The organism is Enterobacter sp. Ag1 (assembly GCA_000277545.1).
Lineage (GTDB): Bacteria > Pseudomonadota > Gammaproteobacteria > Enterobacterales > Enterobacteriaceae > Cedecea.
Window position 1 is genome coordinate 170,904 of record AKXM01000040.1, and the last position, 57,671, is coordinate 228,574.

The window sequence follows — 57,671 nt, forward strand, 5'->3', positions numbered from 1 at the left end:
GCGTAATGCGTTTCGTCCGCTGACCGTCAAAGAGATGATCAATGCCCTGGCCGATGCGCGCTATGACGACAACATTGGCACCATTATTCTGACCGGCGAAGGAGAAAAAGCCTTCTGTGCGGGCGGTGACCAAAAAGTGCGTGGTGACTACGGCGGCTACCAGGACGCAAGCGGCGTACATCACCTGAACGTGCTCGACTTCCAGCGCCAAATTCGCACCTGCCCTAAGCCAGTTGTGGCGATGGTGGCGGGTTTCTCCATCGGCGGCGGCCATGTGCTGCACATGATGTGCGACCTGACTATCGCGGCGGAAAACGCCGTGTTTGGCCAGACTGGCCCGAAAGTTGGTTCTTTCGACGGCGGCTGGGGCGCTTCCTACATGGCGCGTATTGTCGGCCAGAAAAAAGCTCGCGAAATTTGGTTCCTGTGCCGCCAGTACGATGCGAAAGAAGCGCTGGATATGGGCCTGGTGAATACCGTTGTACCGATTGCCGATCTGGAAAAAGAGACGGTTCGCTGGTGCCGTGAAATGCTGCAGAACAGTCCGATGGCGCTGCGTTGCCTGAAAGCGGCGCTGAATGCTGACTGCGACGGTCAGGCGGGGCTGCAAGAACTGGCCGGGAACGCCACGATGCTGTTCTACATGACCGAAGAAGGCCAGGAAGGGCGCAACGCGTTTAACCAGAAGCGTCAGCCGGACTTCAGCAAATTTAAACGGAATCCGTGATGCGCAGCGCGGCGCTGTGGCGCTTTCAAATCCCGATGGAGGCTGGCGTAGTGCTTCGCGACCAGCGTCTCAAATTTAGAGATGGGCTTCTGGTGCGCCTGACAGTGGGCGAACGCAGCGGATGGGGCGAAATTTCCCCTCTGCCGGGATTTAGCCAGGAAACACTCGCGGAGGCTCAGGCGCAGGTCGACCGCTGGCTTGAACAATGGCTGACAGATGAATCGACTCCGTTACCCGAGTTGCCGTCGGTCGCTTTTGGCTTGAGTTGTGCGCTGGCTGAGGCAGAAGGTACGCTGCCACAGGCCGCTGACTACCGCGCCGCCCCGCTGTGCACCGGCGACCCCGACGAGCTGATCCTGGCACTGGCAGAAAGGTCGGGCGAAAAAATCGCGAAGGTGAAAGTGGGGCTGTACGAGGCCGTTCGCGATGGCATGGTGGTTAATTTATTGCTTGAAGCCGTGCCTGAACTTCGTCTGCGTCTGGATGCTAACCGCAGCTGGACCCCGCTCAAAGCGCAGCAGTTCGCTAAATACGTCAACCCGGATCATCGCTCGCGCATCGATTTTATTGAAGAGCCGTGCAAAACCCGCGAGCAGTCCCGAGAGTTCAGCCGGGATACGGGAATTGCAATTGCCTGGGACGAAAGCCTGCGGGAGGCTGATTTTACTTTCAGCGCTGAGCCGGGCGTTTCAGCAGTGGTGATTAAACCGATGCTTACCGGTAGCCTGAACAAAGTGCGTGAGCAGGTTGCGGCGGCACATTGTCTGGGGCTGAAAGCGGTGATCAGTTCCTCCATTGAGTCCAGCCTCGGTTTGACTCAACTGGCCCGCATCGCCGCCTGGCTCACGCCGGGAACCCTGCCTGGGCTGGATACTTTATCCCTGATGCAGTCTCAGCTTGAGCGCAGCTGGCCCGGCAGCCCTCTGCCGTGTGTTACCGTGGACGGACTCGAGCGTATTCGATGATCTTTCCCGACTGGCCGTGGCGTCACTGGGCCGATGCCAGGAGCACAAGTGTTGCGCTCCGTCTCGACGATGAACTATTAACCTGGCAAACGCTGTGCCAGCGCGTGGATACGCTGGCGGGAGGTTTTCGCCAGCAAGGAGTAAAAGAAGGCGATGGCGTTGCGCTTAAAGCGAAAAATGGCCCGCAAACGCTGCTTGCCTGGCTGGCGTTATGGCAGTGTGGGGCGCGCATTCTGCCGTTAAATCCTCAGTTGCCTGATAGTTTGCTGGCGCAGCTTTTACCGTCGATGACGCTGAGCTACGGGTTAACTTTGACCGACAGCGAACCTCTGCCGGATGTGGTTCCATTATCGCTGACTAGTGCACTTGCCTGGCACGAAAGCTGGCAGCCGATGCGTCTGGCTTCCATGACGCTGACTTCTGGTTCAACCGGGTTACCCAAAGCAGCGGTGCATACATTCTCGGCCCACCTTGCCAGCGCAGCGGGTGTCCTGGCGATGATGCATTACGGCCCCGACGATAGCTGGCTTTTATCTTTACCGCTGTTTCACGTTTCCGGGCAGGGGATCCTCTGGCGCTGGCTGTATGCCGGCGGCCAGTTGGCGATATCAAGCGCGCAATCGATAAACGAGGCGTTGCATGGCTGTACCCACGCTTCCTTAGTGCCCACACAGCTTTGGCGGCTGCTGGAAAAACAGGAACCTCTGGCGTTGCGTGAAGTGCTCCTTGGCGGGGCAGCCATCCCCGTTGAACTGACGCAGCAGGCGGAGGCGCGTGGGGTGCGTTGCTGGTGTGGTTATGGGCTCACCGAGCTGGCCTCTACGGTTTGCGCCAAACGCGCCGATGGTCAGCCAGATGTGGGGGCTCCATTGCCAGGCCGGAAGGTAAAAATCGTCGATGAAGAAGTGTGGATACAGGCGAATAGCCTGGCCAGCGGCTACTGGCGGGACGGGCAACTTATTCCTCTGGTGAATGAACAGGGCTGGTTTGCTACCCGCGATAGGGGCGTTTTGCATTCGGGCCGCCTGACGATTGTCGGGCGTCTTGATTACCAGTTTTTCAGCGGCGGGGAGGGCATCCAGCCGGAAGAGGTTGAGCGGGTAATTGCCGCGCATCCAGCGGTTCAGCAAGTGTTTGTGGTGCCGGTGGACGACGTTGAATTTGGCCAGCGGCCCGTTGCCGTGGTTGAGATTAGTTCCGGATGTGAGTTTAACGACATTGCCGCCTGGCTTGACGGAAAACTGCCACGTTTTCAGAGGCCTGTGCGCTGGCTGGCGCTGCCGCAGGAGTTAAAACAGGGCGGGATTAAAATCTCCCGCCGCAGGCTGAAAGAGTGGGCTGCAGGGGCATAACCCCTGCAAGGTATTACTTATTGTTCTTCAGTGCCTGAAGTGCATTCGCTACCCCGGCACCGTATTCAGGATGTACCTGGCTGAACAGGCAAATCTGACGGTTCTGAATGCTTTCCGGGACGTCTTTCATCTCACCCGCAATGCGTACAAACATACGCTGATGCTCTTCATCGCTCAGCAGGTTATACAGCGCGCGCGGCTGGCTGAAGTAGTCGCTATCTTCGCGATGGTTCCAGTGGTCGGCTGCGCCTTCCAGGCTCAACGGCGGCTCGCTGAAATCTGGCTGTTCCTGGAAAACGTTAAAGCTGTTTGGCTCGTAGGTTGCGCCATTGCCGCTGTTGCCGTCCACCCGCATGGCTCCGTCACGGTGGTAGTTGTGGAACGGGCATTTTGGCGCGTTCACCGGAATTTGATGATGGTTCACGCCCAGGCGGTAGCGATGTGCGTCACCGTAGGAGAACAGGCGACCCTGCAACATGCGATCGGGTGAGAAACCAATGCCCGGTACGACGTTGGCCGGGGACATCGCCACCTGTTCAACGTCAGAGAAGTAGTTTTCCGGGTTGCGATTCAGTTCCAGCACGCCCACTTCTATCAGTGGATAGTCGCCGTGTGGCCAGACTTTGGTCAGATCAAACGGGTTGTACGGCGTTTGTGACGCTTCGGCTTCCGGCATAATTTGCACGAACAACGTCCAGCGAGGGAAATCACCAGCCTCAATGGATTCGTACAGATCGCGCTGGGAGCTTTCGCGGTCCTCTGCGATCAGACGGCTGGCTTCATCATCCATCAGGTTCTCAATACCCTGCTGGGATTTGAGATGGAACTTCACCCAGAAACGCTGATTGTCGCTATTGATAAAGCTGAAGGTATGGCTGCCAAAACCGTGAATGTGACGATAAGAGCGCGGTAAGCCACGGTCGCTGAAATCAATGGTCAACTGATGAAGGGCTTCCGGCAGGTGCGAGAAGAAATCCCATTTATACGTAGGGTTACGCAGGTTGGTGCGTGGATCGCGTTTGACGACGTGGTTCAGGTCGGGGAATTTCAGCGGGTCACGGAGATAGAACACCGGCGTGTTGTTGCCGACCAGGTCCCAGTTGCCCTCCTCGGTATAGAATTTCATGGAAAAGCCGCGAATATCTCGTTCGGCATCCGCCGCGCCGCGCTCACCGGCCACGGTGGAAAAGCGCAGGAACAGCTCAGTTTTTTTGCCGACTTCTGAGAATAATTTTGCCCGGGTGTAGCGGGTGATGTCATGCGTCACGGTGAAATGACCAAACGCGCCGGAGCCTTTAGCGTGCATGCGGCGCTCAGGGATTACTTCGCGGTCAAAGTGGGCGAGTTTTTCAAGGAACCAGACGTCCTGAAGTAGCATCGGGCCTCGCGGGCCTGCGGTAGCAACATTGTTGTTGTTTACAACGGGAGCGCCTGCGCCGGTTGTTAATCCTTTCTTGCTCATTAATGCCTCCTTGGGAGCCAGGTTTCACAGTAAAAAAGCGTTTATTTAAATCCACTTTTTTACTGTGTTTATTATTCACCTGCTCAATGTGTCATTTCGCGCTACCCGGCTGCATTGATCTTGTCACACAAAAAGGCGTCTTTTCATTTTCTTACAATCAAGGAAATATTGGCATTTTCTAGCGTGTTAATAAGATAATGCGCCACGCCATCCAATGGCATTTTTAAGGGCAGCCCTTTTTCTTTTTCAGGAACCAAGGAATGAATAAATTACTTTTAGCCGGCGGCGCGGGTTTGCTGCTGGTTTCCGCAGGTGCCAGCGCAATTGGCGTGAGTGCTGAAGTCGGCAAAGAATACACTAACCTCGGCGTGGGTTTTGGCACCGAAAGTAGCGGCATCGCGGTAACCGGTAACTATGCGCATAACGACGACAACGGTGATACCGTAGGCCTTGGCCTCGGTTTTAATATTCCTCTGGGGCCGATGATGGCAACCGTAGGCGGTCGTGGCGTTTACCTGCACGCAAAAGATCGCAAAGAAGGTTATGCGCTTGCGGCGGGTGGCGGTTTGAGATGGCCAATCACTTCTGACATTGCCATTTTTGGCGATTACTACTATTCCCCGGACTCTCTATCCAGCAGCGTGAAGGACTACAAAGAGGCCAGCGCCGGTGCAAGCTGGAACTTTATGCGTCCGTTTTCAGCGCAAGTGGGTTACCGCTATATTAGCCTTGGCGGCAAAGACGGCGATCGTACCGACACCGTGGCCGACGGTCCGTATGTGGGCGTGAGCGCCAGCTTCTAATCCATTAACGCGGCTTTTAGCCGCGTTAATGTTGCAGACAAAGAGGAAAAAAGCGTGGTTTTTCCCTCTTTGCGGTTATCAGCCGAAAATCAATGAATTGATTTTCCGTTTTTTGACGAATCCTTTGGCCTTTTTTCTATGCCCAGAGGTTGGTCAGTAGTCTAAGCGCGGCTTTTAGCCGCGTTTTTTATGTCTGCCGTTCTTTGGTGCCTGCGCTATAGTGGGGCGTTCCCCTGCTGCGGAGTAAAAGATGTTAAAAGTAGAAATGCTGTCCACCGGCGACGAAGTGCTGTACGGGCAAATTACCGATACCAATGCGGCCTGGCTTGCCGACTATTTCTTTCATCAGGGTTTACCCATGTCGCGCCGCAATACGGTCGGCGACAGTCTGCCTGACCTGGTTGCCGTGCTGAAAGAGCGCAGCCACGAAGCGGATGTGCTGATTGTTAACGGCGGCCTGGGACCAACCAGCGATGATTTAAGCGCGCTGGCGGCGGCGACGGCGGCGGGCGTTGAGCTGGTCGAGCACGCGGAATGGTTAACCTATATGGAGCAGTTTTTTGCCGAGCGCGGGCGAGTGATGGCGCCGAGTAACCGCAAGCAGGCGCTAATCCCGGCTAACAGTGAAATGATCGACAATCCCGTCGGCACCGCCTGCGGCTTTGCATTGACCTTAAACCGCTGCCTGATGTTTTTCACTCCCGGCGTACCGTCAGAGTTTAAGGCTATGGTGGACAAACAAATCATGCCCCGGCTGCGTGAACGTTTTACCCTCCCTGAACCGCCGATATGCCTGCGTTTAACGACTTTTGGACGCTCAGAGAGCGAGCTGGCGCAATCGCTTGAGCCGCTGGTGCTGCCGAAGGGCGTGGTGATGGGCTATCGCTCATCGATGCCGATTATTGAGCTTAAACTTACCGGCCCGGCCGGCCAGCGTGAAGCGATGGAGGCCGTCTGGCCGGAAGTCCGCCGCGTGGCAGGTGAGAGTCTGATTTTTGAGGGCACCGAAGGGCTTCCAGCACAAATAGCGCGCCGCCTGGGCGAACGCTCCCTGACTCTGGCCGTGAGCGAACAGTTCACCGGAGGCCTGCTGACGCTGCAGTTAAACCGGGCGCAGGCCGTGCTCCGGGCGAGCCGGGTTTTACCGCAGGCACCTGAAACATTGGCTGAGGCATTAGCATCCAGCGCAGAATGGCGCCTGAATCAACAGAGCGATCTGGCCCTGGTGATTTCTGGCGAAGAAGATCAGCAGATAAATTTTGCGCTCTCCACGCCAGACGGCACTTTTGGCCTGGGCGTGAAGTTTGGCACCAGCCGCCACGCGCTGGCAATACGCCAGGAAGTTTGCGCCATGATGGCGCTGAACGTGCTGCGCCGCTGGTTCAACGGCCAGCCGCTGGAAAGCGAACACGGCTGGATTAAGGTCGTAGAGTCAGTCAGCCTCTAACCTTCAGGCGAGCGCCCGGGCAAGTAGCGTGATCGGGTGCTCGCAGCGTTTGCTGGTCGACATTTCTATCTGCCATTTACAGGTTTCGCAGTCCGTCACCACCAGGTCTACGCCACTCTCTTCTATTTGCTGGAACAGCGGGGCGCCAATTTGCTGGGAAGTCGGGTAATTTTCCTTTTTAAACCCATAGGTCCCGGCAATGCCGCAGCATTGGGAGTCCAGCATCACCAGTTCCACGCCGGGAATGCGGCGCAGCAGCTCAATGGAATAGAGCGTCCAGCCCATTTTCTCCATATGGCAAGGCGTATGATAGGCGATACGCAGCGGCGTGTTTTTTAACGGTAGCGTTCTGCCATCCTCTTCCAGCAGTTTCCAGATATAACGCGTGGCGAGTTCAATCTGCTCGCGAACCGGGGCCGTGTCGATACCAAGAATATGCGGATATTCATCGCGCAGCGTGAAGGTACAGGTTGACGAGGTCGCAATGACCGGCAGCCCGCGCTGTATGACGGCCTCTTCCAGCGAGCTGGCGTTTATCCTTGCCTGTTTCTTTGCCTTTTCGATAAAGCCGTTGGCAATAAGCGGCACGCCGCAGCATTTTTCTCTTTGCAACAGCTGGACGCCGATGCCCATCGCGTTAAGCACTTTGACCATGTCTTTGCCGAGCTGCGGATGGTTGTAGTTCACGAAGCAGCCGTGGAAGAAAGCAACCTGCTGCGGGAAGCTGGCCTGGTGCGCGGCCTGGCGCCGATACCACTGGCGAAATGTGCCGAAGGAATATTTGGGCAACTCGCGGTGGGAATCAATTTTGAGGGTTTTATCCAGCAGCTTGCGTACGGGCTTCAAACCGGTCGCGGCGTTGATCAGCGGGGCAAAAGGCGTGGAGAGCGTACCGAGTAAATCAGTATGACTGAGAACAGCATCGCGCAGCGAAGGTTTATGTTCGCCATATCTGGCCCGCGCCCGCTGGATGATATCGCCAATGTTGACTTCGGACGGGCAGGAGACTTCGCAGCGCTTGCAGTTGGTGCAGTACTTCAGCGCGTCGTCGTACAGGGAGGGATCTTTCAGGCGCAACCTTTCTCCGTCGGGCCCGGCCTGTTTTGGCCCCGGATATTCCGGGCGAACGCGGCTTACCGGGCAAGCCGTGGTGCAGACCGTGCATTTAATACAGCTTTCAAAGCTGGTTTCATCAAGCAGGTTCATGGCAAGCCTCCGCGGCAACAAGGATTTGATTGGCCACACAGAGCGCCGTGAGCATCGATACGCCGGCTCCGCATCCCTGATGAATAGGATCAAAACCCCCCAGCACCGAGCCAATAGCGTAGAGATTTTTGGTGTATTCCCCGTGATGGAACGGCTGGAAGTGGTTATTCACGGTTAGCCCAAATTGCAGCCAGGGCTGCGGCGTAAAGAAATCTGTTTTGCTCCAGGCGGCTCGCTCGGCCTCGATGTTCACGTCCAGCCCGAAGATGGGCTCGATGACATGTTGCCGGGTAGCCTCCAGCCCGCCGCTGAAAAAGCTGCCGCTGGCCAGGATGACATGCCGGGTCCGCAGCGGCACTTCACGATGATTTTTGGTGAACAGGGCATTGATACGCCCTTGTTCAAGCTGAGCGCCGGTTACGGTATCTCCGGGCATAATAAGCCCGCCCAGGGTCTGAAAACGGCGGCGGAGCGCATTGTGTAGCCTCATCCCAAGCACCGAAGGCGGCAGCGTTGGCAGGAGTTTTACCGGCACGCCGAGGGCTTGCTCAACGGCGGCTACCGTTCGTGCTTCCAGGTTCAGGCAAGCGGGCAGAATCATAGCCTCGCCGCTGCCCAGCAGCAGCCTGAGTTCATCCACCAGCGCCGGAAGATTTTCCGGCAGATCCAGCACCCGGGCGATGTTCACGGCGCGAAACTCGCTTGGGTTGTTACGTAAGACATCCAGTACGGGCAGGGTGAGCTCGGCGACGTGCGCGTTACAGCCGATGGCAGACAGTGAACCCGCCACCAGCTCTGCCTGAAAATCCAGGAAGCCAGCAATGTTAATTACCGTCACTTTTTGCCAGGGCAACGGCGCCTGCGGCACTTCCGGCGGGCTGAGCCAGCTGGCTCTTTGCTTGCCCAGCGGCGTGATTCTGAGGTGATTTTGGCCATGATGACCCACCAGCGGAATGCCAGCCCTGGCCAGCAGTTGCTCACTCTCTGCAGCGAGCGCCAGCACCCGCTCTTTGCCCATCAGGCTGTAAGGATGCTGAGGCGCTTGCTCCGCCAGGTTTTCCAGCACCGTCTCTGGCTGGTGAACGGGCGTGCCGTCCGGTAACGTTGAAAGCAAATCCAGCGAACCAGAAGAGAAGTGCAGCGCGCTTTGCCCGCGGCTGACGATGGCGCAGCGCTGGCCGCTTTCCGCCAGCTTTATGCCGGCTGTCAGCCCGGCCAGGCCGCTGCCGATGATAATCGTGTCAAATTTCATCCCTGTTCTCCGTTGTCCAGACCGCATAGTCCCTGATAAATCCAGGCGGTAAATTCGCTTTCTCTCAGTGCATTTCCCCAGGCGACAGGGCGAACGCCCTTCCAGCGTTCGTTGAGGAAGTGAGAGAGTTGATCCAGCGATTGGGCAGGCGTAGTGAGCTGGAAGCGTTGCAGGAGACCGGCCGCCCGGCAGGCGCACAGCTCGCCCTGGCAGGTGCCCATGCCCACGCGCGTTCTGCGGCGCAAATCTCCCAGGTTTTTTACGCCGAGGGCATCAATGGCATAGCGTACTTCGCCGGTGGTGACGGCTTCGCATTCGCACACCAGGCTGTTGCTGAGTCGGCTGTTATTAAGCAGCCGCGTGGCGCGGTCGCCGTGCCGCCAGACGGCGGAACCGCGAATTGTCGGTGGCAAGGAGATAACTTTCCCCAGCGTTTGTTCTGCCGTATGTTCGGAGCCCGGCAGCGACGCCGAGGCGGTGGAGCAGGGCGTGGTATTCCCTAAACGCTCGCAAACCAGGTCCGTTGCCCACTCCGCCATCAGACGATAGGTCATCAGTTTGCCGCCGGTAATGGTGATGAAGCCGTCCATGCCGTCGCGTTTCCCGTGGTCCAGCAGCACAATTCCACGGCTGACGCTGCGCCCGGTGGGATCGTTGTCGCTGGCAACCAGAGGCCTGACGCCAGCGTAGGCCCGAAGAATACGGGTTCGGCCAAGCGCCGGAGCCAGCTTTTCCCCTTCACGAATCAGCGTGTCCACTTCATCCGGTGTGACGCACATGTTGTCGATTTGGTCGTAGTCGATATGCGTGGAGGTGGTGCCAATAAGCGAAATTGTATCGCCGGGGACCAGAATATCGGCGTCTGCCGGTTTACGGCAGCGGTTGATGACCATGTTGTTGATGCGGTGCCCGAGGATCAGTAACGCCCCTTTGGCCGGGAACATTTTTACGCTTAGATCGGCGTATTCCGCGATGCGTTGCCCCCAGATGCCTGCCGCATTCACGACCATTGGCGCCCGGAACTCGCCTGCCTGTCGGGTAAGGTGGTTGAATACGCGCACGCCGCAAACGCGTGAGCCTTCACGAATCAGCCCGACGATCTCGCAGCCCGTCAGCACTTCTGCGCCGTGTTCTTTGGCATCAAGCATGTTAGCGGCGGTGAGGCGGAATGGATCGACCGTGCCATCCGGGACACGAACCGCGCCGAGAAGCGAAGGGTTGGCTGACGGCTCCAGCCGCAATGCCTCTCGGGGATCCAACGCTTCTGCGGGAATACCGGCCCGGTGGCAGGCGGCGATAAACCCGCTTTGAAACGCCAGATCATCTTCCGGCAGGGTGATAAACAGGCCATCCGTGGGCTCGATACAGTGGCGGGCAATACGCCGCAGAATGCGGTTTTCTTCGATGCACTCTTTGGCGGATTCCCCGTCGGTGACCGCATAGCGTGAGCCGCTGTGAAGCAGGCCGTGATTGCGGCCGGTGGCACCCGTTGCGATGTCGTGACGCTCAAGCAGCAGGACTTTCAGCCCACGGCGGGCACAGTCTCGCGCAATCCCGGCGCCGGTCGCTCCTCCGCCGATGATTATCACGTCCGTTTCTCTGCTCACATGGCGCTCCTTTATCCTCTTTTTAATTACCGTTATTCAGCCACAAAGAAAGTGTGGAATGTTTGATTGCGAGCAAATTCGAGCAATAAACGAAAATTATTAATGGGAATATGCACCATTTCGCCTTTTTGTAATAAAAATGTAACATTGTGTGCGATGTTTCACAGTAAATACGCGCCCAGATCACTACCATGCGCTCGCAAAAGAACATTTGGCAGGAGCCGTTTGCTCCCGCCGCAAATCCAGGCCACGGAGGCTCGTATGCTTAGTATCTTTAGACCTGCCGCGCACCAGGCGCGTTTGCCAAAGGAGCAGATAGACCCGACCTATCGCCGACTGCGCTGGCAAATCTTCATGGGTATCTTTTTTGGTTATGCCGCTTACTATCTGGTGAGGAAAAACTTTACCCTCGCGATGCCGTATCTGGTGGAGCAGGGCTTCTCCCGAGGCGATCTCGGTTTTGCACTTTCCGGGATTTCGATCGCTTACGGATTTTCGAAATTCATCATGGGCTCGGTCTCTGACCGCTCGAATCCGCGCGTATTTCTACCTGCAGGACTGATTCTTGCCGCCGCCGTGATGCTGTTTATGGGCTTTGTACCGTGGGCAACGTCCAGCATCGCGATTATGTTTGTGCTGCTGTTCGCCTGCGGTTGGTTCCAGGGCATGGGATGGCCGCCGTGCGGACGCACTATGGTACACTGGTGGTCGCAGAAGGAGCGTGGAGGCATTGTTTCCGTGTGGAACTGCGCCCATAACGTTGGCGGCGGTATTCCTCCGCTGCTGTTCCTGCTGGGGATGGCGTGGTTTAACGACTGGCATGCGGCGCTGTATATGCCCGCTTTCGCCGCCATTATTGTGGCAATCATTGCCTTCGGTTTGATGCGCGACACGCCTCAATCCTGCGGCCTGCCGCCGGTTGAAGAGTACAAAAACGACTACCCGGACGATTACAGCGAGAAAGCGGAAGAAGAGCTGACGGCTAAGCAGATCTTCATGAAGTACGTCTTCCCGAACCGTCTGCTGTGGTACATCGCCATTGCCAACGTGTTTGTCTATTTGCTGCGTTACGGCATCCTGGACTGGTCGCCAACTTACCTGAAAGAAGTAAAACACTTCGCGCTGGATAAATCCTCGTGGGCCTACTTCCTTTATGAATACGCGGGTATTCCGGGCACGCTGCTGTGCGGCTGGATGTCGGACAAGGTGTTTAAAGGTAACCGCGGCGCGACAGGCGTGTTCTTCATGGTGCTGGTGACGATTGCCACCGTGGTTTACTGGCTCAACCCGCCGGGTAATCCGGGCGTGGATATGGCCTGTATGATTGTTATCGGCTTCCTGATTTACGGCCCGGTAATGCTGATTGGCCTGCATGCGCTTGAGCTTGCACCTAAGAAAGCGGCAGGGACGGCAGCGGGCTTTACCGGCCTGTTTGGTTACCTGGGCGGCTCGGTCGCGGCCAGCGCGATTGTCGGCTACACCGTGGACTTCTTCGGCTGGGACGGCGGCTTTATCGTGATGATTGGCGGCAGTATTTTGGCCGTGCTGTTGCTGATTGTGGTGATGATTGGCGAGCGCAAACACCACGATGAAAAAATGCTGAAAAACGGCTAAGGAGAGCACCATGAAACTGATGGCAAAATCTTTACTGGCGGGCGTGGTGCTGGTGGCGACCAGCAGCGTCTTCGCCCAGACCACGGACAAAATCGTGATTGCCCACCGGGGCGCCAGCGGCTATCTGCCTGAGCATACGTTACCGGCAAAAGCGATGGCCTATGCCCAGGGCGCGGATTACCTTGAGCAAGACCTGGTGATGACCAAAGACGACAGGCTGGTGGTGCTGCATGACCACTATCTGGACAGGGTGACCGACGTCGCGAAGCGTTTCCCGGATCGGGCGCGCAAAGACGGGCGCTACTACGCCATCGACTTTACGCTGGCGGAAATCAAGTCCCTGAAGTTCACCGAGGGCTTCGATATCGTTAACGGCAAGCAGGTGCAAACTTATCCGGGGCGTTTCCCGATGGGCAAGTCCGACTTCCGGGTGCACACCTTTGAAGAAGAGATCGAGTTTGTTCAGGGGCTGAACCATTCCACCGGGAAAAACATCGGTATCTATCCTGAGATAAAAGCGCCGTGGTTCCACCATCAGGAAGGCAAAGATATCGCGGCAAAAACCCTTGAGGTACTGAAGCAGTACGGCTACACCGGCAAGCAGGATAAGGTCTATCTTCAGTGCTTTGACGCCGCCGAGCTGAAGCGCATTAAAAACGAGCTTGAGCCGAAGATGGGCATGAACCTTAACCTGGTGCAGCTTATCGCCTATACCGACTGGAATGAGACTCAGGAAAAACAGCCGGACGGCAAGTGGGTGAACTACAGTTACGACTGGATGTTTAAGCCTGGCGCGATGAAGCAAATTGCCCAGTATGCTGACGGCATTGGCCCGGACTACCATATGCTGGTGGAGAAGGCGTCAACCAAAGGGAACGTGAAGCTCACCGACATGGTGACCGAAGCACACGCCAGCAAATTGACCGTGCATCCTTATACGGTGAGGGCGGACGCGTTGCCGGACTACGTGAGCGATGTGAATCAGCTGTACGACGTGCTGTATAACCAGGCGGGCGTAGATGGGCTGTTTACCGACTTCCCGGACAAAGCCGTACGGTTTCTTAATAAGCCGTAATCGCTAATGAAAAAGGCCGCATTTGCGGCCTTTTTTACATCACTACATCTCGAGTTCGATATCTCCCCGTGCTTTGCAGCAGCAGGGAAGAATTTCACCGGGCTGGATAAACGCCAGCGGCTCGGTCAGCCACTGAACTTCCCCCGCCAGCAGCTTAGTGCGGCATGAACCGCAATAGCCTTCCCGGCACTGATACTCTACGCAGACTTTGTGTGACTCCAGCGCCGCCAGTAGCGAAGGGTGTTCTTCTTCGCTCATCAACTGCGCGCCGGTAATGCTGAGCGTAATGCGGCCCATTGTTTACAGCTGGAAGTTGCTCAGATCGTCGGTATCGACTTCCGAGTCAATCTGGCCCACCAGGTAGGAGCTGACTTCCACTTCCTGCGGCGCAACCTGGACGTTGTCGGACACCAGCCATGCGTTGATCCATGGAATCGGGTTGGAGCGAGTCTGGAACGGCAGATCAAGGCCCACGGCCTGCATGCGGATGTTGGTGATGTACTCCACATACTGGCAAAGGATGTCTTTGTTCAGGCCAATCATCGAGCCGTCGCGGAACAGGTAGTCTGCCCACTCTTTTTCCTGCTGGGCGGCCAGCACGAACAGGTCGTAGCATTCCTGGCGGCATTCAACGGCGATTTCCGCCATTTCCGGATCGTCTTCACCGCTGCGCATCAGGTTCAGCATATGCTGGGTGCCGGTCAGGTGCAGGGCTTCGTCACGGGCGATCAGCTTGATGATTTTGGCGTTACCTTCCATCAGCTCGCGCTCGGCGAAGGCGAAGGAACAGGCAAAGCTCACATAGAAGCGAATCGCTTCCAGGGCGTTAACGCTCATCAGGCAGAGGTACAACTGACGCTTCAGCGCACGCAGGTTCACGGTGACGGTTTTGCCGTTCACGTTGTGTGTGCCTTCGCCCAACAGGTGCCAGTAGCTGGTCATCTCAATCAGGTCGTCATAGTAGCCAGAGATGTCTTTGGCGCGCTTGAGGATTTCCTGGTTGGTGACGATGTCGTCAAAGACGATCGCCGGATCGTTCACGATGTTGCGGATGATGTGGGTGTAAGAACGAGAGTGAATGGTCTCGCTAAACGCCCAGGTTTCAACCCACGTTTCCAGTTCTGGAATGGAGATCAGCGGCAACAGCGCGACGTTCGGGCTGCGGCCCTGGATGGAGTCCAGCAGCGTCTGGTACTTCAGGTTGCTGATGAAGATGTGTTTCTCATGCTCCGGCAGCGCCTGGAAGTCGATGCGGTCGCGGGAGACGTCCACTTCTTCCGGGCGCCAGAAGAAGGAGAGCTGCTTTTCAATCAGCTTTTCGAAGATGTCGTATTTCTGCTGGTCGTAGCGCGCCACGTTAACCGACTGGCCAAAGAACATAGGCTCGGCGAGCTGATCGTTTTTCGTCTGTGAAAAAGTAGTGTAAGCCATGAGGTTAAATCCTGTAATACGTCGGAAAAATCCCCTCGTAAGAGGGGATTAAGCGTTAAATCTTACATGCGCCGCTTTCGCAGCCATCGTCCTGGATGGAAGGCGCCAGGTCATCCTGAGTGTCTTCCGCGCCGTCACGGGTGTTTTGATAGTACAGGGTCTTCACGCCGAATTTATAGGCGGTGAGCAGATCCTTCAGCAGCTGCTGCATTGGCACTTTGCCTGACGGGAAGCGCGTTGGGTCATAGTTGGTGTTGGCAGAGATCGACTGGTCGATAAACTTCTGCATCAGGCCAACCAGCTGCAGATAGCCATCGTTGCTCGGCATTTCCCACAGCAGCTCGTAGTTGTTTTTCAGCGCTTCATAATCCGGCACAACCTGGCGCAGGATCCCGTCTTTCGACGCTTTAATGCTGATGTGGCCGCGCGGTGGCTCGATGCCGTTGGTGGCGTTGGAGATCTGCGATGAGGTCTCAGACGGCATCAGGGCAGAAAGCGTGGAGTTGCGCAGGCCGTGAGTTTGGATGGACTCACGCAGACCTTCCCAGTCCAGATGCAGCGGTTCGTTGCTGATAGCATCCAGGTCTTTCTTGTAGGTGTCGATGGGCAGAATGCCTTTTGCGTAGGTGGTTTCGTTGAACCACGGGCAGGCACCTTGCTCTTTCGCCAGTTCGTTTGACGCTTTCAGCAGGTAGTACTGAATGGCTTCGAAAGTCTTGTGCGTCAGGTTATTTGCGCTGCCGTCGGAGTAACGCACGCCGTGCTTCGCCAGATAATAGGCAAAGTTAATCACGCCGATACCCAGGGTACGACGGCCCATTGCGCCGCGTTTTGCCGCCAGAATTGGGTAATCCTGGTAGTCGAGCAGAGCGTCCAGTGCGCGCACAGCCAGCACAGCCATCTCTTCCAGATCGTCCAGGCTTTCAATCACGCCAAGGTTGAACGCAGACAGCGTACACAGGGCGATTTCGCCGTTTTCGTCGTTGACGTCGTCCAGCGGTTTGGTCGGCAGGGCGATTTCCAGGCACAGGTTGGACTGGCGCACTGGGGCAATCGCCGGATCGAACGGGCTGTGGGTGTTGCAGTGGTCAACGTTCTGGATGTAGATACGGCCGGTGGAGGCGCGTTCCTGCATCATCAGGGAGAACAGTTCCACCGCTTTCACGCGCTGTTTACGGATGCTGTCGTCTTTCTCGTATTTGGTGTACAGGCGCTCAAACTCGTCCTGATCGGCGAAGAAAGCGTCATACAGTCCCGGCACGTCAGAGGGGCTGAACAGGGTGATCTCTTCGCCCTTCAGCAGGCGGGTATACATCAGCTTGTTGATCTGTACGCCGTAGTCCATGTGGCGCACGCGGTTACCTTCCACGCCACGGTTGTTTTTTAGCACCAGCAGGCTTTCCACTTCCAGATGCCACATCGGGTAGAACAGCGTTGCAGCCCCGCCGCGCACGCCGCCCTGGGAGCAGGACTTCACTGCCGTCTGGAAGTGCTTATAGAACGGGATACAGCCGGTGTGGAACGCTTCACCGCCGCGAATCGGGCTGCCCAGCGCACGAATGCGGCCGGCGTTGATGCCGATACCTGCGCGCTGGGAAACGTATTTCACGATCGCACTGGAGGTAGCGTTGATGGAATCCAGGCTGTCGCCGCACTCGATCAGTACGCAGGAGCTGAACTGACGGGTCGGGGTGCGCACGCCAGACATGATTGGCGTAGGCAGGGAAATCTTGAAGGTGGAAATCGCGTCGTAGAAACGTTTCACGTAGCTGAGGCGGGTTTCACGCGGGTAGCCGGAGAACAGGCAGGCGGCGACCAGAATATAGAGGAACTGCGCGCTTTCGTAGATCTCACCGGAAACGCGGTTCTGCACGAGATATTTGCCTTCGAGCTGCTTCACCGCCGCGTAAGAGAAGTTCATGTCACGCCAGTGATCGATGAAATCGTTCATCTGCTCGAACTCTTCTTCCGTGTAGTCTTCCAGCAGGTGACGATCGTATTTACCCATCTCAACCATTTTCACAACCTGATCGTAAAGCTTCGGCGGCTCAAACTGACCGTAGGCTTTTTTACGCAGGTGGAAAATTGCCAGGCGAGCGGCGAGATACTGATAATCCGGTGCGTCACGGGAGATCAGGTCAGCTGCGGCCTTGATGATGGTTTCATGAATGTCAGAGGTCTTGATGCCGTCGTAAAACTGGATATGGGAACGCAGTTCAACCTGGGAAACGGAGACGTTGTTCAGACCCTCAGCGGCCCAGTCGAGTACCCGATGAATTTTATCCAGATTGATGCGCTCTTTGCTGCCATCGCGTTTTGTAACCAGCAGACTCTGATTCATGTGAGTTTTACCTGTCCGTGAGATGAGTTTTCCCCTGATTTATACACATCCGCCAGCCTGTGACTAACTCTGTGGATAAATACTATATATAGGGGGTGGGTGACAAAATGGTCACTAGATGGTGAGTATTCTAGTAAGGAATCCGTTCAGTACAAGTATTGATTTCGTCAATAAAATGAGGTTCGGCGGAGCGCTTTTTTCGTAAGTCCACGTCACATAAGGCTTGAGGGAATTGTCAATGGGATGCAAAAAAAATGAAAATTTTGATCGGGTGCTGATTTCTTAAACTTCATCGATAATTGCGCAACGGTTCTGGCGCAATTATCGATAATCAATCCTTATACGATATGCCGATTTATGCTTCAGTATGCAGCATATAATTAACATCTACCCCTGGGCCCAGCTTGAATACGTTGGTGATTGGGTTGAAATGTAATCCGGTCATATGGCGCTCGCGCAGCGGGGTTTCATCCACCCAGCGTAAGAGTTCGGCGGGCTTGATAAACTTTTTAACATCGTGCGTGCCTTTCGGCACCATGCGCATCACATATTCAGCGCCGACGACGGCCATCAGCCAGGCTTTGCCGTTGCGGTTAATGGTAGAGAAGAAGACGTGGCCGCCGGGTTTGGCTAAACGCGCGCAGGCGTGAACCACCGATTGCGGGTCAGGCACGTGCTCCAGCATTTCCATACAGGTTACGACGTCGTACTGCCCGGCGTGTTTGCTCGCGTGTTCTTCGACCGTCTCCTGGACATAGTCCACCTTAACGCCGCTTTCCAGTGCGTGAAGGCGGGCCACCTGCAGCGGTTCAAACCCCATATCCAGGCCGGTGACGTTGGCACCTTCACGAGCCATGCTTTCCGCCAGAATACCGCCGCCGCAGCCAACGTCGAGCACGGTTTTACCGAACAGCCCACCGGCGCGCTGGTTGATATAGCCCAAACGCAGCGGGTTGATGCGGTGCAGCGGCTTAAATTCACCTTCCAGATCCCACCAGCGGGAAGCGACAGCTTCAAATTTGGCGATTTCCTCGTGGTCGACGTTCTGCGTAACCGGTTGGTTTTCAGCATTCATTACAGCGGTGACTCCTTGCAGATGTTAAGGCTGGCAGTATATCAGGCTAACGGCGTGAATAAAGCGCCGACAATTGCGTTGAGGTTTCCCCACACAGGGCTGGATGTGTTATAATTTGCGACCTTTGAATCCGGGAAAACAGTAGAGGGATAGCGGTTACATGAGCGACCTTGCCAGAGAAATTACGCCGGTCAACATTGAGGAAGAGCTAAAGAGCTCGTATCTGGATTATGCGATGTCGGTTATTGTCGGCCGCGCACTGCCAGATGTCCGCGATGGACTTAAGCCGGTACACCGTCGCGTGCTTTACGCGATGAACGTATTGGGCAATGACTGGAACAAAGCATACAAAAAATCCGCCCGTGTTGTTGGTGACGTTATCGGTAAATATCACCCTCATGGTGATACCGCGGTTTATGACACCATCGTCCGTATGGCACAGCCATTTTCCCTGCGTTACATGCTGGTCGACGGCCAGGGTAACTTCGGTTCCGTAGACGGCGACTCCGCCGCGGCGATGCGTTATACGGAAATCCGTATGTCGAAAATCGCCCACGAGCTGATGGCAGACCTGGAAAAAGAGACGGTTGATTTCGTCGATAACTACGACGGCACCGAAAAAATTCCAGACGTCATGCCAACCAAAATTCCTAACCTGCTGGTAAACGGTTCATCCGGTATCGCAGTCGGGATGGCGACGAACATTCCGCCGCACAACATTACCGAAGTGATCAACGGCTGCCTCGCCTATATTGAAGACGAGAACATCAGCGTTGAAGGGCTGATGGAACACATTCCAGGCCCGGATTTCCCGACTGCCGCTATCATTAACGGCCGCCGCGGTATTGAAGAAGCGTATCGCACCGGCCGCGGTAAAATTTATATTCGCGCCCGTGCTGAAGTAGAAGCGGACGCGAAGACCGGCCGCGAGACCATTATCGTTCACGAAATTCCGTATCAGGTGAACAAAGCTCGCCTGATCGAGAAAATCGCCGAGCTGGTGAAAGACAAACGCGTGGAAGGCATCAGCGCCCTGCGCGATGAGTCTGATAAAGACGGTATGCGTATTGTTATTGAGATTAAACGCGACGCCGTGGGCGAAGTGGTGCTCAATAACCTGTATTCCCAGACTCAGCTGCAGGTTTCCTTCGGTATCAACATGGTGGCATTGCACCATGGTCAGCCGAAGATCATGACCCTGAAAGAGATCCTGTCTGCGTTCGTGCGCCACCGCCGCGAAGTGGTGACCCGTCGTACCATCTTCGAACTGCGCAAAGCCCGCGATCGCGCGCATATCCTTGAAGGGTTGGCTATCGCCCTGGCGAATATCGACCCGATCATTGAACTTATCCGTAACTCGCCAAATGCTGCCGAAGCGAAAGCGAGCCTGGTAGCCCGTTCCTGGGACCTGGGCAACGTTTCTGCAATGCTTGAGCGTGCGGGTGATGATGCCGCACGTCCTGAGTGGCTGGAGCCAGAGTTTGGCATCCGCGACGGTAAATACTTCCTCACCGAGCAGCAGGCTCAGGCGATTCTGGATCTGCGTCTGCAGAAACTGACCGGCCTTGAGCACGAAAAACTGCTCGACGAGTATAAAGAACTGCTGGAGCAGATCGCTGAATTACTGCACATCCTGGGCAGCGCAGAGCGTCTGATGGAAGTGATTCGCGAAGAGCTGGAAGCGATGCGCGATCAGTTCGGCGACAACCGTCGCACCGAGATCACCGCCAACACCGCAGATATCAACATTGAAGATCTGATCAACCAGGAAGATGTGGTGGTCACCCTGTCTCACCAGGGCTATGTGAAGTATCAGCCGCTGACCGATTATGAAGCGCAGCGCCGCGGTGGCAAAGGCAAGTCGGCCGCCCGTATTAAAGAAGAAGACTTCATTGACCGCCTGCTGGTGGCCAACACCCACGACACGATCCTGCTGTTCTCCAGCCGTGGTCGCCTGTACTGGATGAAGGTTTATCAGCTGCCGGAAGCGAGCCGTGGCGCGCGTGGCCGTCCAATTGTGAACCTGCTGCCGCTTGAGCAGGACGAGCGTATTACCGCGATTCTGCCGGTGCGCGAGTACGCAGAAGGCATCAACGTGTTCATGGCGACCGCAAGCGGTACCGTGAAGAAAACTGCGCTGACCGACTTCAGCCGTCCGCGTTCAGCGGGCATCATCGCCGTTAACCTTAACGAGGGTGACGAGCTGATTGGCGTTGATTTAACTAACGGTAGCGACGAAGCCATGCTGTTCTCGGCGGCAGGTAAAGTGGTGCGCTTCAAAGAAGACGCCGTTCGTACCATGGGCCGTACCGCAACGGGCGTTCGCGGGATCAAGCTTGCCGGTGACGACAAAGTGGTGTCTCTGATCATTCCTCGCGGTGACGGCGCGATTCTGACCGTTACCCAGAATGGTTACGGTAAACGCACCGCTGCGGCCGAGTATCCAACCAAGTCTCGTGCAACGCAGGGCGTTATCTCTATCAAAGTCACCGAACGTAACGGCAGCGTCGTTGGGGCGGTGCAGGTGGAGGATACCGACCAGATCATGATGATCACCGATGCCGGTACGCTGGTGCGTACCCGCGTGTCTGAAGTCAGCGTGGTCGGGCGTAACACCCAGGGCGTTATTCTCATCCGTACTGCGGAAGACGAAAGCGTTGTGGGCCTGCAGCGCGTCGCCGAACCTGTGGATGACGAAGAGCTGGACAGCATCGACGGTAGCGTGGCGGAAGGGGACGATGATATCGCGCCTGAAGCGGATACCGATGATGATGTTGCCGACGAAGCGGACGAATAATCCAGAATAGTCGTAAATAAAGGGTCGCTTTGGCGGCCCTTTTTGTTTGCCGTTGCGGGACAAAGGTTTTGCGGCTACCTTAAGCGCATCTTCGTTCACTCGCTCGCGTACTTTCAGGCCCAATTTGAAATACTTCGTCTCTTTTCGCAGCACCCTTAAAATTTCGCGCTACCTGTTCAGGGCGCTGGCGCTTCTGCTCTGGCTGCTTATCGCGCTGTTTTCCGTGTTTTACATCGTCAACGCGCTGCACGATAAAGAGTCGGAGATTCGCCAGGAGTTTAACATCAGCTTTGACCAGGCCCAGCGCTACATCCAGCGCACTTCGGACGTGGTGAAAGAGCTGAAGTACATTGCTGAAAACCGTCTCACGGCGCCCAATGGCGTGCTTCCTCCGCTCGATCAAAGCGCGGATAAAACCGAGGCGCCAACGTTTATGCCGCTCTTCCCGGACTCTGACTGTTCGGCAGTGAGCGTGACCTGGCGAAGCTCGCTGCAGTCTCTCTCCTGGTTCCTGCGCTACTGGCGCGATAACTTCTCCGCGGCGTACGACCTCAACCGGGTGTTCCTGATTGGCGGCGATAATCTCTGCATGGCAGATTTTGGGCTGCGTGATATGCCGCTGGAACGGGAAAACGCGCTGAAAACGCTGCATGAACGCATCATGAAGTATCGTACCGCGCCCCAGGATGAACGGGCGAACAGCATTTACTGGATTGGGCAGGGGCCGCGCCCCGGCATTGGCTATTTCTACACGCTGACGCCGGTCTATCTGGCGAACCGCCTCCAGGCGCTGCTGGGGATTGAGCAAACGGTGCGTATGGAGAACTTCCTGACGCCGGGCACGCTGCCTATTGGCGTCACTATCCTGGATGAAAACGGGCACCCGCTGATATCGCTGACCGGCCCGGAATCGCGCATTGAACCGGAAAGTCGCTGGATTCAGGATCGCTCCTGGTTCGGCTATACCTCTGGCTTTAAGGCGCTGGTACTAAAGAAAAACCTGCCGCCGTCCTCGCTGAGCGTGATTTACTCTGTGCCTGTCGATTTGGTGCTGGAAAGCATCAGAATGCTTATCCTCAATGCGGTTTTACTCAACGTCCTGGTAGGCATTGTGCTGTTTACCCTGGCGCGAATGTATGAGCGCCGGATATTTATTCCGGCCGAGAGCGATGCCCAGCGGCTGGAGGAGCACGAGCAGTTCAACCGGAAGATCGTCGCGTCTGCACCCGTGGGTATCTGTATTTTGCGCACCCAGGACGGCACTAATATTCTGAGTAACGAACTGGCGCACAATTACCTCAATATGCTGACGCACGAGGACAGGCAGCGGCTGACGCAGATTATTTGTGGCCAGCAGGTCAACTTTGTCGATGTCATGACCAGCAACCACACCAATCTGCAGATCAGCTTTGTGCATTCGCGCTACCGCAATGAGAACGTGGCAATTTGCGTGTTGGTTGACGTCAGCGCCCGCGTGAAGATGGAGGAGTCCCTGCAGGAGATGGCTCAGGCCTCGGAGCAGGCGAGCCAGTCTAAATCTATGTTCCTCGCCACTGTCAGCCATGAACTGCGTACGCCGCTGTACGGCATCATCGGTAACCTGGATCTCCTGCAGACCAAAGAACTGCCGAAGGGCGTGGACAGGCTGGTCACGGCGATGAACAACTCATCCAGCCTGCTGCTGAAAATCATCAGCGATATTCTCGACTTCTCGAAAATCGAGTCAGAACAGTTGAAGATTGAGCCGCGTGAGTTTTCTCCGCGCGAGGTGATGAGCCACATTACCGCTAACTATCTGCCGCTGGTGGTTCGCAAGCAGCTGGGGCTGTACTGCTTTATCGACGATGATGTACCGCTCACGCTGCAGGGTGACCCTATGCGCTTGCAGCAGGTTATCTCCAACTTACTGAGTAATGCGATTAAGTTCACCGATATTGGCTGTATTATCCTGCATGTTTCTATCAACGGTGATTACCTGAGCTTCCGGGTGCGCGACACCGGGGTAGGGATCCCGACCAAAGAAGTGACCCGACTTTTTGACCCGTTCTTCCAGGTGGGGACCGGCGTGCAGCGTAATTTCCAGGGAACCGGGCTGGGGCTGGCGATTTGCGAAAAGCTAATCAGCATGATGGATGGCGATATTTCGGTGGATACCGAGTCGGGAATGGGCAGCCAGTTTACGGTGCGTATCCCGCTGTATAAAGCGCAGTTTGCGCCGAAGAATAATGTTGAAGGGCTGGCGGACAAGCGCTGCTGGCTGGCTATTCGCAATGATTATCTCAGTAGCTACCTGGAATCTTTGCTGATCAAAAACGGGCTACAGGCGCAGTCCTGGTCGGGTGAAACGCCGGGCAGCGACGATATTCTGATTACCGATGATAATCTGGTGGCGCCGTGGGGCGGCCGGGCGGCAATTGTCTTCTGCCGCCGCCATATAGGTATTCCCGTTGAATTTGAACCTGGTCGTTGGGTGCACAGCGTCGCAGCGCCGCACGAGTTGCTGCCGCTGCTGGGGCGGATTTACAGCATTACTGTGGATGTGCCTGGCAGTTCTCCGGCGCTGACGGCGGCCAGTGAGATAAGCGAGCGAAACGATGACATGATGATCCTGGTGGTGGATGACCATCCGATCAACCGTCGCTTGCTGGCCGATCAGCTCGGATCGCTTGGCTATCAGTGCAAAACGGCGAATGACGGGATCGATGCGCTGAACGTGCTCAGCAAAAATCATATCGATATCGTACTCAGTGACGTCAACATGCCGAACATGGACGGCTATCGCCTGACGCAGCGCATTCGCCAACTGGGGCTGACGCTGCCGGTCATCGGCGTGACGGCAAACGCGCTGGCGGAAGAGAAGCAGCGCTGTCTGGAATCCGGTATGGACAGCTGCTTGTCTAAACCGGTCACGCTGGATGTGATTAAACAGACGCTGGCGGTTTATGCTGCCCGAGTGCGAAGTACACGCGATGCCTCGTAAACTAAGCTCATAAAAAAGCCCCGCATTTTCATGCGGGGCTTTTTCTTGGTGGCCGTGGCGGAGATTACTCTTTGTCCGCCGGCGTCAGGCTCACTGAGGAAAGGTAATTCAGCAGGGCAATGTCGTTCTCGACGCCCAGCTTCATCATCGCTGATTTCTTTTGGCTACTGATAGTTTTGATGCTGCGGTTCAGCTTACGGGCTATCTCGGTCACCAGGAAACCTTCGGCGAACAGGCGCAGAACTTCGCTTTCTTTCGGCGACAGGCGCTTATCGCCATAGCCACCTGCGCTGATTTTTTCCAGCAGGCGGGAAACGCTCTCAGGGGTGAATTTCTTGCCCTTCTGCAACGCGGCGAGCGCTTTTGGCAGATCGGTTGGCGCACCCTGTTTCAGCACAATCCCCTCAATGTCGAGATCCAACACCGCGCTTAGGATTGCCGGGTTGTTGTTCATGGTTAGCACGATGATCGACAGGTTAGGGAAGTGGCGCTTGATGTATTTGATCAGTGTGATGCCGTCGCCATATTTATCGCCTGGCATGGACAGATCGGTTATCAGTACGTTGGCTTCGAGCTTTGGTAAATTATTGATCAGTGCCGTGGAGTCTTCGAATTCACCGACAACATTCACCCATTCGATCTGCTCAAGAGATTTGCGAATGCCGAACAGAACAATCGGATGGTCGTCAGCAATAATTACGTTCATGTTGTTCATGTAATAGGCTACCTTGCTACAGCAGACTTTTGACGTAAGCATCAATGTCGCTGATATATTTTTGTATGTTTGAAGCATCACTTTCACGAATGTGGTGCTCCAACGTTTCACATAACTGTTTGCCGGGCACCAGATTCAGCATCGCAAACACGCCCTTCAGGCGGTGCGCAGTCTGCGCCAGAGCGGCAAAGTCGCCCGCTGCAGATTCAGTATACAGTCTGGTGACATCTTCCGGTACCGTGTCGACAAACAGCGCGTAATAACCGCTGGCGTGCAGCTGAGCGTTTTCGTCGCCGCCCAGAGGCGAATCGGGTGTGTCTTCCTCCGCCAGTTGGTTTTCAATCAGCTGCAGAACGGCGTCCTGCATCGCGTTGCTGATATTAAAGTTTACCCGGAACTGGCCAGGTGCAATCTTCCGCATCCCGTTTTCATCATCGCTTAAAAGCAAGCCCGAAGCAGTAAGATTAGACGGATTATCAGTGAGGAAGATATCAAAGTCTTGACTCGCGAGTCTTTCGTCCGGGGAAATGCAGTTCGCGCCCCAGTTTTCCAGCATGCGGGTCACAATCGTTCGGACCTCGTTGGAGGTGATATCCAGCATCGCCACAACGTCATCCAGCAGTCTCTCATCCCGCGAATCTGCCTGTGACTCTGCGGCCATCCTGATATGTAAATTATAGCGTGTGCCGATGTCCGGGCGCGTTTTGATGTTCAGATGCCCGCCGAGCTTACGAGCAAGGCGATCGCAAAGGTAGAAAGCCAGCCCGTTGGCCTGCCCATAGCGGTCTTCGCTGGTTTCGTTGAGGAACGGGAAGTGCAGGTTATCAATTTCACCGCCGCCGATACCGTTACCGGTATCCAGGACGCGGAACAAGAGGCGATCTGGCCCGGCTTCCTCCTCGCTAATATCAAGCGTGATCTTGCCAATCTGCGTAGTGGTCACGGAATAGTGCAGCAGCAGCTCAAGGATTTTGCGCAGCACGTCTTTGTCGCCGTGGCGTTTTTCATCGGCCGGCAGGTTATTGTTGATGAGCAGCTGCAGCCCTTTACGCTTGATAATCGGCAGCATCGACAGGGCAACTTCATCAATCAGGGACTGAATAGAAAACTCGCTGACGCTGGTTTTCCAGCTGTCGGCTTCCAGCATGTTGAGGAGCTGGATCTCGTCGACCAGACGGACAATGATCTGGGCATCATTTGCCAGCTGCAGATGTTTGCTGTCGTTAATTTCTGCGGCATGTTCCGCCAGTTGCTTAACCGGAAGCTGCAGGGCTTCGCCGATATGCTGCATGAAGGCGGCCCGGCCCTGCTGGTTTTTCTCATACAGACGCTGGGCCTGTTTGAGTTTTTTGTTCACCAGAATTTCGCGATCCTGATCGCGGATCACAAAAATCTGCGTGCGCGGGGCTATCTGGCTGCGGAACTGGCGAATCTCATACAGCTCGTTGTTGACCGTGGCCTGAATGACCCCCTGATGCTGGTCCGCCATCGAAATAATATTTTGCAAATTCAGGTGGGGGAGCAGGTGATCGGCAATTTTATTGCTGATCACGGTACGGTTCGCGTCGAGGTCGTGAACCAGCAGGCCAAGGGGCAGGATCGCGACGATCTCTTCATTTAGCGCACGCAGTATTTGCAGCTCGGCATTCCCCGAATTGCTTTCCGCCTGCCGCTGAGGCTGCTGGCGGAAGGTTGCAAAGCCAAAAACGGCCAGACCGAGCAGCGCTATGTTCAGCAACAGCGGCAGAAGAATATTTTGCAGCGTGTCCATCATCAGCGTCCCAAACGGAACTTGCCACACCAGCTGGAGCTGCGTCGTCGCTACCGGAGCCGTAATTTCAATTCGTGCACTATTAAAGTTAATGCTGACGCTGTCCGGATCGTCTTTATCCGTTGAAGTTGTCGCGGCTGTCCGCTGGCGTTCGTCAGGATCCAACTGGAAGCTGTCCAGGGACATAGTGGGCGGGATAAGATCGTTAATCGGCAGATCGAATGCGACCACGGTTGCCAGATGCCCAGGCTGGTTAAAGGTGGTTCTCAGCGTGAAATAATGACCGTTCTGCCAGTTAAGTTTGCGCAGAGGCGAGAAGCTTTCCCGCTCATCGAGGGCATTAGCCTGCTGCAGCATCTCCGCGCGGCGTGAATCCACGATGGTGCCGACGCCGGAGTCTTTGAAACCAGATGACAGGTCCTTGAGCGGCAGCGTTGAGACCAGAATCATGCTGTTGTCCTGGCCGTTAAGGTAGTACATCGACCAGGGGCTACTTTCCGCTCCCCACAGCGTGTCCAGGTAGCCGGATATCCGCTGCGTCATTTCCAGCGTGGAGCTGTCATGGGAGCCAAAAATCAGCGCCTCGGTTTTGCTTCGCGGTTTATCGAGGTAATAGACGTCCTGACGCAGCCGGGTTTCCTGGAGATTTTCGCCAGAGGCTGCCGGGGCAGTCGCGATATTGTCATAGATTTGCCACGTAGCGTAACGGTAGGTCTCTACACGTTTATGCAAAGCATGGGTGATATCGACAATCTGGTAGCTTTTGTCCTTTAGCCAGGCATTAACGGCGCTTTGCACCAGGACGCCCATCGAGACGAGCAGAACGACGATCAGCAGCAAAAAGAAGCGGGTAATGTTGCCGGGGAACAGTGAAAACTTATTTAGCGACGTATTTTCAGACTGGCTCATTGTATGTATGCAACCCGGCGAAGCCTCGCCAATCCTGGATGATAGGTAGCCCAACTGCTTGAGTGAGCCGTTTCGCCTTAGCGGTTTAGCGCTTGCAGATGCTAAGAATACCTTTATATGGCGGTGTCGTCAGCAATCTGACGCAGTATAAGGTGTTCTCTGTTTTTTTTCAGGTGACTGATTATTAGGAAAAATCCTTAAATAATAATTTACCTTAAGTCTTGTTGGTAATTTGTACAGCTGGGCGAGATTTGTACAAATATTCGCTGAGGGTATGTTGGGCGTGGGAAATAGAATTGTTTAAGAAAAATCCGCATTCTGTATGAAATATGGAGAAAAAAAGCAGGCTGATTAATTAACAGACGTTATAAATTGCATAGCTAGCACACAGATATTAAATTTGTGTAAAGATGAGTAAAAAAAACCGGATGCAAGCATCCGGTACTAATAGGGGTAAACGGACATTCAGATTCGAATGACGGTAATAAATAAAGTTAATGATGATAGCGATAATGATTCTATCGCCTAAGTTAATAAAAAAATTATCATTGAGTGCTACTTTTTTATTTTAGATATAACTTATTGATTTAATTGTGTTGTTATTATTTTTTGATTATTAATGCTTATATTTTTAGCTATTCGTGCTAAAAAAAGTTCCCTCTAATTTACATTTTGATACATCTATATTGATAAATGAAACATCTATATAGTTTTCGTATCATATTCTCGTTGGATTATTCAGTATTTGTTTTGGACAATGAATTTGCCGACTGATTAGAGGGTTAATCAGTAAGCAGTGGTAAATAAAATAAGGCATATAACAGAGGGTTAATAAGATGAAAGTTAAAGCACTGTCCCTTCTGGTACCGGCTCTGCTGGTAGCAGGCGCTGCAAATGCAGCCGAAATTTACAACAAAGACGGCAATAAATTAGACCTGTACGGTAAAGTTGATGGTCTGCACTATTTCTCCAACGATAAAACCGCTGATGGCGACCAGACCTACGTTCGCTTTGGCTTCAAGGGCGAAACCCAGATCAACGACCAGCTGACCGGTTACGGCCAGTGGGAATACAACGTTCAGGCGAACAACACTGAAAACTCCAGCAACCAATCCTGGACTCGTCTGGGCTTTGCTGGTCTGAAGTTCGGTGACGCAGGTTCTTTCGACTACGGTCGTAACTACGGCGTTGTTTACGATGTCACTTCCTGGACCGACGTTCTGCCAGAATTCGGTGGCGATACCTACGGTTCTGATAACTTCATGCAGTCTCGTGCTAACGGCGTGGCAACCTACCGTAACACTGACTTCTTCGGTCTGGTTGATGGCCTGAACTTTGCTCTGCAGTATCAGGGTAAAAACGGCAGCGCCAGCGGCGAAGGTCAAACCAACAACGGTCGTGACTTCCAGCGTCAGAATGGTGACGGCTTCGGTGGTTCTGTAACTTACGCCCTGGGTGAAGGTTTCAGCGTTGGTTCAGCGATCTCCAGCTCTAAACGTACTACCGCTCAGAATGCTGCTGGCGTACTGGGTCACGGTGACGATGCAACCACCTACACCGGTGGCCTGAAATACGACGCGAACAACATCTACCTGGCTACTCAGTACACCCAGACCTACAACGCAACCCGCGCTGGCAGCCTGGGCTTTGCTAACAAAGCACAGAACTTCGAAGTTGTAGCTCAGTACCAGTTCGACTTCGGTCTGCGTCCATCCGTGGCTTACCTGCAGTCTAAAGGCAAAGACCTGGAAAACGGCTACGGCGACCAGGACCTGCTGAAATATGTTGATGTGGGCGCGACCTACTACTTCAACAAAAATATGTCCACCTACGTTGACTACAAAATCAACCTGTTGGACAAAAATACCTTCACTCAGAATGCGGGCATCGGTACCGACGACGTTGTGGGTGTAGGCCTGGTTTACCAGTTCTAATTTAGCTCAAGCTAACAAAGGCGCCGCAAGGCGCCTTTTTTATGTCTCAAACCTCAATGGCTCGCCGCTTGCTCCCTCTCCCGGCCTCTTTTGCTGTACCCTTACGCTCCCGAAACTGGAGACTGACACCATGGATTCACGCATTATTCGTCACGGCTGGCTTGCCGTCGCTCTTTTCGCTCTCTCAGGCTGCGATAACGCTCAGCCTGACGCCACAAAGGCCATGGTGCTTGAGGGGAAAACCATGGGAACTTACTGGCGCGTGAGCCTGGCGGACGTTGATGATGCACAGCAAGCCTCGCTGAAGAGAAAAATTCAGGATCAGCTCGATGCCGACGATCGGCTAATGTCCACCTGGAAAAAAGACTCGGCGCTTTCCCTTTTTAACCAGTCCGCCAGCACTGAACCGTATCCGGTGAGTGAGGCGATGAGTGATATTGTCACGATGTCGCTGCGCATCGGTGCGAAAACCGATGGGGCGATGGACATTACAGTCGGGCCTTTGGTCAATCTGTGGGGCTTCGGGCCCGATAAACAGCCGCTGCACACGCCGAATCAGGCACAGATTGATGCCGCCAAAGCCTTAACCGGTTTGCAGCACCTGAAGGTGGTGAATGCTGCCGGTAAGCAATGGCTGCAAAAAGATCTTCCCGGCCTGTATGTCGATCTGTCGACCATCGGGGAGGGTTACGCCGCCGACCATCTGGCCCGCCTGATGGAGCAAAATGGCATTAGCCGCTATCTTGTTTCTGTCGGAGGCGCGGTCACCACTCGCGGCACTAATCCGGCGGGAAAAGCCTGGCGGGTGGCTATTCAGAAACCGACCGATCGGGAGAATGCCGTGCAGGCAATGGTGGATATCAACGGCCACGGGATCAGTACCTCAGGCAGTTACCGCAACTATTACGAGCTGGACGGCAAGCGTATTTCCCACATCATTAACCCGCAGACCGGGCGGCCTATTGAACATAAATTAGTTTCCGCTACCGTCATTGCACCAACGGCGATGGAAGCCGATGGCTGGGACACGGGGTTGATGGTCTTAGGAGAAGAAAAAGCCAAACAGGTTGCGGAGAAAGAAGGCCTGGCCGTTTACCTTATCAGCAAAGAAGGGGACGGATTCCGGAGCTGGATGTCACCTCAGTTCAAAACCTTCTTGCTTGACGAAAAAAATTAAAAAGCAAGAACCCGAGTTTTTCATCCGGCCTGTGCTGCCATGATGGTATCGTTAAATTAAGCATGAGGTCGCGATGATGAAGCAGACAAACGGGTATATTACAGAGCAGCAGCGCTGGCAGGCGGTGGAACAGCGCGACACGCAGGCCGACGGGCAATTCGTTTTTGCCGTCAAAACCACCGGTATTTTCTGCCGGCCTTCCTGCAGCGCTCGCCGTCCGCTACGTGAAAATACCGCTTTCTACGCCACACCCGAAGCGGCGCTAGAAGCCGGGTTTCGCGCCTGCAAGCGCTGTCAGCCGGATAAGCTTGCCCCTGAGCGCCAGCGAGTGGCGCGCATTGAAGAAGCTTGCCGGATTATTGAATCCAGCGAAGTACCGCTGACACTGGATGAGCTAGCCGGGCGGGTCGCCATGAGCAGCTTTCATTTCCACCGCCTCTTTAAAAGTGTCACGGGCCTGACGCCAAACGCATGGCAAAAAGCGCATCGCGCTCGTCGTTTACGTGCTGGCCTGGCACAAGGGAAAGGGGTGACAAACGCCATTTTTGATGCGGGTTTTCAGTCAGGGAGCGCGTATTACCATCAGGCGGATGCTGCGTTGGGCATGACGGCAAGCCAGTATCGTAAAGGTGGTGCCCGTGCTCATGTCCAATTTGTAGTTGGCACCTGCCAACTGGGGGAATTCCTGGTGGCGGAAAGCGAGCGCGGTATTTGTGCAATCCTGTTGGGTGAGAACGCCGAAACGCTTATCGGTGAGCTGGAAACTGAATTTCCTTCGTCACAACTTACTCCGGGCGATGAGGCATTCGCTTCACGCGTGGCACAGGTCATTGGTTTTATCGAATCGCCTACTGCTGAGTTTTCGCTGCCGCTGGACATTCGCGGGACGGCATTTCAGCAACAGGTATGGCAGGCGTTACGATCCGTTCCGCCAGGAACTACCGTTAGCTATAGCGAACTGGCGGAACGTATCGGTAAACCTGCTGCCGTGCGGGCGGTGGCCGGAGCCTGCGCGGCTAATACGCTTGCAGTCGCCATTCCCTGCCACAGGGTGATCCGCAGCGACGGTGGTTTGTCCGGCTATCGCTGGGGCGTGGAGCGCAAGCGTCAGCTGCTGGAAAACGAAACGAGAAGGCAGAAAGAATAATGCTGGATTTGTTTGCTGATGAATCTCCGTGGGAAGAGCCGCTTGCCGAGGGCGCGACAATTCTGCGGCGCTTTGCCCGGGAAGAGGCCGCCGCGCTGCTGGCCGGTGTTGGGCAGGTTTCTCAGCAGGCGCCTTTCCGCCATATGGTGACGCCTGGCGGCTACACCATGTCGGTGGCTATGACCAACTGCGGCGCATTAGGCTGGAGCACCAATCAGAATGGTTACCTCTATTCGCCACAGGATCCGCTGACCGGGCAGGGCTGGCCATTGATTCCGGAAGTATTTCTGTCCATTTGCCACCGAGCCTCGCGCGCGGCGGGTTATCTGGATTTTGAACCCGATGCCTGCCTGATCAACCGCTATGCCGCAGGCACCAAACTCTCTCTTCATCAGGATAAAGACGAGCCTAATTTGCGCCAGCCCATTGTTTCGGTTTCGCTTGGCTTGCCTGCCATATTTCAGTTTGGTGGCCTGCAGCGCGGAGACCCTTTGCAACGTATCATGCTGGAGCATGGTGACGTTGTGGTATGGGGGGGCGCGTCACGGCTTTTTTATCACGGTATTCTGCCGCTCAAACCCGGTTTTCATCCTCTCACCGACCAATTCCGCTACAACCTGACCTTTCGCCGTGCCTCGTAAGGCGAATAAAAATAAGAATTATTCTTGATGTGGGCGGCGAGCCGTTTAAACTGCTCGCTGTTTTATTTTGCCGGTAGGGAATTATGGAGCTACTTCGTGTGGTTTATCGCCAGTATCGCTGGCCTTTTGTAATGGTCATGGCGTTAAGCCTGGCCAGTGCGGCGCTAGGCATTGGCCTGATTGCGTTCATTAACCAGCGTCTGATTGAGACACCCGATCTTACCTTCGCGGTTCTGCCAGAGTTCATGGGATTACTCTTGTTGCTGATGGCCGTGACGCTGGGTTCGCAGCTGGCGTTAACCACCCTTGGACACCATTTTGTTTTTCGTCTGCGTAGCGAGTTTATCAAGCGCCTGATGGACACCGACGTAGAGCGCGTCGAGCAGTTGGGCAGTGCTGCGCTGTTGGCGGGGCTAACCAGCGACGTGCGCAACATTACGATTGCCTTTGTTCGCCTGCCGGAACTGGTGCAAGGCATTATTCTGGCTATCGGTTCCGCCGCTTACCTTGCCTGGCTGTCACCTAAAATGCTGGGCGTGACCACCGTATGGCTGGTTATCACCATTGTGGGCGGTTATCTGCTGGTGGCGCGGGTATACAAACACATGGCCCAGCTTCGTGAAATTGAAGACCAGCTTTATCACGATTATCAAACCGTTATCGAAGGGCGTAAGGAACTGGCCCTGAACCGCGAACGTGCGGAGCGGATGTACGAAGACACCTACACGCCTCACGCTGCCGATTATCGAAACAATATTATCCGCGCAGATACCTACCACCTTAGCGCCGTGAACTGGTCCAACATTATGATGCTGGGTGCGATTGGGCTGGTGTTTTATATGGCTAATAGCCTGGGCTGGTCCGACACCAACGTAGCGGCAACCTTTTCTTTAACGTTGCTATTTTTGCGTACGCCACTCCTTTCCGCCGTCGGGGCGTTACCGACGCTGCTGAGCGCCCAGGTTGCCTTCAATAAGCTGAATAAGTTCCAGCTCGCCCCGTACGATGCTGCGTTCCCCCGTTCGAAGGCCGCCGGGAACTGGCAGCAGATTGAAATGCGCGATGTAGTGTTTCAATACGGGGATAATAGCTTTAGCGTTGGCCCGCTGAACCTCACTATCAAGCGCGGGGAACTGCTGTTTCTGATTGGCGGTAACGGCAGCGGAAAATCGACCCTGGCGATGTTGCTGACAGGACTTTATCAGCCGGTCAGCGGGGCGATTTATCTTGATGGCCAGCGCGTTGAGGCCCGGACGCAGGATGACTACCGTCGGCTATTCTCAGCGGTATTCACCGACGTTTGGCTGTTTGACCGCCTTCTGGGGGCACAGGGTAAACCGGCTAATTCTGAGCTGGTAAACAGCTGGCTCGAGCGGCTGAAAATGAGCAGTAAGCTAGAGCTGGACAACGGCACCATTCTCAACCTCAAGCTTTCGAAGGGGCAGCGCAAGCGCGTGGCGCTGCTGCTGGCGATAGCGGAAGAGCGAGATATCATCCTGCTCGACGAATGGGCCGCAGACCAGGATCCTCATTTCCGGCGTGAATTCTACCAGGTATTGCTGCCGTTAATGCAGCAAATGGGGAAAACGGTCTTTGCCATCAGCCATGACGATCACTACTTTATTCACGCTGACCGGCTTCTGGAAATGCGCCAGGGCCAACTCAGCGATCTGACCGGCGACGAGCGGGCACAAGCTTCACGCGATGCCGTGGCAAGAACGGGTCATTGAGTCAGCGCCACCTAAACAAAGTAAAAAAACCAGCCAATTAAGGCTGGTTTTTTGTTTTCTTCATCCCGTCAGGCTATAAACTAACTCGTCGTTTCCAGGGAATTATTTTATGACCGCCACTCAGAAGTACAGCACCAAAGAGCGTGACCAGGACAGGGCACGTATTCTGCAAATTCTGTTGACCAACAAAGCCGTCGCCAGCGGTATTCTGGCCAAAGAACCTTTCGCTGAAACACAGAGCGCCGAGCAGGATATCGCCGAGATAGTGACGCTGGTTGAGCGATTGCCCGCGCCGGATCTCGCCGATGTCCTGGAAGCCTTGCCAACGGAAGAGCGCTTAGCGCTATGGAGCCTCGTCACCGAAGACCGACGCGGTAGCGTGCTGGTTGAGGCTTCAGAGACGGTCTGGGATGACCTGATTGAAGATATGAGCGATAAAGCGCTGCTTAATGCGCTGCGCCCGCTGGATATCGACGATCAGATCTATCTGGCGCAGTACCTTCCTCGCGATCTGGTCGGGCGTTTGCTGGCCACGCTGCCGCAGAATGAGCGCACGCAAGTTCGCCAGATCCTGCATTATGACAAGCACAGCGTTGGCGCAATCATGGATTTTGAAGTGATCACCGTGCGCCCAGATGTCACGCTTGCCGTTGTGCAGCGCTACCTTCGTATTCGCGGCAAAGTGCCGCAGAACACCGACAAACTGTTTGTCACCAGCCGGGACAAAACGCTGTTGGGTGAGCTGGACCTCACCGCGATTCTACTGCATTCGCCGCAAACGCCGGTGCTGAAGGTGATGGACGACAACCCCACCTGCTTCGCGCCGGAAGATCATGACGAGCAGGCCGCGCGTACCTTTGAACGCGATGACTTGATCAGCGCCGCAGTGGTTGACAGTACCGGCAAGCTGATGGGGCGCTTAACGGTGGATGAGATTGTTGACGTGGTGTACGAGGAAACCGACAACGACCTGCGCCGCATGGGCGGCCTGAGCACCGAAGAGGATGTCTTTGCACCCGTCAGCAAAGCCGTGCGCACCCGCTGGGCCTGGCTTGCCATTAACCTTTGTACGGCGTTTGTGGCCTCACGCGTGATTGGATTATTTGAACATACCATTTCGCAACTAGTGGCTCTGGCATCGCTGATGCCGATCGTGGCGGGCATCGGTGGTAACACAGGTAACCAGACGATCACCATGATTGTGCGTGCGCTGGCGTTGCAGCATATTCAGGCCGGAAACATCTCCTTCCTGATGCTGCGTGAGCTGGGCGTCGCGTTGATCAACGGGCTGGTCTGGGGGGGCGTGATGGGGGGCATCACCTGGCTGTTGTACAACGACGCGGCGATGGGCGGCGTGATGACGCTGGCGATGATCCTGAATCTTCTGGTCGCGGCGCTGATGGGCGTCGTGATTCCAATGACGATGACCAAACTGGGCAAAGATCCTGCCGTCGGCTCAAGCGTGATGATCACCGCCATTACCGATACCGGCGGATTCTTTATCTTCCTGGGGCTGGCTACGCTGTTTCTGTTGTAAGTGTAAAACACCGCACAAAGCCGCCAGTTCAGGCGGCTTTTCTTTTGGCTGTTCAGGCAAAATCCAGGCACAAAAAAACCAGCCATAAGAGGCTGGTTTTCAATGTTTATTTGGTCGGCACGAGAGGATTTGAACCTCCGACCCCCGACACCCCATGACGGTGCGCTACCAGGCTGCGCTACGTGCCGACGCAGAAGAATCATAGTACACTTTTCCGCGTTGATTGCAAGGGAATACGCAGCTAACTGTCTTATAAATAAACAATTAGTTGGCGATGAAGCGCTTCTCGTCAGTCAGCACCTGCAGCAGCAAATCAAGCTGCGGCTTGGTTTCATTGATCCGTTTACCCTGCAGATCGTACATCCGATAGTTGCCGTTGTTATTCAGCACCAGCGTCATCTCGGGCGTTGTCACGGCCAGGGTTTGATTGTCGGCACCAATCACCCAATTGTTACGGCGCGTCGCGGCAAATAAATCCTCCCCCTGAGAGTACTCATTGGCCGCCGTTTTAACGTGCAGCAGACGCTGCATCAGGGTGGTCATCACGTCCTGATGATCGGTCAGTTTGGTGATGGTCTGCGCAGGTGTGCCCGGCCAGTGAATCACTAGCGGCACCTGAATCCGCGCACGTGACCAGGCGAAAGAGTCACGCTGGTCGCCGAGCGGAATCCCGTGGCCTGCGGTAATGATAACCACCGTGTTTTGCAGCTTGCCTGCCGCTTCCAGCGCATCCAGTACGCGTTTAATTTGCTCATCAACATTACCGGCTGCGCGGGAATAGCGCTGCTCAAAGCCCTGTTGATTTCCGTTGTCGTCGATGCTGGTGCCGTTAAAGGCGACCCAGGAGAACCAGCGATTGTCCTCGGAAGCATACTGGTTAAGCCAACTGATCCACTGTGTTGCCGTCTGGCCGTCGGTCTGGTTTTTGGCCGGGCGCAACGAGAAATCAGACAGCAGGGCCTGGCGGTACATCGCCGAGTTAAAGCCGTCGGATGCAAACAGGCCAAGCTGGTAGCCCTGCTGATTTAAACCCGTAATCAGTGCGGCAGGGGTGCGGTTTGACAGCACACCGTCCATATAAGCCGGGGAGATACCGTAGAACAGGCCGAACATGCCGCTATCGGTGTTATTCCCGGAACTCATGTGCTGAGTAAAGCGGATATTATCGTGGGCAAATGCCTTCAGCGCCGGCATATCTTTGCTCATGCTTGCGGCATTCAGCCCGTCAACGGTAATCAGCAGCACATTGTTACCAAGACCCATATCGCGGAATTGCAGATTACTCAGCGGATACTGGACCGACAGCGCTGCCGGGCTACCTTGCTCCACCAGCCTGCGCTGGTATTCCTTGGCATCCAGCAGGCCGTGTTTTTCAAGGAAACGACGGGCGGTCATTGGGTATGAGAGCGGCAGATTAGCCCGCTGCATGGTAATCGGGCGATAGAAGTTAGCATCCGCCCAGATGTACATCAGGTGGCTACTAAAGAAAGAAATAAAGAACAGAATCACTAAAGGACGCGCGTATTGCCGACGACGCCCGAGGCTGCGCAGTTTTTGCCAGCTCCATGTCGCAAACAGCATCTCAATAAGCAAAATCACCGGCACGCTGATAAACATCAGCTGCCAGTCACGGGCCATCTCCCCCTGGTCAGGGTTAATCACCAGTTCCCAGACGGTGGGATTCAGGTGGAGGTGGAAACGCGTGAAAACTTCGCTGTCTATCAGCAGTAACGTCATGCCCGCCGTGGCCAGGGCCGCGCTGATAAAGCGCAGCAGGCGCTGCGACATGACGATAAACGTCAGCGGAAAGATAAGCAGTAAATAGGCGGCAAACACCAAAAAACTGAAGTGCCCAACAACGCTCACGTACGAATAAATTCGCCCCGTAAGCGTCGTTGGCCAGTCGGCGATAAACAGATAGCGGCTACCCAGCAGCATGGCCAGCAGGATATTAAACAGGGCGAACCAGTGCCCCCAACTGACCATTTGGGAAACTTTTTCGCGGTAGCGCTGACGGTTAGTCACCATAACTTGTTACGATAGTTCCTTAGTGGGCTTTATCTTCGCTCACCGAAGCTTGAAGCGCCTCAGCAAAGGAGCGAGCCAAAGGACGACGCTGAGCGGACGCCACGTCGGTGTTTATCAGATTGGTGACCATATTTCCCAATACCATCAGGGAAAGATCGGTAGGCGCGTGGTGTTTTTCCAGCACGGCTGCCAGTTCGGTCAGCATCGCTTCAACTTGTTCGTCACTGTAGCGGGATGTTTGTGGCATAAATTAAAAATCATTCGTATTCGGGAAAGGGCATTATCTTACCGTAGCAGGGACGATTTTTCCGCTTTTTTATCACGACTTGCGTCCCGGGAGCGGCAGTGGTTGAATACCGCCCGGTCTTAAAGGAGAGTTTAACATGAGTCTGGATATCAACCAGATTGCCCTGCATCAATTGATTAAGCGCGATGAGCAGACGCTGGACGTCGTGCTGCGCGACTCGCTGCTGGCAACTGACGGTGCCGTCGAAGAGATGATGGCGGAACTGCATCGCGTATATAGCGCTAAAAATAAAGCTTACGGCCTGTTCAGCGAAGAGAGCGAACTGGCCGAAGCGCTGCGCCTGCAGCGAAATGGCGATGAGGATTTTCTTGCCTTTACCCGTGCGGCGACCGGTCGTCTTCGCGATGAGCTGGCAAAATACCCGTTTGCCGACGGCGGTATCGTGCTGTTCTGCCATTATCGATATTTGGCGGTCGAATACCTGCTGGTGGCGGTGTTGAACAATCTGAGCAGCATGCGCGTTAACGAAGAGCTGGATATCAGCGCGACTCACTATCTCGATATCAACCATGCGGATATCGTGGCGCGTATTGATTTGACCGAGTGGGAAACCAACCCGGAATCTACCCGCTACCTGACCTTCCTGAAGGGCAGAGTGGGGCGCAAAGTGGCCGATTTCTTTATGGATTTCCTGGGCGCCAGCGAAGGGTTGAACGCCAAAGCGCAGAACAAAGGTCTGCTGCAGGCGCTGGACGACTTCACGAACGAAGCTCAGCTGGACAAAAACGAACGCCAGGCCGCACGCCAGCAGGTTTACGCTTACTGCAACGAACAGCTTCAGGCGGGGGAAGAGATTGAACTTTCTTCGCTGGCGGATGAGCTGCCGTGGGCGGTTGATGACAAAAACTTCCAGCAGTTCACCGCCGAAAAAGGCTATGAGCTGGAAGAGAGCTTCCCGGCGGATCGCGGCACGCTGCGGCAGCTGACCAAATACGCTGGCAGCGGCGGTGGGCTGACGATTAACTTCGATGCCATGCTGCTGGGGGAGCGTATTTTCTGGGATCCGGCAACCGACACCCTAACCATTAAAGGGACGCCGCCGAATCTGCGCGATCAGCTTCAACGCCGTTCCTCTGGTAAATAACCTGCCAACACGGCCCGCCTGTTTTTAGCCGGGCCGTATCATCCTGCTGATGCTTAAGGCGACATCGTCGGGGCAGTATTCGGGATGTAGTCTGGCTCCGGTCCTCCGTTTTCAGGCAGTTGCTGCAAATGGCGGATCTCCAGCTTTTGCCCCATCCAGACGGCGTGATCGGTATGATCGGCCCTGGGTTGCCCGGTGTTGGGATGCAGCAGTACGGTTAACCCGCAGCGGTTCAGCATCAACCACGGCGCAAATCGCGCAAACGCCTCCGGCATAAAAGCAACCTGATACATTGGCAGCGCATGAGGGCCAACGGGCACATCGTGCCAGCGCCCCAGCAGGACTGAAAAACGCAGCGCAATCTCTGCCCGAATCCGTTCCGCAATCAGCCTTTGTTCAGGCGTCTCGAAATAGATATGGGCGTGGTAGCTTTGTATCGTCCTGATAGCCTGGATATCCTTCTCTACGGCGGGTACCCGCGATGCACCCGCAGGGATTTTTTCAACCATGGAATTTGTCTCTTTTGGCCAGGCGTGGCGTCGGAAATGCTTATATAACAAAAAACCCCGCCGAAGCGGGGTTTTTTTCGAACTTAACTCGCGATTAAGCGCGAACGAAGTCGATGTGAGTCAGTTTTGGCTTGAACGGGTGACGCTGCACAGCCTGAACTTTCACTTTTACTTCTTTACCGTCGATAGACAGGGTCAGAACTTCTTCGTAGAAACCAGGTTTAGCCTGCTGGTTCATTACGGCGTCGTGATCCAGTTCGATGGATACAGGAGCTTCCGCGCCACCGTAAACGATAGCTGGGAATTTGTTTGCTGCACGCAGGCGGCGGCTCGCACCCTTGCCATGCTCTTTACGTTCTACTGCATTGATAGTAAACATTGACTGTTTCTCTTTAAATAAGCCTGCTACAGGCGACCCAGCAGCAGGTAAAGTTTTCTGCTTTGCGGATGCAAAAGCGGGCGGCATTATAGCCGTATCCGGCTCTGTCGGCAATGAAAAGTACCCGTTAGCCGCGTAATTCGTTGGCCCGGCGGAAGCGCCCCTGGTAGTCAAAAACCTTTTCACGGACGTTCCAGAACTGGCCATTTTTACGGGCTACCACAAAATCTGGATGGCGTAGCAGCGGCTGCTGAGCCACAACATCCGCGACGGTGATCCAGCGTAACGGCACGCCGGGCGCGCGCGAGTGCGGGCGGATAAACAACTGTTCGAACGCCATGCGCTGGGCCGGCGTCTGGAGACGGAAGCGCTCGCTGACGTCTGCGCCATCTTCGTCGTAATAGGTGATTTTAAGCCAATCGCCTTTAGCGTCTCCGCCGGACTGAAGCGTCATGCCGCTGCAGCGCAGCACCAGGGCATCTTTCAGCTTCAGCGCCGCTTTAAGCATATCGTCCGGGTCGACCAGGACGTGGTCACACTGATGGCAGCGGCGGGCGGCGATATCGTTTTCAGCATTGCAGTTTGGGCAGTTTTTGAAGCGGAAGCGGTAATCGCACTGCTCGCGCAGGCCGTCATCGTCTTCAAACCAGCCCTGACAGCGGCGGCCAAAGTGTTCAATCACCTTGCCATCAGCGGTGGTTTTTCCCCAGAAGGTATTGGCAAACCCGCAGGCAGGGCAAAAAACCTGCACCGGCACGTTGTCGCTTCTCCCTTTGGCGTGGCCCACTTCGGGCGTGAATAAATCGTGTGGGTTTCCGGCATAGTCGAGAATCAAACAGTCTTTTTTCCCCGGAGAGAGACGCAGGCCGCGACCAACAATTTGTTGGTAAAGGCTCACGGACTCGGTAGGGCGCAGAATGGCTATCAGATCCACGTGCGGCGCGTCAAAGCCGGTGGTCAGTACCGCCACGTTCACCAAAAAGCGGAACTGCTGATTTTTAAAAGCGTCGATGAGCTTGTCGCGCGCAGGGCCTGGCGTGTCGGCTGTGATCAGGGCTGCATCGTTTGCGGGCAAGAGGGCGGTTATCTCTTTCGCGTGCTCTACCGTGGCGGCAAAGATCATCACGCCGCGTCGGTCTGCGGCAAATTCAACGATCTGGCTAATGATATGCGGCGTGATGCGTTTTTGTTGTTTCAGCTCGCGGTTCAGATCCGCTTCGCTGAACAGCCCGTTGGACTGCGCCTGCAGACGGCTAAAATCGTACTGCACCACCGGCATATCCAGCCGTTCCGGCGGCGTCAGGTAACCATGCTTAATCATATAGCGCAGCGGGAGCTCGTAAATGCAGTCGCGAAACAGCGCCTTTTCATCGCCGCGAACCATGCCGTGGTAATGAAACTGATAAATCCAGCCTTTGCCGAGGCGGAAGGGCGTGGCGGTCAGCCCCAATAGCCGCAGCCGGGGATTGTTGCCGCGCAGATGCGCCAGAATTTGCTGATACTGGCTTTCGTCACTGTCGCCGATGCGGTGGCACTCATCGACAATCAGCAGGGAAAACTCACCGTGGAAATGCTCGAGGTTGCGGGCCACGGACTGAACGCTGCCGAACACGACTTTGCCCTGGCTTTCCTTGCGCTGCAGGCCAGCGGCGAAAATATCTGCCTCCAGCCCGAGAGAGACATACTTCGCATGGTTTTGCGCCACAAGCTCTTTCACATGAGCCAGCACCAGCACGCGCCCGCGCGCCACTTTTGCAAGCTCCGCAATCACCAGGCTTTTGCCCGCACCGGTGGGCAACACGATGACGGCAGGTTCAGGATGCTTGCGGAAGTAGCTGAGGGTGGCATCCACCGCTTCTTGCTGGTAAGGACGAAGAGTAAAAGACATGGCCGAGCGGTTTTTCAACCTTGTTATCAAATGACTGCAACGATTATGCCATAAAGCACCGTTTTACCTTGAGAGAGTTTTTGATGTCGCTATACTGGCAAACTAATTATCAGGCAAACCAATTTCCACCTGAATGTGGGCTCCAGCCCCTGCCGCACGCTCACTTGTCGGCACCTTCATGAAACAGGCAATACACTAATGCGACTCGACAAATTTATCTCTCAGCAGCTCGGCATCAGCCGTGCTATTTCTGGCCGTGAAATCCGTGCTAACCGCGTCACCATTGACGGTGAAGTTGTGCGCGACGCCTCTTTTAAACTGCTGCCGGAACATCAGGTCGCGTTTGACGGTAATTCACTGACCCAGCAGCACGGCCCGCGCTACTTCATGCTGAACAAGCCGCAGGGGTACGTCTGTTCTACCGACGATCCCGATCACCCAACGGTGCTTTACTTCCTCGACGAGCCGGTGGCGCACAAGTTACATGCTGCAGGTCGTCTGGATATTGACACCACCGGCCTGGTACTGATGACGGACGACGGCCAGTGGTCACACCGCATTACCTCTCCACGCCATCACTGCGAGAAAACCTATCTGGTGACGCTGGAATCACCGGTTGAAGAAGGCACGGCGGAACACTTCGCCAAAGGCGTTCAACTGCATAATGAGAAAGACCTCACCAAACCTGCCGTGCTGGAAGTGATTACGCCGACGGAAGTGCGTCTGACCATCAGCGAAGGCCGTTACCATCAGGTAAAACGCATGTTTGCCGCCGTGGGCAATCATGTGGTTGGCCTGCACCGTGAGCGCATTGGCGGCATCGCCCTGGATGCTGAACTGGCGCCGGGGGAGTACCGCCCGTTAACCGAACAGGAAATTGCCAGCGTCGGCATGCCCTAATCACCGGAGTCACTTTTGAGCCGTAAACAGAACTCTTCTGTCGGTATTATCGTAATCCTTGGCCTGCTGGCGATGCTGATGCCGCTGTCCATTGATATGTATTTACCGGCGCTGCCGATGATAGCCCAGGGCTTTAATGTCCCGGCGGGCAGCGCACAAATGACCCTCAGTACCTATATTCTGGGCTTTGCCATCGGGCAGATCTTCTACGGGCCGATGGCCGATAGCCTTGGGCGCAAGCCGGTGGTACTGGGCGGCACTCTGGTGTTCGCGCTGGCGGCAATTGCTTGTGCGCTTTCACAGACTATCGATCAGCTAATTTGGATGCGTTTTCTGCACGGCCTCGCGGCCGCGGCGGCGAGCGTGGTGATCAACGCCCTGATGCGCGATATCTATCCGAAGGAAGAGTTCTCCCGGATGATGTCCTTCGTGATGCTGATTACCACTATTGCGCCGCTGGTGGCGCCAATGATCGGGGGAGCTGTGCTGGTGTGGTACAGCTGGCACACGATCTTCTGGATTCTGGCCGCCGCCGCGCTGCTTGCATCGGCGATGATTTTCTTCTTTATTCACGAAACGCTCGCCCCAGAAATGCGGCAGAAGTTTAATCTGCGCACCACGGCGGGCAATTTCGCCACGCTTTTCCGCCATAAGCGGGTGCTGAGCTATATGCTGGCCAGCGGCTTCAGCTTTGCCGGGATGTTCTCGTTCCTCAGCGCCGGGCCGTTCGTCTACATCGAATTAAACCATGTATCACCGCAGCACTTTGGCTACTACTTTGCGCTGAACGTTGTGTTTCTGTTCTTCATGACCATGATCAACAGCCGCTTTGTGCGTCGGGTTGGGGCGATCAACATGTTCCGTACCGGGCTATGCATTCAGTTTGCCATGGCGGTATGGCTGGTGGTCAGTAGCCAGCTGGGTTTTGGCTTCTGGGCGATGGTGCTTGGCGTGGCGGTGTTTATCAGCTGCGTGTCGCTGGTGTCATCCAATGCGATGGCGGTCATTCTGGATGAATTCCCGCATATGGCCGGCACGGCGTCTTCGCTGGCCGGAACATTCCGCTTTGGCATTGGCGCGTTAACCGGGGCGCTGCTCTCGGTGGCCACCTTTAACACCGCGTGGCCGATGATCTGGTCCATCGCTATTTGTGCGACGGCCTCCGTGCTGTTCTACTTCTACGCCAGCAAAGCCCGCCACTCGAAAGCCTGAAAACTGCGGGCGTTTCTGTTCAGAAACGCCCGTACTCTTCCCGAAAATTCCCGTATAATCTCTGTTGATATAGGATATATGTTTCGCATATGTAAAAGGCTCAACTGTAAAAAGTCACAACTTTGTAGTTAAAAAGGTTGAGTTAGATCTCAGAAAGCGATACATATAGCGCCGAAACGCGTGCCATAGCACAAAAATAAAGCGTTAGTTTTGAAATCTCTACATGAGATGTGAGCCGTTTTAATGCTCGTTTAAACGCAATTTATCAACATTGTGTTAACCTTTGTGTAAAGAGTTTGAGATAAATTGCCGATTGGAACTTCCGGGGAAATGAAATTGAACACCATACAACTGTCCATCGTGCATCGTCTGCCGCAGAGCTACCGCTGGTTGACGGGTTTTGCAGGCTCCAGAGTTGAACCGATTCCGCAAAATGCGCAACAGGATGACGATTGCCTGATTGGCCTGAAGCTGCTTAGCCCGGACGGGGAAAAGGCGTGGCCAATCATGGATACGCTCAGCCAGGCATTAAGCGATATTGAAGTGGACAGCTCCGTCGTGGAGTGTGAAGGCGAGCCGTGCCTGTTCGTTAACCTGCAGGACGAGCTGGCGGCAACCTGTCGCCTGAAAAACGTGGGCGTTGCTATCGCTGAATCTTTTTCCAGCCATAACCCTTTCTGAATCTCAGGCGAGCGCCAGAAGCTGACGCGTGTAGTCGCTTTGTGGGGCGCTAAAGATCTGCCTGCAGTCTCCCTGTTCGACCACTTCTCCCTGACGCAGTACCACCATCTGATGGCAAAGTGCTTTCACTACCTGTAAATCATGGCTGATGAAGATATAAGCCAGGCGGTGTTTTTCCTGCAGAGATTTTAGCAGCGTCAGAATCTGAGCCTGAACCGAGCGATCGAGCGAAGAGGTCGGTTCATCCAACACGATAAGCCGCGGCTGCAAAATCAACGCTCTGGCGATAGCGATGCGCTGGCGCTGGCCACCGGAAAACTCAGCCGGGTAGCGGTGGAGCATATCCGCCTGCAGCCCGACCTCTTCCAGCGCCTGAACCACTTTGGCCTTACGTTCTGCGGCGTTTAACGCCGGATGATGCACCCGCAGGCCTTCCTCTACAATTTGCAGCACATCCAGGCGTGGATTCAGTGCCGAATTAGGATCCTGGAACACCACCTGCACTTGGCGGCGCAGCGGCAGCAGCTGCTTACGGTTGAGCTGGTGGAGCGGCTGGCCGTCAAACCAAATAGTGCCCGTGGAATGAATCAATCGCAGCAGCGCCAGGCCGGTGGTGCTTTTGCCCGATCCTGATTCCCCAACCAGCCCGAGGCTTTCCCCTGGCCGCAGTTCAAAGCTAAGATTTTTAAGCCCGTAGTGGTGTCCCACCGTTCTTTTCAGCAGGCCCCGGCGAATGGGAAACGCAACCTGCAGATCCTCAACTTTGAGCAGGGGAATAACGTCTGCTGCCAGCGGCACCGGGTCGCCGGACGGTTCAGCGTTCAGCAGCTGCTGGGTATAGGGATGCTGTGGATGACTGAACAGATCGGTGGTGGGCTGTTGCTCCACGCATTTGCCGTGACGCATCACCGCCACGTTGTCCGCCAGCTTTTTCACGATACTCAGGTTGTGGGTGATAAACAGCAGGCCCATATTCAGTTCCTGCTTCAGCTCTTGCAGCAGCTGCAGGATCTGCGCCTGAACCGAAACATCCAGCGCCGTCGTCGGCTCATCGGCAATCAGCAATTCAGGGCGAGTCAGCAGCGCCATCGCAATCATTACGCGCTGGCGTTCGCCGCCGGACAGCAGGTGAGGGTAGTCCTGGAGTCGGGTTGCAGGGTTGCGAATACCCACGCGATCGAGGCAGGTGAGGATCTCCGCGCGAGCAGGTTCAGGCCGCATTCCTCGGTGCAGGGAGAGGACTTCATACAGCTGCTTTTCGAGGGTGTGCAAAGGATTCAGCGACACCATCGGTTCCTGAAATATCATTGCGATTTTGTTGCCGCGCACGCCACGCAGCGTCTTTTCCGGTGCGTTTAGCAGGTCTTTGCCGTGAAACAAAATGTCCCCTGAGGGATAAACCACCGGCGGAGACGGCAGCAGGCGCAGCACGGAGAGCGCCGTCACGCTCTTGCCTGAGCCAGACTCGCCGACCAGCGCAAGGGTTTCACCCGCTTCCACCTGAAGCGAAACCGAGTCCACCACCTGCCGCAGGTTTCTGCCCTGCTGGAAAGCAATAGAAAGATCGTTGATAGCGAGAAGCGGAGTGGTCATGGTCAGCGCGCCTTAGCCGGATCAAAGGCGTCACGAACCGCTTCGCCAATAAAAATTAACAGGGAGAGTAAAATGGCCAGAGATAAGAACGCGGAGATGCCCAGCCATGGAGCCTGAAGGTTGTTTTTGCCCTGTAACACCAGTTCCCCCAGAGAGGGCGACCCCAGCGGCAGACCAAAACCGAGGAAATCCAGCGAGGTTAATGTCGTTATCGACGCACACAGAATGAACGGCAGGAAGGTCAGGGTAGCCACCATGGCGTTGGGCAGCATATGCCGGGTCATGATTGACCAGTCGCTGACGCCCATGGCTCGTGCCGCGCGGATGTAGTCGAAGTTGCGGGTGCGCAAAAACTCTGCCCGCACAACGCTCACCAGCCCCATCCAGCCAAACAGGACGGTAATACCCAGCAGCCACCAAAAATTGGGCTGCACCACGCTGGAGAGCATGATGATCAAAAACAGCGTCGGCATGCCGGACCAGACTTCAATCAACCGTTGCCCCCACAGATCAATGCGTCCGCCGTAATAGCCCTGTACCGCCCCGGCCAGCACGCCAATGATGCTGGAGAAAAAGGTCAGTAATAGACCGAAGAGCACGGAAATGCGCGTGCCGTAGAGGATCCTCGCCAGCACATCGCTGCCGTTGGCGTCGGTGCCAAGCCAGTTTTGTGCACTGGGCGGGGAAGGAAAAGGGACATTGCTGGCGTAGTTGATTGTGTTGCTGCTAAAGCGGATCGGCGCCCAGAGGATCCAACCTTTTTCATTCAGGCGTTCCGTTAGCCAGGGATCCTGGTAGTCCGCAGGGGTTGAGAGCGGGCCGCCAAAATCACTTTCGCTGTAGTTTTTCAGCGCCGGGAACCAGAGCTTGCCCTCGTAGTTCACCACCAGCGGGCACTCATTGGCGACCAGCTCTGCGCCCATGCTCAGGACAAAAATCAGCGCAAAGATCCACAGCGACCAGTAGCCGCGACGGTTCTGACGAAAGCGCGCCCAGCGCGCCTGGTTTACCGGGCTTAATCGGCTCATCCGCGTCCCTCAAAATCGATACGGGGGTCGACCAGCGTGTAGGTGACATCGCTGATGATGTTGGTCAGCAGGCCAATCAGACTAAAAATATAAAGGGTGCCGAAAATTACCGGGTAGTCGCGGGAAATTGTGGCTTCGTAGCCCAACAGGCCCAGCCCGTTAAGGGAGAACATCACCTCAATCAGCAGCGAGCCGGTGAAGAACATGCTAATAAACGTCGCCGGGAAACCGGCAATCACCAGCAGCATCGCGTTACGAAAGACGTGGCGATACAGAATTTTTTTCTCATCCAGCCCTTTGGCTCGCGCCGTCACCACGTATTGCTTGCGAATTTCATCGAGAAAGGAGTTTTTCGTCAGCATGGTTAACGTGGCAAAGCCGCCGATAACCGTCGCCAGCACCGGCAGCGTGATGTGCCACAGATAGTCAGTGATTTTGCTGTACCAGGGCAGGGCGTCAAAATTGGCCGACGTTAGTCCTCGCAGCGGGAACCAGTCGAGATAAGTCCCGCCGGCAAACAGCACAATCATCAGGATGGCAAACAAAAAAGCCGGAATGGCGTAGCCGATAATGATGAAAATGCTGCTCCAGATATCAAAGCTGCTGCCATTGCTGACCGCCTTACGGATCCCCAGCGGAATCGACACCAGATAAATAATCAGCGTGCTCCATAGTCCGATGGAAATGGAAACGGGGAGGCTGTCTTTTATCAGCTTAATCACCGAGGAGCTACGGAACAGGCTGTTGCCAAAGTCGAAACGCAAGTAGTCGCCGAGCATAGTGAAATAGCGCTCGTGTAGCGGTTTGTCGAACCCGTAGCGATGCACAATATCGGCAATGACTTCCGGGTCAAGGCCGCGGCCCCCACGATACTGGCTGCTGGTGGCGTCACCCACGCCCGTTCGGGCATGACCGCTGCCCATAGCGTCGTTGCTCATGCCTGGCATGCCGGTTGTGTGGCCCATTTGTATGGCGGCAATGGCCTGATCCACCGGCCCACCAGGGGCAATCTGCACGATGAAAAAGTTGATGGTGATTATTGCCCACAGCGTGGGAATGATAAGCAGCAAACGCCGCAGAATATAAGCGCCCACGTTATTCCCCCTGACGCCGGTCGGCAGGCAGCTTCGCCGCTTTGTTGACGTCATACCACCAGTTATCAAACCCGGTGCTGTAGAGCGGATGAATGGCGGGGCGGGAGAACTTATTCCACCAGGCCAGGCGGTCGGCCGACATATACCACATCGGCAGCATGTAGTTGTTCCAGGTCAGCACGCGGTCAAGGGCACGGCCCAGCGGCAGCAGTTTTTTCTTGTCGCCCTGGTTGGCGATAATCATCTCAATGAGCTTGTCGACCACCGGGCTTTGTACCCCCGGCGCGTTATAGCTGGAATTGATGTACTCCGAGGCCCAGATAATTTGCAAATCCGGGCTTGGGTAAGGCATTGCGCGGTATAAACTTGGCATCATGTCGTAGTCGCGGCTGCGCAGGCGGCTTGAAAGCTGCGAGTTATCGACCTGGCGGATATTCATGGTGATGCCCAGGCGTTGCAAATTGCGCTGGAAAGGGAGGATCCATTGCGTGTTGCCGGCCGTGCCGGTCAGCAGTTCGAACACAAACGGCTGGCCGGTGCTGACATTCACCAGCTTCTGGTCTTTTAACGCCCAGCCCGCGTCTTTAAGCAGGCTGAGCGCCTTGAGCAGATTTTCCCGGTCAAACCCGCGTCCGTCTGATTTCGGCGGGTTATAGATTGAGGTGAAGACCTCCGGCGGGAGATCCTTTTTCATCGGCGCCAGCAGCATCAGTTCGTCGGCGTCCGGGTAACCGCGAGCGGCGTATTCCGTATTCTGGAAATAGCTGTTGGCCCGGCTGTATGCGCCATAAAACAGCGCCTTGTTCATCCATTCGAAATCAAAGGCCAGGCCGATGGCTTCCCTTACCCGGCGGTCGCTGAAAAGGGGGCGCTGGATGTTAAACGCCAGCCAGCGGGTGTCCTGGGCGGATTCGTTTTTCTGCTCATCCTTGACGATGTAATGGTTGCTGAAGTTTTTCCCGATGTAGCGCGTGGCCCAGTTTTTGGCTGAGACTTCAGTACGATAATCAAATGCCCCGGCCTTGAACGCCTCAAAAGCCACGTCATCATCGAGATAATAGTCGTAGCGGATGGTATTAAAGTTCCAGCGCCCGCGGTTTACCGGCAGGTTTGCCGCCCAGTAATCCCGCACTCGCGAATAGGTAATGTATTGCCCCATTTTCCAGTCGGTGATTTTATAGGGCCCGCTGGAAAGCGGTGGGGTAGAGAGCGGGTCGCTCAGCTTATGATCCTTCCAGAACTTCTCCGGGAACACCGGGAGCGAAAACAGGCCCAGCATCCGGTCTTTGCTTGGTGTGGCAAGCTCAATACGCACGGTGAGCGGCGCAATGGCGCGTACCGTTGCCCCTTTGTAAATCAGGCGGAACTGCGGCACGCCTTCCGTCATGAATTTATTGAAGGTGAAGGCGACATCCTCGGCGGTAATCGGACTGCCGTCCTGAAAGCGGGCGCGCGGGTTAATGGACACTTCCGCCCAGGCAAAGTTGGACGGGTAGCGGGCCATCTCGGCAATCAAAGGATAATAGCTGCCGGGTTCGTCATCGGAAGTGGTGAACAGGGTGTCATACAGCGTGTCGGTGCGAACGCCCGGATTACCCCGCATGGCAAAACGGTTGAAGTTATCAAAAGTGCCAATGGCCGAGAGCGTGATATTGCCGCCCTTGGGTGCTGCGGGATTGACGTAATCAAACTGCGTGAAGTTGACGGCATATTTAGGTTCGCCCAGGACGGCAAAAGAGTAGCTTTCGTTTATCTCTGCGGCGCGTGGCGTAAGGGAAAAGGTGCTCAGGCAAAGCAGCATCAGTGCACGTACAGCTTTTGTCATCTTCATTCCTTGCCCGGTGGGTGGGAAAGCGCAGGCGTCACGCTCCGCGCCCGGTAAACCCATGATGGTTAATCATAAGTTAGCCAGTGAAGATTGCGCAATGCCTGTCAGTCTTTCAATTCGTCATAAAGCGTGTGGGAAGGATTCCAACTGACAAGCTGGCTTAAGGTCAGAGGGCGGCTGAAGTAATACCCCTGCAGGAAGTTACAGCCGCGTTCGATAAGCCATTTCGCCTGCTCCGGCGTTTCTACCCCTTCCGCTACCGTGTTCATATTCAGGCGCTGAGCCAGCGTCAGCACGGCGTCCAGCACCGGCGCGGTCACCGTTTCCATACCGATAGAGTTGACGAAGCCGCGGTCAATTTTCAGATAATCCAGAGTAAAACGCTCGAGGTAAATCAGGGCGCTGTGGCCGGTGCCGAAGTCATCCACCGCAATTTCAAATCCCTGCTCGTGCAGCCAGGCGAAAATGCCCATCGCCTCTTTTTCTTTCAACATGTCGCGTTCGGTTATCTCAAACACTAACTGGAAATGGTGCGGCGGCAGTGACGCGGCGAAGGCCTGGATGTCCTGCTTAAACGTCGGGGAGTGAAGGTGGCTTGGGGCGAGGTTCACGCCGAGCTTGGCCCCGGCGGGCAGAACTTTTTGCAGCGTTGGCGCGTCCCGGGCAATCAATTCAAACAAATGGCGCGTGAGTGGCACAATCAACTGCTGAGCTTCGGCAAAGCCGATAAACGCATCCGGGGGGATCATACCCGCCGTTGGGTGCTCCCAGCGCATCAGCACCTCTATGCCACGCATCTGCAGAGCCTGTGAGTCGACCACGGGCTGGTAAACAACAAAAAATTGCCCCCGCTTGATGCCGGTAAGAATTTCTTTCCCCGCCCGTACCTTGACCGACAGAAAGTAACCGCACAGCGCGACGCTCAGCAGGCCGGATAATAGCCCGGCCAGAATGGCCAGTTGAATATCCTCCAGCGGCCACGGTGTACCATAAATGTAGAGTTTAATCGGGTAACCATTAAGGACTGAGATTCTGGTGGGCGAGGGGGGAAGCTCATCGGTATTTATCACGTCCGGTGAATAGGATGTGAGAGCCTTGTTGCCCACCACCAGGGCCATGGAGCTGATGTCCTGCTGACGGGAGGTGAAAACCAGGTAGGGCGTAAGATTGACGTTTAGGGTGGTAAAAACGCCGCGCCCCGAGGCCAGCGGGTTAAGAAACCAGGCGGCAATCACCGGCTTGCCCGGCATCATTGGCGTGCCGTTCATAATCGCCAGGTCGACGGTTTTATTGATATTGATCTCGGGTTCCAGCGCATCCATCGACATTTCCATGTTGCCGGTGGCGGAAGAACAGTAGGCAATGCCGTTACGCACCAGCAAAAAGGCTCGTACGTTAGGATTAAAAGCCGCACGTGAAGTCAGTTCGCCGCTGACCCTTTCACACTCGTTCATGGTTAAAGGCTGGATACCCTCGGCGGTGGCGTGAAGTTCTTTAAAAAAGGTATCCAGGTAGTTACTGATGTCGTGAGAGAGGAGGTTATAGGCGGACTCACGCTTTGAATGGAGCGCCAGGCTGGTTAGCCCACCGATAAATAATGCGGCAAATAATCCCATTAGCAGGCTAAACGCGACTATCTGCTTTGGGGTGCTAAAGTAGCGTGAAAAAATATTTCTATAAGACATGGAATTATGAGTCCCGCAGGGGCAAGCGAATCATCGTTTGTTTTGTGCTTTTTTCTGACTATAACCCATAACCAGGAAATTGTTTAACTTGTTTCACAGGGTAACTATTTCATCTTTCAATTTTAAGAGGAAAGAGTAACCGTCTGAATTTTAGGCATAAAAAAACGCTGCATTGGCAGCGTTTTTAACGTTGGTGGTTTTGCTGAGTAGCCAAGGGAATAACTCTCAACAAAACATATCTTGTGGCGGCGTTAGCTGCGGCTTAGCACCCGGCGCGCTTCGTTGTAACGCTTCTTCCAGTAAGGCTCGTCCATGCTGGAGATCACAACACCGCTGCTGGTGGAAGCATGTACAAATTGGTTATTGCCAATGTAGATGCCTACGTGACGACCAGTTGAGCCTGCACGGAACAGCACTAAATCACCGGTGCGTAACTTGTTACGCGAGACAGATTTACCGGACTCCTGCTGCTCAGACGTTGAGCGAGGCAGGGTTAAACCAAACTGTTCCTGGAAAGTGCGCTGCACGAAGGCAGAACAATCAATACCAGCTCTGCTGCTGCCGCCAAGACGGTAGCGTACACCTTTCCAGCTCGCGTATTGATCCATAATGCGTGACTTCACGTCAACATTACGAACCATCTCTTCGAATTCATCCTGAGAGGCTTGCAGTAAAAAACCATCTTTTTCACCGACTGCATGCGTCTCAGAATGCATATTTGCTGTGTTAGTCGAACTACAGGCGGAAAGCATAACTGCCACCGCAATCGCGGGTATCGCCCGCAAGATGTATCTCAAAATAGGCTGAGATTTGACCATTTTGTTTGTTTTCCCTTGATGTCCTTAACGAATAATTCGTTATACAAAAATACCAACGTGACGAGACTAATTACCTAAAAGCCACGAGACAATTATTCATGCACAAAAATGTGGAACATCGCACACTTTTATTCACAGCACAAATAGATCAGCCGTAGAGCAAACTTTCCCGAGACTACCCGATAAAACCAGGCTATGCGAGCGTTTTTATTCTTATTTTTATAAGAAATTGTGATGATTCGTCGCGAAAGGTTATTTCGAACAAATGATCGGCAATGCTGCTGATTTTATCGTCAGGTCATTCAAATTGAAGCGGATTTTGTATGAGTAAATATTCATCTGGTTGTCATGATGCTGAAAAAATAAACAGAGGCCCGGGTGGGCCTCTGTTCGGTGACTATCTTCATCACTTATTAACCGTCAGCGGGACGCTTTATATTTTCCCGGAACAGTGCGGTTCAGTATAGAAATTAACCGGTCGCTGACTGGGGTTAATAGCACCCAGGGCAGGCCAACCAGAGCAATAGAGACTGACCCGACGTAGACATCGGTAAACCAGTGCGCGCCTATCATTATTCTTGGCGAAGAGAAGATAAAGAAGATCGCGAGGGCAATAAGAAACGCTCGTGGGCCGAAATAACGCAGCATAAAACCGGTGAAGATAAGCAGCATCAGGCCGTGATCGCCAGGGAAGCTATCGCTCGAGGCGTCTTTCGTCGGGAAGTGCAGCAGTTCGCTGACGCGATGAATGTCTTTAAAGTACAGCGTAGGGCTGGCGTGCACCACCGGGATAAGGTGGCCGAGCTGGTTGATGACCACGGCGCACAGCAGCATCACTACGCCCATCAGCACCAGGCGGCGGCGGCCAGCGGCGTCTTCATGCAGCCAGAACCAGGAAAACAGCGCGCCCATCGCCAGCAGCGAAATGCCGTCGAAGGCCCGGTTATTGGTGATGGCAATCAGCGTTAAAAAGGTATGGCTCTTAACCAATTCATTATTAAAGAAATGGAACAGCGTGGCGTCAATGTTGAACCAAAATCCATGGTTCTCTGGCAGGTACCAGCTAAAGAATAGGGCAATGCCCAGGACGTTCAGCAGCAGGAGAAGAGGGAGGCGATTAATCATGATACAGCTTCTAAATCTCATTCTGGGTGCGCGAAGGTAGACGCGCTAACTTAAACGTAAGCTCAACAGGCTGGCTTGCAGAACGTTCCAGTCGGGCTGAGCCGGGTGAATCAATTCGATGCGGCTGTCCAGCGGCGGCGAGGGTTGCGTTTCAATATGCAGGTCGTTGCCCTGGCGGTTGATACGTACCAGGCCTTCGGGAATACGCAACACGCCTTTGACTCGCTCAACCGGGGCAAGACGCGCCCACTCCAACAGGCCAATGGTGTCGAACACGGTTTCTTCATCGAAAATCCAGCCACAGGCGTAATAACCCTGCCCACTGTTCACGCTCCGGCGCCAGCGCTGATGCCCCGGCAGGCTCAGCGCAGCAAGACCATGAGGAACCGATTGGGCATGCTGGTGCTCAGAGCTTTGCGGCAGCTCGCGTTGGTTCTGTCTTGGTTTGTCGAGGAGCGCAATGCTGACGGCTCCTTTTTCTACGTGCATAAGTTCGCGGCTGTCGCCATTGTTTTGATACCAGCGCGCTAAAGCGGCCTGGCTTTCCGGCGTGGCGCGATCTTGCTTGTTGGCTACAATGATGTCCGCCGCCGCAAGCTGATCGCGGAAGTTGCCATTATTCAGGGCTTTTTCATCCAGAAGCTGGCGCGAGTCGAGCAGGCAAAGCGTGGCCCGCAGGTCAATCCACGGCTGATATACGTCGGCGGTGAGCATGTTCAGGATTTGTTTTGGGTGGCCAAGGCCGGTAGGTTCAATCAGCAGGCGGTCGGGCTTGCCCTGGCGCAGCAGCGTATTGAGGCCGACCTGCATCGGCAGGCCGTTAACGCAGCACATACAGCCGCCAGGGATCTCTTTCAGCAGCGCGCCGCTATCTGCCAGCAGGGCGCCATCAATCCCCACTTCGCCAAATTCATTGACCAGCACCGCCCATTTTTCATCGGCGGGCTTGTTGGCCAGTAAATGCAAAATGGTGGTGGTTTTACCGCTGCCCAGAAAGCCGGTAATTAAATTCGTTTTTGTCACGGTGACTCCGGGGGTTTACTGCCTGCAAACCACGTCAATCTATCAGTGATTATTCATTATTTACGCTGACTATCCTGACGACAACCCGGAGAAAAGAGAAGCCTTAACGCGGCTTACCGCACGGTAAGACCACGTTAAGCGCATTGATTGTTAACTTAAGCGCAAGTTTTCGACCGCGCCGCGTGCGCCCAGGCGGATGAGTTGCTGCCAGGCTTGCCGCACGTTTTCGACAAATTTTTCGTTTTTGGGCAGGTCATCACCAAAAATTTCGTTCAGGCTGAGGAGGGCGCTGACGCGTTCGTTTTCGCCGCTGTCGCTCACCAGCATCTGGATTTTGCCCTGGAGCGGATCGCGAACGTCAATCGCATGGCCCTGTTCGTCGAGGCCGCTAACGTAGCGCATCCAGCCTGCGATCCCGAGCGCCAGGCATGGCCAACTGCTCCCGTTTGCCAGATGCCAGCGCACGCTTTCCAGCCAGCGCTGAGGAAGCTTCTGACTGCCGTCCATGGCGATTTGCCAGGTTCGGTGCTTCAGCGCCGGATTTGCGAACCGCTCGAGCAGGCTGGCGGCGTACTGATTCAGGTCGATGCCCCGAATGTTCAGCGTCACCGCCTGCTCCTGCAGCATCAGGTGCTTTGCTGCACGGGCAAAATGTTCGTCAGCCATACAATCATTAATATGCGGGTAACCGGCGAGGTAGCCGAGATAAGCCATAAATGAGTGGCTGCCGTTGAGCATCCGCAGCTTCATCTGCTCGTAGGGCACCACATCGTCAACCATTTCCACCCCGACGGCTTCCCATTCCGGGCGTCCGGCGACGAAATTATCTTCGACGACCCACTGAATAAACGGCTCGGCGGCAATGGCGCAGGGGTCTTGTACGCCCAGTATTTCCGCAATTTCCTGCAGCGATTCCTCCGTGGCCGCCGGAACAATGCGGTCGACCATGGTGCTGGGGAAGGTGACTTCTTTGGCAATCCATTCTGTCAGCCCGGCGCTTCGACTCGCGGCCATACCCAGAACGGCCTGGCGAACCAGGTGCCCGTTATCAGGAATGTTATCGCAGGATAAGACCGTAAACGGGCTAAGCCCACGCTCACGGCGACGGCTTAGCGCCTCCACAAGTATTCCTGGTACGGAATGCGGAGACTCCGGCGACGTCAGATCGTGAATAATCCGCTCATTGGTGGGATCAAGTTTTCCGCTGGCGGGATCGATGCAGTAGCCTTTTTCGGTCACGGTCAGGGAGACAATGGCGACCCGCGGTTCACAAAACTTCTCTATGATGGCTTCCATGCCATCCAGCTTCGCATTCAGGCATTCTTTCACGGCACCGATGACTCGCGCCTGGTTTCCCGCCGCCCCTTTTTCCAGCACCGTGAAAAGATGGTCCTGTTGCCTGAGATCGTGCATCAGCTTATCGCCGTTAAACAGGCTGATCTCACAGATCCCCCAGTCGCCGCCCAGTTTGTTGAGCACCCGATCGGTGAGCAGGGCCTGATGCGCACGGTGGAAAGCGCCAAACCCAAAATGCACGATACGGGTTTTCAGCGCGCGGCGGTCGTAGTTTGGCCGTTGAACGGTATCCGGAAGTGAAGCAGTGGCAAGGGTATCCATAGAGTCGCATCCTGTGTAGGGAGGTGGGAATCTATGCAGTGTAAAGCTGTATGACAGGAAATAAAATTGGTCTGTTTAGTTAATCACTTTTGTGTGATGCAGGTCTGATAATAAAGCAGGATGATGCAATTGGTATAATAACTTTGGTTGTGAGAACAAAAAAACGCTCCCGAAGGAGCGTCATTTATTATTAGTCTGCGCGGCCCATAGAGCGTTTTTCTGCGATATGAATGCGGATTTTTTCCCCGGCAACCATGTATTCCGGCACCTGAATCACCAGGCCGGTGGACAGCGTTGCTGGTTTGGTACGGGAGCTGGCGGAAGCGCCTTTGATGCCCGGAGCCGTTTCGATGATTTCCAGATCCACGGTCTGCGGCAGCTCCAGCGCCAGCAGCTGGCCGTCCCAGGTCAGAACCTGCATGTCCGGCATACCGCCTTCGGGAATGAACTGCAGCTCTTCTTCGATCTGGTCTTTGGTGAAGATGTACGGCGTGTAATCTTCTTTATCCATGAACACATATTCGTTGCCGTCGATATAGGAGAAGTCAACGAAGCGGCGGGTCAGGGTGATGGTGTCAACGATATCATCACCTTTGAAGCGCTCTTCCACTTTCTGCCCGGTGCGAACATCGGAGAAACGCATCTTGTACAGGGTTGCTGCGCCGCGTGCGCTGGGAGCCTGGATATCAATGTCTTTAACAATCAGTAGCTTGCCGTTGTAATTGAGTACCATGCCTTTTTTGATTTCGTTAGCTCTTGCCATCGGTGTTTCCTGTCAAAAATTGAGATGCGAAAATATTGCGTCAAAGTACTCGTGAGGCGCGTTTCAGGCAAGTGGATTTAATAAAGAAGCACAAAAGTAAGGGGCTTAAGGCAAACGTGCCGGCAACATCCTGCTTTGCCGACACGTCGGTGGCTTAAAGCGCCTTAGCCGCGGCCATCCTTAGGCGCTAAGAAATAGAAAGCAAACGGCAGCGAACATAGAATAGTGAACATGATCGTGTAGATAGTGACCCACGCGCCCTGCATGATAAACATGTCCAGCGTCCACTGTTCCATTGGCCAGTTGTACTGCTCTTCCACGCCTTCAAAGGTCACCTTCGAAATAAGTGACACGACAATAGTGAAAACGATGGCAACCGCGATGAGGAACTTTTTACCTTCTGGCGTACGAAGT

Annotated in this window: 45 protein-coding genes and 1 tRNA gene (2 of these 46 cut by a window edge); 19 read left to right on the plus strand and 27 right to left on the minus strand. The window is 54.9% G+C overall.

Annotated features, from left to right (window positions below; all coding sequences use genetic code 11):
• The 3 genes in view from menB to menE are tightly spaced (each overlapping or abutting the next) and all read left to right on the plus strand, a layout consistent with a single transcriptional unit that may run on beyond the window.
• Positions 1–727, plus strand: the 3' portion of a protein-coding gene (gene menB, locus A936_RS16630; RefSeq protein ID WP_008459804.1) for a 1,4-dihydroxy-2-naphthoyl-CoA synthase. It extends 131 nt beyond the left edge of the window; 727 of the gene's 858 nt are visible here — the last part of the coding sequence; its start codon lies beyond the left edge, outside the window; the stop codon is at positions 725–727.
• Positions 727–1,692, plus strand: coding sequence for an o-succinylbenzoate synthase (menC, locus tag A936_RS16635; protein WP_008459807.1), 966 nt, complete (start codon positions 727–729; stop codon positions 1,690–1,692). Before menB ends, menC begins: the two co-directional genes overlap by 1 nt.
• The gene (menE, locus tag A936_RS16640; RefSeq protein ID WP_008459808.1) at positions 1,689–3,044 is read left to right on the plus strand and encodes an o-succinylbenzoate--CoA ligase; all 1,356 of its coding nucleotides are present in this window, start codon (positions 1,689–1,691) and stop codon (positions 3,042–3,044) included. Before menC ends, menE begins: the two co-directional genes overlap by 4 nt.
• Before the next feature lie 13 nt (positions 3,045–3,057).
• Here menE and katA read toward each other — a convergent pair whose 3' ends face one another.
• Positions 3,058–4,506: a catalase KatA gene (gene katA, locus A936_RS16645; protein WP_008459821.1), complete on the minus strand. Its 1,449-nt coding sequence runs from the start codon at positions 4,504–4,506 to the stop codon at positions 3,058–3,060.
• Between the two features lie 260 nt (positions 4,507–4,766).
• Here katA and A936_RS16650 point away from each other — a divergent pair, with 260 nt between their 5' ends.
• Both A936_RS16650 and A936_RS16655 read left to right on the plus strand, forming a co-directional pair.
• Complete coding sequence (locus tag A936_RS16650; RefSeq protein WP_008459823.1) at positions 4,767–5,309, plus strand: YfaZ family outer membrane protein; 543 nt, start codon at positions 4,767–4,769, stop codon at positions 5,307–5,309.
• A gap of 250 nt (positions 5,310–5,559) precedes the next feature.
• Positions 5,560–6,756 carry a nicotinamide mononucleotide deamidase-related protein YfaY gene (locus A936_RS16655; protein ID WP_008459825.1) on the plus strand — a complete coding sequence of 399 codons (1,197 nt, stop codon included), beginning with the start codon at positions 5,560–5,562 and terminating at the stop codon, positions 6,754–6,756.
• Positions 6,757–6,759: 3 nt separating this feature from the next.
• On the opposite strand, the gene glpC is transcribed toward A936_RS16655, so the two are convergent.
• The 3 genes from glpC to glpA are packed head-to-tail and all read right to left on the minus strand — an operon-like array spanning position 6,760 to position 10,821.
• Positions 6,760–7,962, minus strand: coding sequence for an anaerobic glycerol-3-phosphate dehydrogenase subunit GlpC (gene glpC, locus A936_RS16660; RefSeq protein ID WP_008459827.1), 1,203 nt, complete (start codon positions 7,960–7,962; stop codon positions 6,760–6,762).
• Entirely contained in the window at positions 7,949–9,214 is a 1,266-nt protein-coding gene (glpB, locus tag A936_RS16665; protein WP_008459829.1) for a glycerol-3-phosphate dehydrogenase subunit GlpB, read from the minus strand. Before glpB ends, glpC begins: the two co-directional genes overlap by 14 nt.
• Positions 9,211–10,821 carry an anaerobic glycerol-3-phosphate dehydrogenase subunit A gene (gene glpA, locus A936_RS16670; RefSeq protein WP_008459832.1) on the minus strand — a complete coding sequence of 537 codons (1,611 nt, stop codon included), beginning with the start codon at positions 10,819–10,821 and terminating at the stop codon, positions 9,211–9,213. Before glpA ends, glpB begins: the two co-directional genes overlap by 4 nt.
• Before the next feature lie 261 nt (positions 10,822–11,082).
• Between glpA and glpT the strand changes: the two genes are divergently transcribed.
• Together glpT and glpQ are read left to right on the plus strand one after the other, a co-directional pair.
• On the plus strand, positions 11,083–12,435 hold the full coding sequence (glpT, locus tag A936_RS16675; RefSeq protein WP_008459836.1) for a glycerol-3-phosphate transporter: 1,353 nt from the start codon (positions 11,083–11,085) through the stop codon (positions 12,433–12,435).
• Between the two features lie 10 nt (positions 12,436–12,445).
• Complete coding sequence (gene glpQ / locus A936_RS16680; RefSeq protein WP_008459837.1) at positions 12,446–13,510, plus strand: glycerophosphodiester phosphodiesterase; 1,065 nt, start codon at positions 12,446–12,448, stop codon at positions 13,508–13,510.
• 42 nt (positions 13,511–13,552) lie between these two features.
• On the opposite strand, the gene yfaE is transcribed toward glpQ, so the two are convergent.
• The 4 genes from yfaE to ubiG all read right to left on the minus strand — a co-directional run bounded on the left by yfaE (position 13,553) and on the right by ubiG (position 18,357).
• The gene (gene yfaE, locus A936_RS16685) at positions 13,553–13,807 is read right to left on the minus strand and encodes a class I ribonucleotide reductase maintenance protein YfaE (protein ID WP_008459838.1); all 255 of its coding nucleotides are present in this window, start codon (positions 13,805–13,807) and stop codon (positions 13,553–13,555) included.
• Positions 13,808–13,810: 3 nt separating this feature from the next.
• Positions 13,811–14,941, minus strand: a complete 1,131-nt coding sequence (gene nrdB, locus A936_RS16690; RefSeq protein WP_008459840.1) for a class Ia ribonucleoside-diphosphate reductase subunit beta — start codon at positions 14,939–14,941, stop codon at positions 13,811–13,813.
• Positions 14,942–14,996: 55 nt separating this feature from the next.
• Positions 14,997–17,282, minus strand: a complete 2,286-nt coding sequence (gene nrdA, locus A936_RS16695; RefSeq protein WP_008459842.1) for a class 1a ribonucleoside-diphosphate reductase subunit alpha — start codon at positions 17,280–17,282, stop codon at positions 14,997–14,999.
• A gap of 355 nt (positions 17,283–17,637) precedes the next feature.
• Positions 17,638–18,357: a bifunctional 2-polyprenyl-6-hydroxyphenol methylase/3-demethylubiquinol 3-O-methyltransferase UbiG gene (ubiG, locus tag A936_RS16700; protein WP_008459844.1), complete on the minus strand. Its 720-nt coding sequence runs from the start codon at positions 18,355–18,357 to the stop codon at positions 17,638–17,640.
• Positions 18,358–18,517: 160 nt separating this feature from the next.
• On the opposite strand from ubiG, the gene gyrA reads away from it, so the two are divergent.
• Both gyrA and rcsC read left to right on the plus strand, forming a co-directional pair.
• The gene (gene gyrA, locus A936_RS16705; protein WP_008459847.1) at positions 18,518–21,154 is read left to right on the plus strand and encodes a DNA topoisomerase (ATP-hydrolyzing) subunit A; all 2,637 of its coding nucleotides are present in this window, start codon (positions 18,518–18,520) and stop codon (positions 21,152–21,154) included.
• A gap of 124 nt (positions 21,155–21,278) precedes the next feature.
• Positions 21,279–24,134, plus strand: a complete 2,856-nt coding sequence (rcsC, locus tag A936_RS16710; RefSeq protein WP_008459848.1) for a two-component system sensor histidine kinase RcsC — start codon at positions 21,279–21,281, stop codon at positions 24,132–24,134.
• A gap of 64 nt (positions 24,135–24,198) precedes the next feature.
• On the opposite strand, the gene rcsB is transcribed toward rcsC, so the two are convergent.
• Both rcsB and rcsD read right to left on the minus strand, forming a co-directional pair.
• Positions 24,199–24,849, minus strand: a complete 651-nt coding sequence (rcsB, locus tag A936_RS16715; RefSeq protein WP_008459849.1) for a response regulator transcription factor RcsB — start codon at positions 24,847–24,849, stop codon at positions 24,199–24,201.
• Between the two features lie 16 nt (positions 24,850–24,865).
• A complete protein-coding gene (gene rcsD, locus A936_RS16720) occupies positions 24,866–27,529 on the minus strand; it encodes a phosphotransferase RcsD (protein ID WP_008459850.1) in 2,664 nt (887 codons plus the stop codon).
• 836 nt (positions 27,530–28,365) lie between these two features.
• Between rcsD and A936_RS16725 the strand changes: the two genes are divergently transcribed.
• The 6 genes from A936_RS16725 (at position 28,366) to mgtE (ending at position 35,695) form a co-directional block, all read left to right on the plus strand.
• Positions 28,366–29,463, plus strand: a complete 1,098-nt coding sequence (locus A936_RS16725; RefSeq protein ID WP_008459851.1) for a porin OmpC — start codon at positions 28,366–28,368, stop codon at positions 29,461–29,463.
• 130 nt (positions 29,464–29,593) lie between these two features.
• On the plus strand, positions 29,594–30,640 hold the full coding sequence (gene apbE, locus A936_RS16730) for an FAD:protein FMN transferase ApbE (RefSeq protein WP_008459852.1): 1,047 nt from the start codon (positions 29,594–29,596) through the stop codon (positions 30,638–30,640).
• Between the two features lie 73 nt (positions 30,641–30,713).
• Positions 30,714–31,787 (plus strand): bifunctional DNA-binding transcriptional regulator/O6-methylguanine-DNA methyltransferase Ada, encoded by a 1,074-nt coding sequence (gene ada, locus A936_RS16735; protein WP_008459853.1) that lies wholly within the window; start codon positions 30,714–30,716, stop codon positions 31,785–31,787.
• Positions 31,787–32,428, plus strand: a complete 642-nt coding sequence (alkB, locus tag A936_RS16740) for a DNA oxidative demethylase AlkB (RefSeq protein WP_008459855.1) — start codon at positions 31,787–31,789, stop codon at positions 32,426–32,428. The genes ada and alkB overlap by 1 nt, the downstream gene beginning before the upstream one ends.
• Positions 32,429–32,511: 83 nt before the next feature.
• The gene (locus A936_RS16745; RefSeq protein ID WP_008459857.1) at positions 32,512–34,158 is read left to right on the plus strand and encodes a multidrug ABC transporter permease/ATP-binding protein; all 1,647 of its coding nucleotides are present in this window, start codon (positions 32,512–32,514) and stop codon (positions 34,156–34,158) included.
• Positions 34,159–34,267: 109 nt separating this feature from the next.
• Positions 34,268–35,695 (plus strand): magnesium transporter, encoded by a 1,428-nt coding sequence (mgtE, locus tag A936_RS16750; RefSeq protein ID WP_008459859.1) that lies wholly within the window; start codon positions 34,268–34,270, stop codon positions 35,693–35,695.
• Positions 35,696–35,806: 111 nt separating this feature from the next.
• On the opposite strand, the gene A936_RS16755 is transcribed toward mgtE, so the two are convergent.
• The 3 genes from A936_RS16755 to A936_RS16765 all read right to left on the minus strand — a co-directional run bounded on the left by A936_RS16755 (position 35,807) and on the right by A936_RS16765 (position 37,970).
• A tRNA-Pro gene (locus A936_RS16755) sits at positions 35,807–35,883 on the minus strand.
• Between the two features lie 76 nt (positions 35,884–35,959).
• The gene (gene yejM, locus A936_RS16760) at positions 35,960–37,723 is read right to left on the minus strand and encodes an LPS biosynthesis-modulating metalloenzyme YejM (RefSeq protein ID WP_008459861.1); all 1,764 of its coding nucleotides are present in this window, start codon (positions 37,721–37,723) and stop codon (positions 35,960–35,962) included.
• Positions 37,724–37,742: 19 nt separating this feature from the next.
• Complete coding sequence (locus A936_RS16765; protein WP_008459871.1) at positions 37,743–37,970, minus strand: YejL family protein; 228 nt, start codon at positions 37,968–37,970, stop codon at positions 37,743–37,745.
• Positions 37,971–38,106: 136 nt separating this feature from the next.
• Between A936_RS16765 and yejK the strand changes: the two genes are divergently transcribed.
• Positions 38,107–39,114: a nucleoid-associated protein YejK gene (yejK, locus tag A936_RS16770; RefSeq protein ID WP_008459874.1), complete on the plus strand. Its 1,008-nt coding sequence runs from the start codon at positions 38,107–38,109 to the stop codon at positions 39,112–39,114.
• Positions 39,115–39,167: 53 nt separating this feature from the next.
• On the opposite strand, the gene A936_RS16775 is transcribed toward yejK, so the two are convergent.
• The 3 genes from A936_RS16775 to radD all read right to left on the minus strand — a co-directional run bounded on the left by A936_RS16775 (position 39,168) and on the right by radD (position 41,890).
• A complete protein-coding gene (locus A936_RS16775; RefSeq protein WP_008459876.1) occupies positions 39,168–39,623 on the minus strand; it encodes a DOPA 4,5-dioxygenase family protein in 456 nt (151 codons plus the stop codon).
• A 94-nt stretch (positions 39,624–39,717) separates the two neighbouring features.
• Positions 39,718–40,002, minus strand: coding sequence for a 50S ribosomal protein L25 (gene rplY / locus A936_RS16780; RefSeq protein WP_008459879.1), 285 nt, complete (start codon positions 40,000–40,002; stop codon positions 39,718–39,720).
• Positions 40,003–40,129: 127 nt separating this feature from the next.
• Complete coding sequence (radD, locus tag A936_RS16785) at positions 40,130–41,890, minus strand: DNA repair helicase RadD (protein WP_008459883.1); 1,761 nt, start codon at positions 41,888–41,890, stop codon at positions 40,130–40,132.
• Positions 41,891–42,088: 198 nt separating this feature from the next.
• Here radD and rsuA point away from each other — a divergent pair, with 198 nt between their 5' ends.
• From rsuA to A936_RS16800, 3 genes are all read left to right on the plus strand, one after another.
• A complete protein-coding gene (rsuA, locus tag A936_RS16790; protein ID WP_008459884.1) occupies positions 42,089–42,790 on the plus strand; it encodes a 16S rRNA pseudouridine(516) synthase RsuA in 702 nt (233 codons plus the stop codon).
• Between the two features lie 15 nt (positions 42,791–42,805).
• On the plus strand, positions 42,806–44,002 hold the full coding sequence (locus A936_RS16795; protein WP_008459885.1) for a Bcr/CflA family multidrug efflux MFS transporter: 1,197 nt from the start codon (positions 42,806–42,808) through the stop codon (positions 44,000–44,002).
• 336 nt (positions 44,003–44,338) lie between these two features.
• Positions 44,339–44,683: a YejG family protein gene (locus A936_RS16800; protein ID WP_008459886.1), complete on the plus strand. Its 345-nt coding sequence runs from the start codon at positions 44,339–44,341 to the stop codon at positions 44,681–44,683.
• A gap of 3 nt (positions 44,684–44,686) precedes the next feature.
• Here A936_RS16800 and yejF read toward each other — a convergent pair whose 3' ends face one another.
• From yejF to A936_RS16855, 11 genes are all read right to left on the minus strand, one after another.
• Positions 44,687–46,276: a microcin C ABC transporter ATP-binding protein YejF gene (gene yejF / locus A936_RS16805; RefSeq protein WP_008459887.1), complete on the minus strand. Its 1,590-nt coding sequence runs from the start codon at positions 46,274–46,276 to the stop codon at positions 44,687–44,689.
• 2 nt (positions 46,277–46,278) lie between these two features.
• The gene (locus A936_RS16810; protein ID WP_008459888.1) at positions 46,279–47,304 is read right to left on the minus strand and encodes a microcin C ABC transporter permease; all 1,026 of its coding nucleotides are present in this window, start codon (positions 47,302–47,304) and stop codon (positions 46,279–46,281) included.
• Positions 47,301–48,398 (minus strand): microcin C ABC transporter permease YejB, encoded by a 1,098-nt coding sequence (locus A936_RS16815; protein ID WP_008459890.1) that lies wholly within the window; start codon positions 48,396–48,398, stop codon positions 47,301–47,303. The genes A936_RS16810 and A936_RS16815 overlap by 4 nt, the downstream gene beginning before the upstream one ends.
• A 1-nt stretch (position 48,399) precedes the next feature.
• Positions 48,400–50,199 carry an extracellular solute-binding protein gene (locus tag A936_RS16820; protein ID WP_442892741.1) on the minus strand — a complete coding sequence of 600 codons (1,800 nt, stop codon included), beginning with the start codon at positions 50,197–50,199 and terminating at the stop codon, positions 48,400–48,402.
• Positions 50,200–50,330: 131 nt separating this feature from the next.
• The gene (gene pdeN / locus A936_RS16825; protein WP_034809628.1) at positions 50,331–51,911 is read right to left on the minus strand and encodes a cyclic di-3',5'-guanosine monophosphate phosphodiesterase PdeN; all 1,581 of its coding nucleotides are present in this window, start codon (positions 51,909–51,911) and stop codon (positions 50,331–50,333) included.
• 251 nt (positions 51,912–52,162) lie between these two features.
• A complete protein-coding gene (gene mepS, locus A936_RS16830; RefSeq protein WP_034809631.1) occupies positions 52,163–52,729 on the minus strand; it encodes a bifunctional murein DD-endopeptidase/murein LD-carboxypeptidase in 567 nt (188 codons plus the stop codon).
• A 420-nt stretch (positions 52,730–53,149) separates the two neighbouring features.
• Complete coding sequence (locus A936_RS16835) at positions 53,150–53,854, minus strand: phosphatase PAP2 family protein (RefSeq protein ID WP_008459899.1); 705 nt, start codon at positions 53,852–53,854, stop codon at positions 53,150–53,152.
• Positions 53,855–53,899: 45 nt separating this feature from the next.
• Complete coding sequence (locus A936_RS16840; protein ID WP_008459909.1) at positions 53,900–54,877, minus strand: CobW family GTP-binding protein; 978 nt, start codon at positions 54,875–54,877, stop codon at positions 53,900–53,902.
• 150 nt (positions 54,878–55,027) lie between these two features.
• Positions 55,028–56,494, minus strand: a complete 1,467-nt coding sequence (locus A936_RS16845; protein ID WP_008459910.1) for a mannitol dehydrogenase family protein — start codon at positions 56,492–56,494, stop codon at positions 55,028–55,030.
• A 190-nt stretch (positions 56,495–56,684) separates the two neighbouring features.
• Entirely contained in the window at positions 56,685–57,257 is a 573-nt protein-coding gene (gene yeiP / locus A936_RS16850) for an elongation factor P-like protein YeiP (RefSeq protein ID WP_008459912.1), read from the minus strand.
• Between the two features lie 164 nt (positions 57,258–57,421).
• A protein-coding gene (locus A936_RS16855; RefSeq protein ID WP_008459914.1) for a DUF2534 family protein crosses the window boundary here: on the minus strand, positions 57,422–57,671 show its 3' portion. 11 nt of this gene lie beyond the right edge of the window; the window shows 250 of its 261 coding nt (coding positions 12–261); its start codon lies off the right edge, out of view — the gene reads right to left on this strand; the stop codon is at positions 57,422–57,424.

Coding starts and splice junctions, on each gene's coding strand:
- nrdA (WP_008459842.1), bottom strand. CDS start 17,282: ATGAATCAGAGTCTGCTGGTTACAAAACGCGATGGCAGCAAAGAGCGC.
- A936_RS16655 (WP_008459825.1), top strand. CDS start 5,560: ATGTTAAAAGTAGAAATGCTGTCCACCGGCGACGAAGTGCTGTACGGG.
- rcsB (WP_008459849.1), bottom strand. CDS start 24,849: ATGAACAACATGAACGTAATTATTGCTGACGACCATCCGATTGTTCTG.
- A936_RS16820 (WP_442892741.1), bottom strand. CDS start 50,199: ATGCTGCTTTGCCTGAGCACCTTTTCCCTTACGCCACGCGCCGCAGAG.
- glpQ (WP_008459837.1), top strand. CDS start 12,446: ATGAAACTGATGGCAAAATCTTTACTGGCGGGCGTGGTGCTGGTGGCG.
- mepS (WP_034809631.1), bottom strand. CDS start 52,729: ATGGTCAAATCTCAGCCTATTTTGAGATACATCTTGCGGGCGATACCC.
- ubiG (WP_008459844.1), bottom strand. CDS start 18,357: ATGAATGCTGAAAACCAACCGGTTACGCAGAACGTCGACCACGAGGAA.
- menC (WP_008459807.1), top strand. CDS start 727: ATGCGCAGCGCGGCGCTGTGGCGCTTTCAAATCCCGATGGAGGCTGGC.
- A936_RS16725 (WP_008459851.1), top strand. CDS start 28,366: ATGAAAGTTAAAGCACTGTCCCTTCTGGTACCGGCTCTGCTGGTAGCA.
- alkB (WP_008459855.1), top strand. CDS start 31,787: ATGCTGGATTTGTTTGCTGATGAATCTCCGTGGGAAGAGCCGCTTGCC.
- yfaE (WP_008459838.1), bottom strand. CDS start 13,807: ATGGGCCGCATTACGCTCAGCATTACCGGCGCGCAGTTGATGAGCGAA.
- A936_RS16835 (WP_008459899.1), bottom strand. CDS start 53,854: ATGATTAATCGCCTCCCTCTTCTCCTGCTGCTGAACGTCCTGGGCATT.
- katA (WP_008459821.1), bottom strand. CDS start 4,506: ATGAGCAAGAAAGGATTAACAACCGGCGCAGGCGCTCCCGTTGTAAAC.
- radD (WP_008459883.1), bottom strand. CDS start 41,890: ATGTCTTTTACTCTTCGTCCTTACCAGCAAGAAGCGGTGGATGCCACC.
- nrdB (WP_008459840.1), bottom strand. CDS start 14,941: ATGGCTTACACTACTTTTTCACAGACGAAAAACGATCAGCTCGCCGAG.
- pdeN (WP_034809628.1), bottom strand. CDS start 51,911: ATGTCTTATAGAAATATTTTTTCACGCTACTTTAGCACCCCAAAGCAG.
- A936_RS16810 (WP_008459888.1), bottom strand. CDS start 47,304: ATGAGCCGATTAAGCCCGGTAAACCAGGCGCGCTGGGCGCGCTTTCGT.
- A936_RS16650 (WP_008459823.1), top strand. CDS start 4,767: ATGAATAAATTACTTTTAGCCGGCGGCGCGGGTTTGCTGCTGGTTTCC.
- rcsD (WP_008459850.1), bottom strand. CDS start 27,529: ATGAGCCAGTCTGAAAATACGTCGCTAAATAAGTTTTCACTGTTCCCC.
- rplY (WP_008459879.1), bottom strand. CDS start 40,002: ATGTTTACTATCAATGCAGTAGAACGTAAAGAGCATGGCAAGGGTGCG.
- glpB (WP_008459829.1), bottom strand. CDS start 9,214: ATGAAATTTGACACGATTATCATCGGCAGCGGCCTGGCCGGGCTGACA.
- A936_RS16775 (WP_008459876.1), bottom strand. CDS start 39,623: ATGGTTGAAAAAATCCCTGCGGGTGCATCGCGGGTACCCGCCGTAGAG.
- yeiP (WP_008459912.1), bottom strand. CDS start 57,257: ATGGCAAGAGCTAACGAAATCAAAAAAGGCATGGTACTCAATTACAAC.
- mgtE (WP_008459859.1), top strand. CDS start 34,268: ATGACCGCCACTCAGAAGTACAGCACCAAAGAGCGTGACCAGGACAGG.
- A936_RS16845 (WP_008459910.1), bottom strand. CDS start 56,494: ATGGATACCCTTGCCACTGCTTCACTTCCGGATACCGTTCAACGGCCA.
- ada (WP_008459853.1), top strand. CDS start 30,714: ATGATGAAGCAGACAAACGGGTATATTACAGAGCAGCAGCGCTGGCAG.
- yejK (WP_008459874.1), top strand. CDS start 38,107: ATGAGTCTGGATATCAACCAGATTGCCCTGCATCAATTGATTAAGCGC.
- yejM (WP_008459861.1), bottom strand. CDS start 37,723: ATGGTGACTAACCGTCAGCGCTACCGCGAAAAAGTTTCCCAAATGGTC.
- glpC (WP_008459827.1), bottom strand. CDS start 7,962: ATGAACCTGCTTGATGAAACCAGCTTTGAAAGCTGTATTAAATGCACG.
- A936_RS16745 (WP_008459857.1), top strand. CDS start 32,512: ATGGAGCTACTTCGTGTGGTTTATCGCCAGTATCGCTGGCCTTTTGTA.
- yejF (WP_008459887.1), bottom strand. CDS start 46,276: ATGACCACTCCGCTTCTCGCTATCAACGATCTTTCTATTGCTTTCCAG.
- rsuA (WP_008459884.1), top strand. CDS start 42,089: ATGCGACTCGACAAATTTATCTCTCAGCAGCTCGGCATCAGCCGTGCT.
- glpT (WP_008459836.1), top strand. CDS start 11,083: ATGCTTAGTATCTTTAGACCTGCCGCGCACCAGGCGCGTTTGCCAAAG.
- gyrA (WP_008459847.1), top strand. CDS start 18,518: ATGAGCGACCTTGCCAGAGAAATTACGCCGGTCAACATTGAGGAAGAG.
- A936_RS16765 (WP_008459871.1), bottom strand. CDS start 37,970: ATGCCACAAACATCCCGCTACAGTGACGAACAAGTTGAAGCGATGCTG.
- apbE (WP_008459852.1), top strand. CDS start 29,594: ATGGATTCACGCATTATTCGTCACGGCTGGCTTGCCGTCGCTCTTTTC.
- menE (WP_008459808.1), top strand. CDS start 1,689: ATGATCTTTCCCGACTGGCCGTGGCGTCACTGGGCCGATGCCAGGAGC.